Annotated in this window: 54 protein-coding genes (2 of these 54 cut by a window edge); 32 read left to right on the top strand and 22 right to left on the bottom strand. The window is 73.0% G+C overall.

The window, feature by feature from the left end; genetic code table 11:
- Together JQX11_RS25450 and JQX11_RS25455 are read left to right on the top strand one after the other, a co-directional pair.
- Positions 1-201, top strand: partial view of a serine/threonine-protein kinase gene (locus JQX11_RS25450; RefSeq protein ID WP_204927468.1) — the 3' portion only. 1,887 nt of this gene lie to the left of the window's left edge; only the last 201 of its 2,088 coding nucleotides appear in the window; the start codon falls outside the window, past its left edge; its stop codon occupies positions 199-201.
- A gap of 92 nt (positions 202-293) precedes the next feature.
- Positions 294-527: a hypothetical protein gene (locus JQX11_RS25455; RefSeq protein WP_204927469.1), complete on the top strand. Its 234-nt coding sequence runs from the start codon at positions 294-296 to the stop codon at positions 525-527.
- A gap of 99 nt (positions 528-626) precedes the next feature.
- On the opposite strand, the gene JQX11_RS25460 is transcribed toward JQX11_RS25455, so the two are convergent.
- The gene (locus tag JQX11_RS25460; protein ID WP_204927470.1) at positions 627-1,379 is read right to left on the bottom strand and encodes a GH25 family lysozyme; all 753 of its coding nucleotides are present in this window, start codon (positions 1,377-1,379) and stop codon (positions 627-629) included.
- A 163-nt stretch (positions 1,380-1,542) separates the two neighbouring features.
- Positions 1,543-2,088, bottom strand: coding sequence for a Uma2 family endonuclease (locus tag JQX11_RS25465; protein ID WP_307826353.1), 546 nt, complete (start codon positions 2,086-2,088; stop codon positions 1,543-1,545).
- A 100-nt stretch (positions 2,089-2,188) separates the two neighbouring features.
- On the opposite strand from JQX11_RS25465, the gene JQX11_RS25470 reads away from it, so the two are divergent.
- The 4 genes from JQX11_RS25470 to JQX11_RS25485 all read left to right on the top strand — a co-directional run bounded on the left by JQX11_RS25470 (position 2,189) and on the right by JQX11_RS25485 (position 5,518).
- The gene (locus tag JQX11_RS25470) at positions 2,189-2,932 is read left to right on the top strand and encodes a M50 family metallopeptidase (protein WP_204927471.1); all 744 of its coding nucleotides are present in this window, start codon (positions 2,189-2,191) and stop codon (positions 2,930-2,932) included.
- 124 nt (positions 2,933-3,056) lie between these two features.
- Positions 3,057-4,049: a ketopantoate reductase family protein gene (locus tag JQX11_RS25475; protein WP_204927472.1), complete on the top strand. Its 993-nt coding sequence runs from the start codon at positions 3,057-3,059 to the stop codon at positions 4,047-4,049.
- Positions 4,050-4,121: 72 nt separating this feature from the next.
- Entirely contained in the window at positions 4,122-4,619 is a 498-nt protein-coding gene (locus JQX11_RS25480) for a SigE family RNA polymerase sigma factor (RefSeq protein ID WP_204927473.1), read from the top strand.
- Positions 4,616-5,518, top strand: a complete 903-nt coding sequence (locus JQX11_RS25485) for a hypothetical protein (protein ID WP_204927474.1) — start codon at positions 4,616-4,618, stop codon at positions 5,516-5,518. The genes JQX11_RS25480 and JQX11_RS25485 overlap by 4 nt, the downstream gene beginning before the upstream one ends.
- A 35-nt stretch (positions 5,519-5,553) precedes the next feature.
- On the opposite strand, the gene JQX11_RS25490 is transcribed toward JQX11_RS25485, so the two are convergent.
- Entirely contained in the window at positions 5,554-7,134 is a 1,581-nt protein-coding gene (locus JQX11_RS25490) for an acyl-CoA carboxylase subunit beta (RefSeq protein WP_204927475.1), read from the bottom strand.
- A 110-nt stretch (positions 7,135-7,244) separates the two neighbouring features.
- Between JQX11_RS25490 and JQX11_RS25495 the strand changes: the two genes are divergently transcribed.
- Both JQX11_RS25495 and JQX11_RS25500 read left to right on the top strand, forming a co-directional pair.
- The gene (locus JQX11_RS25495; protein ID WP_204927476.1) at positions 7,245-8,120 is read left to right on the top strand and encodes a biotin--[acetyl-CoA-carboxylase] ligase; all 876 of its coding nucleotides are present in this window, start codon (positions 7,245-7,247) and stop codon (positions 8,118-8,120) included.
- A gap of 116 nt (positions 8,121-8,236) precedes the next feature.
- Complete coding sequence (locus JQX11_RS25500; RefSeq protein ID WP_204927477.1) at positions 8,237-8,809, top strand: PH domain-containing protein; 573 nt, start codon at positions 8,237-8,239, stop codon at positions 8,807-8,809.
- 38 nt (positions 8,810-8,847) lie between these two features.
- On the opposite strand, the gene JQX11_RS25505 is transcribed toward JQX11_RS25500, so the two are convergent.
- Both JQX11_RS25505 and JQX11_RS25510 read right to left on the bottom strand, forming a co-directional pair.
- Positions 8,848-9,573 (bottom strand): GtrA family protein, encoded by a 726-nt coding sequence (locus tag JQX11_RS25505; RefSeq protein WP_204927478.1) that lies wholly within the window; start codon positions 9,571-9,573, stop codon positions 8,848-8,850.
- Between the two features lie 62 nt (positions 9,574-9,635).
- Positions 9,636-10,172, bottom strand: coding sequence for a GtrA family protein (locus tag JQX11_RS25510; RefSeq protein WP_232378585.1), 537 nt, complete (start codon positions 10,170-10,172; stop codon positions 9,636-9,638).
- Between the two features lie 358 nt (positions 10,173-10,530).
- On the opposite strand from JQX11_RS25510, the gene JQX11_RS25515 reads away from it, so the two are divergent.
- The 3 genes from JQX11_RS25515 (at position 10,531) to JQX11_RS25525 (ending at position 14,199) form a co-directional block, all read left to right on the top strand.
- Entirely contained in the window at positions 10,531-12,372 is a 1,842-nt protein-coding gene (locus JQX11_RS25515) for a phosphoenolpyruvate carboxykinase (GTP) (RefSeq protein WP_204927480.1), read from the top strand.
- Between the two features lie 40 nt (positions 12,373-12,412).
- The gene (locus JQX11_RS25520) at positions 12,413-13,273 is read left to right on the top strand and encodes a hypothetical protein (RefSeq protein ID WP_204927481.1); all 861 of its coding nucleotides are present in this window, start codon (positions 12,413-12,415) and stop codon (positions 13,271-13,273) included.
- A 155-nt stretch (positions 13,274-13,428) separates the two neighbouring features.
- Positions 13,429-14,199: an isoprenyl transferase gene (locus JQX11_RS25525; protein ID WP_204927482.1), complete on the top strand. Its 771-nt coding sequence runs from the start codon at positions 13,429-13,431 to the stop codon at positions 14,197-14,199.
- A 53-nt stretch (positions 14,200-14,252) separates the two neighbouring features.
- Here JQX11_RS25525 and otsB read toward each other — a convergent pair whose 3' ends face one another.
- The 3 genes from otsB to JQX11_RS25540 form a co-directional block, all read right to left on the bottom strand.
- Entirely contained in the window at positions 14,253-15,077 is an 825-nt protein-coding gene (gene otsB, locus JQX11_RS25530) for a trehalose-phosphatase (protein WP_204927483.1), read from the bottom strand.
- A 90-nt stretch (positions 15,078-15,167) separates the two neighbouring features.
- Positions 15,168-15,521: a hypothetical protein gene (locus tag JQX11_RS25535; RefSeq protein ID WP_204927484.1), complete on the bottom strand. Its 354-nt coding sequence runs from the start codon at positions 15,519-15,521 to the stop codon at positions 15,168-15,170.
- Positions 15,522-15,683: 162 nt separating this feature from the next.
- Positions 15,684-16,124: an XRE family transcriptional regulator gene (locus JQX11_RS25540; RefSeq protein ID WP_204927485.1), complete on the bottom strand. Its 441-nt coding sequence runs from the start codon at positions 16,122-16,124 to the stop codon at positions 15,684-15,686.
- Positions 16,125-16,389: 265 nt separating this feature from the next.
- Between JQX11_RS25540 and JQX11_RS25545 the strand changes: the two genes are divergently transcribed.
- The 6 genes from JQX11_RS25545 to JQX11_RS25570 all read left to right on the top strand — a co-directional run bounded on the left by JQX11_RS25545 (position 16,390) and on the right by JQX11_RS25570 (position 21,712).
- Positions 16,390-16,734, top strand: coding sequence for a hypothetical protein (locus JQX11_RS25545; RefSeq protein ID WP_088643976.1), 345 nt, complete (start codon positions 16,390-16,392; stop codon positions 16,732-16,734).
- Between the two features lie 31 nt (positions 16,735-16,765).
- Positions 16,766-17,107: a hypothetical protein gene (locus tag JQX11_RS25550; protein ID WP_204927486.1), complete on the top strand. Its 342-nt coding sequence runs from the start codon at positions 16,766-16,768 to the stop codon at positions 17,105-17,107.
- Positions 17,108-17,447: 340 nt separating this feature from the next.
- Positions 17,448-18,863, top strand: coding sequence for an RNA 5'-3' helicase PhoH2 (gene phoH2 / locus JQX11_RS25555; RefSeq protein WP_204927487.1), 1,416 nt, complete (start codon positions 17,448-17,450; stop codon positions 18,861-18,863).
- 284 nt (positions 18,864-19,147) lie between these two features.
- On the top strand, positions 19,148-19,843 hold the full coding sequence (locus tag JQX11_RS25560) for an aggregation-promoting factor C-terminal-like domain-containing protein (RefSeq protein ID WP_204927488.1): 696 nt from the start codon (positions 19,148-19,150) through the stop codon (positions 19,841-19,843).
- A gap of 114 nt (positions 19,844-19,957) precedes the next feature.
- Positions 19,958-20,611, top strand: a complete 654-nt coding sequence (locus JQX11_RS25565) for a rhomboid family intramembrane serine protease (protein ID WP_088643980.1) — start codon at positions 19,958-19,960, stop codon at positions 20,609-20,611.
- Between the two features lie 132 nt (positions 20,612-20,743).
- Entirely contained in the window at positions 20,744-21,712 is a 969-nt protein-coding gene (locus JQX11_RS25570; RefSeq protein ID WP_204927489.1) for an NAD(P)/FAD-dependent oxidoreductase, read from the top strand.
- A gap of 64 nt (positions 21,713-21,776) precedes the next feature.
- On the opposite strand, the gene JQX11_RS25575 is transcribed toward JQX11_RS25570, so the two are convergent.
- A complete protein-coding gene (locus tag JQX11_RS25575; RefSeq protein ID WP_204927490.1) occupies positions 21,777-22,463 on the bottom strand; it encodes a TetR/AcrR family transcriptional regulator in 687 nt (228 codons plus the stop codon).
- A 142-nt stretch (positions 22,464-22,605) separates the two neighbouring features.
- Here JQX11_RS25575 and JQX11_RS25580 point away from each other — a divergent pair, with 142 nt between their 5' ends.
- Positions 22,606-23,559, top strand: coding sequence for an NAD-dependent epimerase/dehydratase family protein (locus tag JQX11_RS25580; RefSeq protein WP_204927491.1), 954 nt, complete (start codon positions 22,606-22,608; stop codon positions 23,557-23,559).
- A gap of 41 nt (positions 23,560-23,600) precedes the next feature.
- Here the strand turns inward: JQX11_RS25580 and JQX11_RS25585 are convergent, their stop codons facing one another.
- Both JQX11_RS25585 and glpX read right to left on the bottom strand, forming a co-directional pair.
- On the bottom strand, positions 23,601-24,572 hold the full coding sequence (locus JQX11_RS25585) for a DMT family transporter (RefSeq protein ID WP_204927492.1): 972 nt from the start codon (positions 24,570-24,572) through the stop codon (positions 23,601-23,603).
- Positions 24,569-25,600 carry a class II fructose-bisphosphatase gene (gene glpX / locus JQX11_RS25590; RefSeq protein WP_088643985.1) on the bottom strand — a complete coding sequence of 344 codons (1,032 nt, stop codon included), beginning with the start codon at positions 25,598-25,600 and terminating at the stop codon, positions 24,569-24,571. Before glpX ends, JQX11_RS25585 begins: the two co-directional genes overlap by 4 nt.
- Positions 25,601-25,758: 158 nt before the next feature.
- Between glpX and JQX11_RS25595 the strand changes: the two genes are divergently transcribed.
- Positions 25,759-26,541, top strand: coding sequence for a DUF4245 domain-containing protein (locus JQX11_RS25595; protein WP_204927493.1), 783 nt, complete (start codon positions 25,759-25,761; stop codon positions 26,539-26,541).
- Between the two features lie 185 nt (positions 26,542-26,726).
- Positions 26,727-27,572, top strand: coding sequence for a hypothetical protein (locus JQX11_RS25600; protein ID WP_204927494.1), 846 nt, complete (start codon positions 26,727-26,729; stop codon positions 27,570-27,572).
- A gap of 87 nt (positions 27,573-27,659) precedes the next feature.
- Here the strand turns inward: JQX11_RS25600 and JQX11_RS25605 are convergent, their stop codons facing one another.
- The 3 genes from JQX11_RS25605 to JQX11_RS25615 are packed head-to-tail and all read right to left on the bottom strand — an operon-like array spanning position 27,660 to position 31,038.
- Positions 27,660-28,574 carry a PLP-dependent cysteine synthase family protein gene (locus tag JQX11_RS25605; protein WP_204927495.1) on the bottom strand — a complete coding sequence of 305 codons (915 nt, stop codon included), beginning with the start codon at positions 28,572-28,574 and terminating at the stop codon, positions 27,660-27,662.
- A 1-nt stretch (position 28,575) separates the two neighbouring features.
- A complete protein-coding gene (locus JQX11_RS25610) occupies positions 28,576-29,979 on the bottom strand; it encodes an EamA family transporter (RefSeq protein ID WP_204927496.1) in 1,404 nt (467 codons plus the stop codon).
- 12 nt (positions 29,980-29,991) lie between these two features.
- A complete protein-coding gene (locus tag JQX11_RS25615; RefSeq protein ID WP_204927497.1) occupies positions 29,992-31,038 on the bottom strand; it encodes a serine O-acetyltransferase in 1,047 nt (348 codons plus the stop codon).
- Positions 31,039-31,269: 231 nt separating this feature from the next.
- Between JQX11_RS25615 and JQX11_RS25620 the strand changes: the two genes are divergently transcribed.
- Both JQX11_RS25620 and JQX11_RS25625 read left to right on the top strand, forming a co-directional pair.
- Positions 31,270-32,688 carry an aminotransferase-like domain-containing protein gene (locus tag JQX11_RS25620; RefSeq protein WP_204927498.1) on the top strand — a complete coding sequence of 473 codons (1,419 nt, stop codon included), beginning with the start codon at positions 31,270-31,272 and terminating at the stop codon, positions 32,686-32,688.
- A 39-nt stretch (positions 32,689-32,727) separates the two neighbouring features.
- On the top strand, positions 32,728-33,465 hold the full coding sequence (locus JQX11_RS25625) for an alanyl-tRNA editing protein (protein ID WP_088642862.1): 738 nt from the start codon (positions 32,728-32,730) through the stop codon (positions 33,463-33,465).
- A gap of 7 nt (positions 33,466-33,472) precedes the next feature.
- On the opposite strand, the gene JQX11_RS25630 is transcribed toward JQX11_RS25625, so the two are convergent.
- Both JQX11_RS25630 and xseA read right to left on the bottom strand, forming a co-directional pair.
- A complete protein-coding gene (locus JQX11_RS25630; protein ID WP_204927499.1) occupies positions 33,473-33,685 on the bottom strand; it encodes an exodeoxyribonuclease VII small subunit in 213 nt (70 codons plus the stop codon).
- A 10-nt stretch (positions 33,686-33,695) separates the two neighbouring features.
- Positions 33,696-34,910, bottom strand: coding sequence for an exodeoxyribonuclease VII large subunit (gene xseA / locus JQX11_RS25635; protein ID WP_204927500.1), 1,215 nt, complete (start codon positions 34,908-34,910; stop codon positions 33,696-33,698).
- Between the two features lie 125 nt (positions 34,911-35,035).
- Between xseA and JQX11_RS25640 the strand changes: the two genes are divergently transcribed.
- The gene (locus tag JQX11_RS25640) at positions 35,036-36,019 is read left to right on the top strand and encodes a 4-hydroxy-3-methylbut-2-enyl diphosphate reductase (protein ID WP_204927501.1); all 984 of its coding nucleotides are present in this window, start codon (positions 35,036-35,038) and stop codon (positions 36,017-36,019) included.
- A gap of 242 nt (positions 36,020-36,261) precedes the next feature.
- Positions 36,262-36,723 carry a hypothetical protein gene (locus JQX11_RS25645; protein WP_232378537.1) on the top strand — a complete coding sequence of 154 codons (462 nt, stop codon included), beginning with the start codon at positions 36,262-36,264 and terminating at the stop codon, positions 36,721-36,723.
- Between the two features lie 342 nt (positions 36,724-37,065).
- On the opposite strand, the gene JQX11_RS25650 is transcribed toward JQX11_RS25645, so the two are convergent.
- Positions 37,066-38,217: a DNA recombination protein RmuC gene (locus tag JQX11_RS25650; RefSeq protein WP_204927503.1), complete on the bottom strand. Its 1,152-nt coding sequence runs from the start codon at positions 38,215-38,217 to the stop codon at positions 37,066-37,068.
- Positions 38,218-38,270: 53 nt separating this feature from the next.
- On the opposite strand from JQX11_RS25650, the gene JQX11_RS25655 reads away from it, so the two are divergent.
- Complete coding sequence (locus JQX11_RS25655) at positions 38,271-39,065, top strand: hypothetical protein (RefSeq protein ID WP_204927504.1); 795 nt, start codon at positions 38,271-38,273, stop codon at positions 39,063-39,065.
- A gap of 89 nt (positions 39,066-39,154) precedes the next feature.
- Here the strand turns inward: JQX11_RS25655 and ppc are convergent, their stop codons facing one another.
- Together ppc and JQX11_RS25665 are read right to left on the bottom strand one after the other, a co-directional pair.
- Positions 39,155-41,941, bottom strand: coding sequence for a phosphoenolpyruvate carboxylase (gene ppc / locus JQX11_RS25660; RefSeq protein ID WP_204927505.1), 2,787 nt, complete (start codon positions 41,939-41,941; stop codon positions 39,155-39,157).
- A gap of 108 nt (positions 41,942-42,049) precedes the next feature.
- The gene (locus JQX11_RS25665; protein ID WP_204927506.1) at positions 42,050-43,069 is read right to left on the bottom strand and encodes a hypothetical protein; all 1,020 of its coding nucleotides are present in this window, start codon (positions 43,067-43,069) and stop codon (positions 42,050-42,052) included.
- A gap of 82 nt (positions 43,070-43,151) precedes the next feature.
- On the opposite strand from JQX11_RS25665, the gene JQX11_RS25670 reads away from it, so the two are divergent.
- Positions 43,152-44,192 carry a S66 family peptidase gene (locus JQX11_RS25670; protein WP_204927507.1) on the top strand — a complete coding sequence of 347 codons (1,041 nt, stop codon included), beginning with the start codon at positions 43,152-43,154 and terminating at the stop codon, positions 44,190-44,192.
- 301 nt (positions 44,193-44,493) lie between these two features.
- Here JQX11_RS25670 and JQX11_RS25675 read toward each other — a convergent pair whose 3' ends face one another.
- The gene (locus tag JQX11_RS25675; RefSeq protein WP_204927508.1) at positions 44,494-45,390 is read right to left on the bottom strand and encodes a helix-turn-helix domain-containing protein; all 897 of its coding nucleotides are present in this window, start codon (positions 45,388-45,390) and stop codon (positions 44,494-44,496) included.
- A gap of 151 nt (positions 45,391-45,541) precedes the next feature.
- Here JQX11_RS25675 and mfd point away from each other — a divergent pair, with 151 nt between their 5' ends.
- The 4 genes from mfd to JQX11_RS25695 all read left to right on the top strand — a co-directional run bounded on the left by mfd (position 45,542) and on the right by JQX11_RS25695 (position 52,818).
- The gene (mfd, locus tag JQX11_RS25680) at positions 45,542-49,195 is read left to right on the top strand and encodes a transcription-repair coupling factor (protein WP_204927509.1); all 3,654 of its coding nucleotides are present in this window, start codon (positions 45,542-45,544) and stop codon (positions 49,193-49,195) included.
- Between the two features lie 96 nt (positions 49,196-49,291).
- Entirely contained in the window at positions 49,292-50,077 is a 786-nt protein-coding gene (locus tag JQX11_RS25685; protein WP_204927510.1) for a hypothetical protein, read from the top strand.
- A 2-nt stretch (positions 50,078-50,079) separates the two neighbouring features.
- Positions 50,080-51,063: a nucleoside triphosphate pyrophosphohydrolase gene (locus tag JQX11_RS25690; RefSeq protein ID WP_204927511.1), complete on the top strand. Its 984-nt coding sequence runs from the start codon at positions 50,080-50,082 to the stop codon at positions 51,061-51,063.
- 135 nt (positions 51,064-51,198) lie between these two features.
- The gene (locus JQX11_RS25695) at positions 51,199-52,818 is read left to right on the top strand and encodes a DUF885 domain-containing protein (protein ID WP_204927512.1); all 1,620 of its coding nucleotides are present in this window, start codon (positions 51,199-51,201) and stop codon (positions 52,816-52,818) included.
- 16 nt (positions 52,819-52,834) lie between these two features.
- On the opposite strand, the gene nudC is transcribed toward JQX11_RS25695, so the two are convergent.
- A complete protein-coding gene (nudC, locus tag JQX11_RS25700; RefSeq protein WP_204927513.1) occupies positions 52,835-53,659 on the bottom strand; it encodes an NAD(+) diphosphatase in 825 nt (274 codons plus the stop codon).
- Positions 53,656-54,348, bottom strand: a complete 693-nt coding sequence (locus tag JQX11_RS25705) for a hypothetical protein (protein ID WP_204927514.1) — start codon at positions 54,346-54,348, stop codon at positions 53,656-53,658. The genes nudC and JQX11_RS25705 overlap by 4 nt, the downstream gene beginning before the upstream one ends.
- Before the next feature lie 223 nt (positions 54,349-54,571).
- Here JQX11_RS25705 and eno point away from each other — a divergent pair, with 223 nt between their 5' ends.
- A complete protein-coding gene (eno, locus tag JQX11_RS25710; protein ID WP_194821928.1) occupies positions 54,572-55,855 on the top strand; it encodes a phosphopyruvate hydratase in 1,284 nt (427 codons plus the stop codon).
- Positions 55,856-55,887: 32 nt separating this feature from the next.
- Positions 55,888-56,244: the 5' portion of a septum formation initiator family protein gene (locus JQX11_RS25715; RefSeq protein ID WP_204927515.1), read on the top strand. Its footprint extends 267 nt past the window's final position; only the first 357 of its 624 coding nucleotides appear in the window; its start codon is at positions 55,888-55,890; the stop codon falls past the right edge of the window.

Consider the following 56,244-nt stretch of genomic DNA (forward strand, 5'->3'; position numbering starts at 1 on the left):
GGCGGCTACCGCACCTGCGCCGACTGGGACTGGTTGGAGACCCGGGACAACACCCGTATCCACGTCCGCAACCGGGGGTTCGTCACCGCCACCAACCGGGGGTACGCGATCCGCTGGGAGGTGGCGGCGAAGGACTGGAACGCCAACCTGGCCAACTTCGCCCTGATCACCAGCCGGTTCGTCCCGGACCGGAAGAACTGACCCCGGGGGATTCCCGCCGGGGGTGAAATCGTTTCGCATGACTTTCCGTCATCCGGGGTATCTGACCCGGGACGACGGAAGGAGGTAGCGAGATGAGTTACCGACGCAGGGACGCCCGGCCGAGACTGGCACTGTGGATGCTCGTCGCCCTCGGCGACGTCGTCCTGCTGCTGCTCAGCGCCGGCGTGGCCGTGCTGGTCGTGTCGATCGCCGTCGTGACGGTCGCCGCCGCCGGGGTCGCCGCCTGGCGGCTGAGCCGACGGACCGCGATGCCCACCGCCACGGATGCCGTGACCATGCCGTTGACCAGCCGGAAGAGTGCCTGACCCGACGTGGTCCACGACCTACGACGGCGGCAGCCGGACCAGCCATCGACCGTACGGTGATGACCGGTCCCGCTGCCGCCGAGCCGTGTCCGGGGGCGATCAGGTGTTGTTCGCCAGCGCGATCAGCCGGGAGCGGTCGCCGTTCCAGTAGTTGCGGTCGACGCCGCCACTGATCCCGGGGACGCTGCCGGTGCTGGTGTACTGCCAGAAGCTCCAGACCGGGGCGCCGGCCGGCAGGGTGCCCGGCGAGCTCGACCAGCGGGCCAGCCAGAGCGGGTGGTTGCCCCACGGGCCCGTCCAGCTGCCGGTGCACTGGTTCCACCAGCTCGTGGTGGTGTAGATGACCGCGTACCGGCCGGTGCGGGAGCGGTAGGTGTTGAGGAAGTCCTGGATCCAGTTGCGCATCCCGGTGGTGGACAGCCCGTAGCAGGTGCCGCCGCTGTACGGGTTGGCCTCGACGTCGAGCGCGGCCGGCAGGGTGCGGCTGTCCGCCGACCAGGCCCCGCCGTTGCTGGCGAGGTAGCCGGCCTGGGCGGCCCCGGAGGAGATGTTCGGTCGGGCGAAGTGGTAGGCGCCCCGGATCACCCCGGCGTTGTAGGCGTTGACGTAGTTGGCGTTGAAGTTCGGGTCCTTGTAGCTCGTACCCTCGGTGGCCTTGATGAAGGCGAACTCGATTCCGGCGTTGCGGACACTGGTCCAGTTGATGGAGCCCTGGTAGTGGGAGACGTCGACGCCGGCGGTGGTGGCGGCGGCCGCGGGTCCGGCCGTGACGACGAGGGCCGCGGCCGCGGTGGCGGCCACGGTGAGACCGGCGGCGAACAGCCGGCGCAACGACAATCTGGTACGGGTCATGGATTCCTCCAGGGACGCCAATCGATTGACGCCAATCTTTGGAGATTCCTGCCCTTGATCGCAAGGGGCCCTAAGGAAACTTTCATCGACAAGGGTCGAGTCGATGTCCGGTGATCCGGACCGGTCAGGGCAGGTCGGAGGTGGTATCAGACGGCGGGCCGGCTCAGCGCAGCGTGGCCGGGTCGAGCTGCCACCGGAACGGTTCGGCCAGGGTCAGCGTCTCGCCGGCCTTCGCCACCTGGTCCTCCACGTAGTGCCTGCCGTCGAGCCGGTGGAGCCGCAACGAGTGGGCGTCACCGTCCTGCTCGACCAGCAGGTACCACGGGATGCCGGCGAGCGCGTAGAGCTGCATCTTGACCAGCCGGTCGGCGGCGGCGTTGCCCGGGGAGACGATCTCGCAGACCAGCGCCACCTCACCGGCCTCGACCACCGTGCCCTCGTCGTCGGTGTCGGCGACCACCACGTCGGGAATGACGATCCGGTCCACCCCGAGCCGGAGGTTCACCGCCTCGAACACCAACAGCCGACCTGCCGCGGCCTCGACGCTGTTGGCCAGCAGGCGGGACACCCGCTGGTGCCGCTTGCTCGGGGCAGGGCTCACGATCAGGCTCCCGTCGAGCAGTTCGATCCGGTTCGGGGTGTCGCCCATGGCGAGGTAGTCGGCCTCGGTCCAGAGGCCGACGTGGTGTTCCAGGGGAGTCGCGCTCACCGACCCTCACCTCCCGCTCCGCTCGCCGCCCGGTCAGCCTCACACGATACGAGGCGACGACCGTCGAGCGACACGAACCGGCCGGGTAGGCTCCCCGGCCATGGTGTCGATCGACGGGCTGGGCGACCTCTGGGACCGGCTGTTCAGCGCCCAACCCGACCCGCCGCCCCTGCTGGTGGTGCTCACCGCCGTGGCCGCGCTGGTGGTCGTCGCGGTCCGGTCGTCCTGGCGGGTCGCCCGCAACGCGGTGACCATCGCCCACGAGGGCGGTCACGCCCTGGCGGCGCTGCTCACCGGACGGCGGCTGCACGGCATCCGGCTGCACTCGGACACCTCCGGCCTCACCCTCAGCGCCGGCCGCCCCACCGGCCCCGGCATGATCCTCACCCTGCTCGCCGGGTACGTCGCGCCGTCGCTGGTCGGCCTGGGCGGTGCCTGGCTGCTCGGCGGCAACCGGATCACCCTGCTGCTCTGGGTCGCGGTCGCGCTGCTGCTCGCCATGCTGCTGCTCGTCCGCAACGTGTTCGGGGCGCTGTCCCTGCTGGTCACCGGCGGGGTGGTGCTCGTCGTCTCCTGGTACGCCACCGCGCAGGTGCAGGCCGTGTTCGCCTGGACCTCGGTCTGGTTCCTGCTGTTCGGCGGCGTCCGGCCGGTCTTCGAGCTGCAACGGCTGCGCAGCCGGGGCCGGATGCCCGAATCCGACGCGGACCAGTTGGCCCACCTGACGCCCTTCCCGGCGCTGCTCTGGGTGTTCGTCTTCGGGCTGGTCAACCTGTTCGCCCTCGCCGTCGGCGCGGTCCTGCTCGCCGGTCCGTTGCTCGCCGAGGCGGGCATCCCGCTCTGACCCCGGTGCGGGCATCCCGCTTCGACCGGGCGGCCACTCCGCGCTGACCGAGAGCGGGCCGGGTGACCGGTGGCACCCCGACGTCGGGTCGCCCACCTGGGCGGATGCGGGCAGAATCGGTCGGATGCGATACCTGATCATCGGAGCGGGCGCGGTCGGCGGCACCATCGGCGTACTGCTGGGGGAGGCCGGCCGGGACGTGACGCTGGTGGCGCGCGGGCCGCACCTGGCGGCGATCCGACGCGACGGGCTCACCCTGCGCACCCCCGAACGGTCGGTGACCTGGCGGGGGCCGGCCACCGACGGGCCGGGGACCGAGCCGCTGCCCGCCGACACCGTGCTGGTGCTGACGGTCAAGTCGCAGCACACCTGGGCGGCCCTGGACACCTGGGCGGACGCCCCGGTCGCCGGCGGCGGTACGGCGGGACAGCGGCTGCCCCTGTTCACCGCGCAGAACGGGGTGGCCAACGAGCCCACCGCGCTGCGGCTGTTCGCGCACGTGCATCCGGTCTGCGTGTGGCTGCCGGCCACCCATCTCGACCCGGGCGTGGTGATCGCCAGCGGCCACCCGTACCCGGGGATGTTGCACGTGGGCCGCTACCCGGGCGGTGCCGACGAGGTCGACGCGGCGGTGGCGGCGGACCTGACCGCCGCCGGTTTCCTCGCCCCCGTCCGGGACGACGTGCTGCGGTGGAAGTACGGCAAGCTGCTCAACAACCTCGGCAACGGGGTGCAGGCCCTGTTCGGCGCCGGCCTGCCGGACTGGCTGCTCGACCGGGTCCGGGCCGAGGGGGTCGCCGTGCTCGCCGCCGCGGGCATCGCCCACCCCTCCGACGAGGAGGAACGCGCCGAACGCGGGGACCGGGTCGGCACCCGGCCGGTCGACGGGCAACCGCGCAGCGGCAGCTCCACCTGGCAGAGCCTGACCCGGGCGGCCGGCACCACCGAGGTCGACCACCTCAACGGCGAGATCGTGCTGCTCGGCCGCCGGTACGGGGTGCCCACGCCGGCCAACGCCGCCGTGCAGACGGCGGTCCGGCGGCTGGCCCGGGAACGCCGCCCCGCCGGCACCTTCCCGCTCGCCGAGCTGACCGACCTGCTGGAGCGGGCAGAATGACCGGCTGAGCACGCAACCCACCGGGGCGCGGCACGCGTGTCACCTCTGACCGCCACGGGGGAGGTAACCAGGGTGCCGGACGTCGACGGCTTCGACGAGTTCTACCGGGGCAGCCGGCAACGGCTGCTCGGCTTCGTCTACGCGCTCACCGGCAACCTGGCCGAGGCGCAGGACGCCGTGCAGGAGGCGTACATCCGGGCCTGGCAACGCTGGTCGACGGTGAGCGGCTACGACGACCCGGAAGCCTGGGTACGCGTGGTGGCCTCCCGGATCGCGGTGAGCCGGTGGCGCAGCCTGCGCAGCCGGGCCCGCGCCTACCTGCGGCACGGGGTGACGACCGAGAGCGTGCCCGGCCCCGGCACCGAAACCCTGGAGGTGGTCGCCGCCCTGCGGCAACTACCCGAGGAGCAGCGCACCGCGCTCGCCCTCTACTACCTGCTCGGCATGCCCGTGGCCGAGGTGGCCCGGGAGACCGCCGCCCCGGTGGGCACGGTCAAGGCCCGGCTCTCCCGGGGGCGTACCGCGCTCGCCGGGCTGCTCGCCGGTGGCGATCTGGAGGAGGTCCGATGAGTGAGGAGCTGACCTTCGTCGACCGGCTGCACCGGGACCTGCGCGAGGTCCGCTGGCCCGAGCCGGCGGAGCTGCGGGCCCGCGCCCGCCGCCGCAGCCGTCGTACGGCGGTGCTGTCGACGGCGACGGTGCTCGTCGTGCTGGCCGGTGCCGCCGTGGCGGCACGGGAGCGGCCCACCGGGCCGGCGACGCCCACCGCCCCGGTCGCGGCCCCCGGGCCCGCCCCGGTTCGGACGGAGATCCCTCTCGACGCCCTGCTGACCCCCGCCGACCTGCCCACCAAGACCGGCGAGCGGCTCGGTAACACCGGCCTGGGGGAGGCCGTCCGGATCGACCCGCTGCTCGAATCGTGTGGGCGGGAACGCGACGTCAGCGCCCAACTGTCGGTGTCCCGCGCCTCCCGGTCGCAGACCCTGCTCCGCCCGACGACCCGGGCCGGCGGGCCGGCCACGCCCGTGCTCAGCCAGGACGTCTACCGCATCGACCTGCCCCGGGGGCGGTGGCTGTTCGGCGAGATCGACCGGCTGCTCAACGCCTGCGCCGAGTGGACCCTCAACGCGTCCACCCTCGCCGCCGACCAGCAGCCGGTGGCCACCGAACAGGAACACCGTTGGGAGCCGGCGGCGCGGGACTTCGCCGGTGACCAGTCGGTGCTGCTGCGGCACGTCGCGTCGCAACCCCGGGCGCAGACCGGCGGACGACCGGTCGGCGCGGCGGCGAGCATCGAGACCACCCTGGTGGTCCGGGTCGGTGACCTGGTCACCGTGGTGGTGCCCGCCCCGGACACGGTCGCCGACCGGGTCGACGGCACCGGGCCGGGGATGAGCCAGCCCGACCTGCTCGCGCTGGGCGGAACTGCCGCGAAACGCCTCTGCCCGGCCGCCGACACCCCCTGCTGATGCGCGGGGACGCCCCGATCCCGCGCGGCGGGCGGCTACAGCGGGATGTTGCCGTGCTTCTTCGGCGGCAACGTCTCCCGCTTGGTCCGTAGCACCCGCAGCGCCCGGACGATCTGGGTCCGGGTCTCGTGCGGCGGGATCACCGCGTCGACGTACCCGCGTTCGGCGGCGACGTACGGGTTGGCCAGGGTGTCCTCGTACTCGGCGATCCGCTCGGCGCGGACGGCGGCCGGGTCCTCGGCGGCAGCCAGCTCCTGCCGGTAGAGGATGTTCACCGCGCCCTGCGCGCCCATCACCGCGATCTGCGCCGTCGGCCAGGCGAAGTTGAGGTCCGCCCCGAGGTGCTTGGAGCCCATCACGTCGTACGCCCCGCCGTACGCCTTGCGGGTGATCACGGTGACCTTCGGGACGGTCGCCTCGGCGTACGCGTAGAGGAGTTTCGCGCCCCGGCGGATGATGCCGTCCCACTCCTGGCCGGTGCCGGGCAGGAAGCCGGGAACGTCCACGAAGGTCAGCACCGGGATGTTGAACGCGTCGCAGGTGCGCACGAACCGGGCTGCCTTCTCGGAGGCGGCGATGTCCAGGGTGCCGGCGAAGTGCATCGGCTGGTTGGCGACCACCCCGACGGGACGGCCCTCGACCCGGCCGTAGCCGACCACGATGTTCTGCGCGTAGAGCGGCTGCACCTCCAGGAACTCACCGTCGTCGAGGACGTGCGCGATGACCCGGTGCATGTCGTACGGCTGGTTGGCCGAGTCGGGGATCAGCGTGTCCAGTTCCCGGTCGGCGTCGGTGACGTCGAGGTCGGTCGGCGCGTCGAGGACCACCGGCTCGTCGAGGTTGTTCGACGGCAGGTAGGACAGCAGCGCCTTGACGTAGTCGACCGCGTCGTCCTCGTCGGTGGCGAGGTAGTGCGCGTTGCCGCTGCGCGTGTTGTGGGTACGCGCGCCGCCCAGCTCCTCCATCGCCACGTCCTCGCCGGTGACCGTCTTGATGACGTCCGGGCCGGTGATGAACATGTGCGAGGTCTGGTCGACCATCACGGTGAAGTCGGTGACCGCCGGGGAGTAGACCGCGCCGCCCGCGCACGGGCCCATGATCAGGGAGATCTGCGGGATGACCCCGCTGGCCCGCACGTTGCGGAAGAAGATCTCGCCGTAGAGGCCGAGCGAGACGACGCCCTCCTGGATGCGTGCCCCGCCGGAGTCGTTGATCCCGACCACCGGGCAGCCGATCTTCATGGCCAGGTCCATCACCTTGACGATCTTCTCCCCGAAGACCTCGCCGAGGGAGCCGCCGAAGACGGTGAAGTCCTGCGCGAAGACGCAGACCTGCCGGCCGTCGACGGTGCCGTAGCCGGTGACCACCCCGTCGCCGTACGGGCGGGTGCGGTCCAGCCCGAAGTTGGTGGACCGGTGTCGGGCGAACTCGTCCAGCTCGACGAAGGAGCCCTCGTCCAGGAGCATGTCGATCCGCTCCCGGGCGGTCTTCTTGCCCCGCGCGTGCTGCTTCTCGACGCCGCGCGCTCCCGCGTGCACCGCCTCGTCGACCCGGCGCTCCAGGTCCGCCAGCTTGCCCGCGGTGCTGTGGATGTTGGTCCCGGTCTCGGTAGTCACCCTGGGAATATAACGATGGTTCAGGCCGACGCCGCTGTGCAGTACGCCTCAGTAGCTTCCGCCGGAGGCTGGTCAGGCGCGCGTGTCGACCGGGCCCGTAGGCTGGCGGGATGCCGGGTTCGCCGTACACCGATCTGGACCGACCGCCGCTGTCGGCGGCGCGGCTGTCCCGGGCGCTGACCGCGCCGTCGGGCCCCTGGCGTCGGCTGGATCTGCGGCCGGAGACCGGCTCGACCAACGCCGACGCGGCCGACGCCGCGCGGGCCGGCGAGCCGGAGGGCCTGGTCGTGGTCGCCGAGCGGCAGACCGCGGGCCGGGGCCGACGCGGCCGGGCCTGGCAGTCGCCGCCCCGGGCGGGTCTCGCGACGAGCGTGCTGCTGCGGCCGGGCGAGCCCGTCGCCGACCGCGACTGGCCGCCGGCCGCCCCCACCGGGTACGGCTGGCTGCCGCTGCTCGCCGGGGTCGCGCTGGTCGAGGCGGTCTCCCGGCTGGCCGAACTGGACGCCGGTCTGAAGTGGCCCAACGATCTGCTGATCGGAGACGCCAAGTGCGCCGGCATCCTGGCCGAGGCGGTGCCGGCCGCTGGTGCGGCGGAGCCCCCCGCGATCGTGCTCGGAGTCGGGTTGAACGTGACGCTGCGCGCCGACGAGCTGCCGGAGAACCCGACCGGGCTGCCGGCGACCTCGCTGCAACTCGCCGGTGCCACCGCGACCGACCGGGACCCGCTGCTGCGGGCGCTGCTGCGCGCCCTCGCCGACTGGTACGACAGGTGGCGGCTGGCCGGCGGGGACGCCGACGCGTGCGGCCTGCGCGCGGCGTACCTGGCCTCCTGCGTCACGGTCGGCCGCCGGGTGCGGGTGCTGCTGCCCGACGGCACCGACCTGACCGGGCTCGCCACCGGGGTGGACGCCGACGGGCACCTGCTCGTCGACACCGCCGCCGGACAGCGCCGGCTGGCGGCCGGGGACGTGCTGCACCTGCGGTGACCGGCGGGCCTTCGGTCGGTTCGTGCGCGGGGTGCACGGCGGGCCGCGCGGCTGATCCGGTGGGTCGCCCCGACCGGTTACGGTCAGCGCGTCCGATTGTCGCCGAGGAGGTTCCCGTGGCGTTCCCCGAAGACGTGCTCACCGAGGACGAGCACGTCGTCCTGCACCTGCACCCGCACTGGAAGGCGCTGATGCGGCCGGTCCTGGTGCTGGTCCTCGGTGTCGCGGCGGTGGTGGCGGGCTGGCTCCTGCTGCCCGACGGCGACGGTGGCGCGCTCGTGCTCGCCGTGCTCGCCGGTCTGTTCCTGATCGCGGTGCTCTGGCTGGGGTTGTGGCCGTTCCTGGTCTGGCGCAGCACGCACTACCTGTTCACCAACGAGCGGGTGCTGCTCCAGGAGGGTGTCTTCTCCCGGCACCGGCGGGACCTGCCGCTGGCCCGGATCAACGACCACTCGATGACCCAGCGGTTCACCGAACGGCTGCTGGGCTGCGGCACGCTCACCATCGAGTCGGCAGGCGAGCGGGGGCAGTCGGTGCTCGTCGACGTGCCCCGGGTCGACCGGGTGCAGACCACCCTCTACGAGCTGGTGGAGGCGCAGCACGACAAGCACACGCTGGGCGACGGGGAGATGCGCGACATCCTGGCCGACATGCGGGAGGGCAAGCCGTTGCGGGACACCACCGGCTGATCCTGCGGCCCGCCGGCCCCGGGTCTCCCCGGGGCCGGTCAGGGGCGCGGCGTGCGGGGGGTGGTGCCGGCGTGCAGCTCGGCGGCCAGTTCCGCCCCCAGGTCACCGCCGGCGGTGGCGGGGCCGAGGGTGCCGCCCCGGCCCTGCTTGAACACCGGTTCGGCGGTCGGGGCCGGCGTCCCGGTGGCCGGGGTGGTGTGGTCCTCGGCCCGGCTCTGGGCCTCTTCCAGCTCGCTGACCGATTCGGCCAGCTCGGCGACCGGGTCCAGCTCGGCCATCGTGTCCCACTCGTCGCGCTTGATGGAGTGCCAGGTCTCCTCGGCGTGCTTGGGGACCGGCTGGAAGACGAAGGTCCGGTAGGACCAGAACCGGAACAGGGTGGCGAGCAGCACGCCGCCGGTCTTGGCCACGTTGAGCGCGAGCAGGCTGTTGAACCCGAGGCCGTACTTGGCGGCGGCGAGGACGCCGAGTTCGATGATCAGACCGGCACCGTTGAACAGGAAAAACAGGGCGTATTCGCGCTGGAGTGCCGCTTTCGGTCGATCCCGGTACGTCCAGTGACGATTCATCAGATACGACGTGATCGTCGCCACGATGGTGGCGATGACCGTCGCCTTCAGTTGACCGTCGACAAAAACGGTGAGTGCCAGAGCATTGAACACCGCGTAATTGATGACGGTGTTGACGCCCCCGACGATGCCGAATTTGAGCGCCTCGCGGATGAACTTCTGCCAGCGCTCGGGCAGCAGACGGACAAGACGCATGCGCAACACCTTAGGGCTGAGGACGGTGCCGGGAACTCCGGCTGGACGGGATGGGCGACCGGTCACGACCCGGACGACGGGTCGCTGGTCGCCTCCGTGACGGCGGGAGTTCCCGCTTCGACGAAGACGAACCGTCGGTACGACCAGAACCGGAACAGCGTGCCGAGGGCGGTGCCCACCACGTAGCTGGCGATGTTGTCGGCCAGCGGGGTGCGGAACACGCCGGGCCAGATGCTGCCCAGCCCGTACCTGCTGCCCGCCAGGCAGGCCACCGCGATGCCCAGGCCGACCGCGTTGAAGAAGAAGAACAGCGCGTACTCGCGGGCCGGATTGGAGCGGACCCGGTGCCGCCAGGTCCAGAACCGGTTACCCACGAAGGCGACGGTCGCCGCGATCACCGTGGAGACGACCCGCGCGGTCACCGGCTCGACGCCGCGCCCCAGCGTGAGGTAGTTGAACAGCGCGAAGTCGACCAGGAAGGCCACCCCGCCCACGGTGGCGAACTTGCTCAACTCACGCAGCAGGTGGCCGAACCTGTCCAGCAGCGTACGAACCAGACCCGGGCGGGTCTGCGGGGCACCCGGCTGGTCCCCGGTCATCGTCGCGGCCACCTCGCGAGCGTACCGGTAACCGGCGTCGCGGACGGGGCGCCACCGGCGAGCCGCCGCCGCGCCGTGGGTCGACCCGGGTCCCCCACCGTCCGCGGGGCGTTCCCGCGTCCGTCGACAGTTCGTCGAAGGATTTGCGTGAAAGTGCGCGTGAAAGCGGGTATCAGCTCGTGTTACCGCAGCCGGGCCGCACCTTGTGCAGTTCTTCACAACCAGTCCCACTGACTCGCGGGTCCGCCCGGTTTACGCTGAGGCCAATCCCAGGTTTCCACGAAGGCGACGCGGCCCGCGTCCGCCGAGACTCGTGCATCCCATAAATCGGTCAGCGTCGACCACAAGGAGATGAGTCATGGTTGCTCCGGCTACTGTGCGGGGGATCGATCAGGCCCCCACGACCCACCCCAAGCTGCTCGCCTGGGTCCGGGAGATCGCGGAACTCACCACCCCCGACCGGGTGGTCTGGGTGGACGGGTCCGACGAGGAGTGGCGGCGTCTCACCGACGAACTCGTCGACAACGGCACCCTCGTCCGGTTGAACCCGGAAAAGAAGCCGAACTCCTTCTACGCCCGCACCGATCCCACGGACGTCGCCCGGGTGGAGGAACGCACCTTCATCTGTTCCGTGGACGAGGCGGACGCCGGCCCCACCAACAACTGGATGGCGCCGGCCGAGATGAAGCGGACGATGACCGAGCTGTACCGGGGTGCGATGCGCGGCCGGACGATGTACGTCATCCCCTTCTGCATGGGCCCGGTCGAGGCCGAGAACCCGATGTTCGGCGTCGAGATCACCGACAGCCCGTACGTGGTCGCCTCGATGCGGATCATGACCCGGATGGGCGCCAGTGTGCTCGACGCGATGGGCGACGACGCCGACTTCGTGCACGCACTGCACTCCATCGGCGCCCCGCTCGCCCCCGGCCAGTCCGACGTCGCCTGGCCGTGCAACGAGACGAAGTACATCTCGCACTTCCCGGAGACCCGGGAGATCTGGTCCTTCGGCTCCGGGTACGGCGGCAACTCGCTGCTCGGCAAGAAGTGCTACTCGCTGCGGATCGCCAGCGTGATGGGGCGCGACGAGGGCTGGCTCGCCGAGCACATGCTGATCCTGAAGATCACCTCTCCGGAGGGGAAGGTCTACCACGTGGCGGGCGCGTTCCCGTCCGCCTGCGGCAAGACCAACCTGGCGATGCTGGAGCCGACCATCCCCGGCTGGAAGGTCGAGACCATCGGCGACGACATCGCCTGGATGCGGTTCGGCCCTGACGGCCGCCTCTACGCGGTCAACCCGGAGTACGGCCTGTTCGGCGTCGCCCCGGGCACCGACTGGAAGACCAACGCCAACGCGATGCGGACGCTGGACCGGGGCAACTCGATCTTCACCAACGTCGCCCTCACCGACGACGGCGACATCTGGTGGGAGGGCATGGGCGAGCCGCCGGCCCACCTGATCGACTGGAAGGGCAACGACTGGACGCCGGAGAGCGAGAACCTCTCCTCCCACGCGAACAGCCGGTTCTGCACCCCGATCACCCAGTGCCCGATCCTGGCCGACGACTACTTCGACCCGAACGGCGTGCCGATCGACGCGATCCTGTTCGGCGGCCGCCGCCGGGACACCATCCCGCTGGTCACCGAGGCCCGCGACTGGGTGCACGGGGTGTACCTGGGGGCGACGCTGTCCTCGGAGACCACCGCCGCCGCGTCCGGTGCGGTCGGCGTGGTGCGCCGCGACCCGATGGCGATGCTGCCGTTCATCGGCTACCACGCCGGCGACTACTTCAACCACTGGATCGAGATGGGCAAGGGTGTCGACGGCGACGCCGCCAAGCTGCCCAAGATCTACTACGTGAACTGGTTCCGCAAGGACGCCGAGGGCAACTTCCTCTGGCCCGGCTTCGGTGAGAACTCGCGGGTGCTCAAGTGGGTCGTCGAGCGGATCGAGGGCAGCGCCGACGCGGTCGAGACCCCGATCGGTATGGTCCCCACCGCCGACGCGCTGGACGTCGACGGGCTCGACATGACCCCGGAGGACGTCCGGATCGCCCTCAAGGTCGACCCGCAGGAGTGGCGTAACGAGCTGCCGCTGGTCACCGAGTGGTTCGAGAAGTTCGGTGACAAGCTGCCGGCCGTCCTCTGGTCGGAGCTGGACGCGCTGCGCGCCCGACTCGACGCGGAGCAGCCCCGGTAACAGGTGTGCCGGTCGCCCGTACCGGGCAAGACCGCAAGTCATGAGGACGGCCGCCGTGACCCCACCGGTCCGGCGGCCGTCCGCCGTCCGGGTGCTGACCACCCTGCTCGCGTCGACCGCCGCCGCCACCGTCGCGGTCGAGCTGCTCAACTGGTGGTACGCCCCGGAGCAGGAGTTCGGCCTGGCGGTCCGCACCGGTTGGGCGATGCTGCGGTCGCTGGGTTTCCTGGTGCTGATCGGGCAGGTGAACCGGGGGCGGGCCGGGGCGCGGCCGTTCGGGCTGATCCTCGCCGTGACCACCGTCTTCGCGGTCGGCCGGCTGGTGGTGCCCCGGCAGGGTGTCCCACCGCTGCCCGGCCTGGTCGGCTTCGCCGTGCTCACCGCGCTCTGCCTCGCCGTGGTCGTGCTGCTCTACCGCAGCGAGGCGGTCGCCGGGCACCTGGTGCGCCACCGCAAGGGCCTGGTCGTCGAGGGCGGGACGATCACCTGGCGGGAGGTGGCCCCGAAACGCCCCCAGGTCACCGCCTGGCTGCTGACCAGCCGGGTGGCCGCGTTCACGTACAGCCCGCTGATGCTGGTGCCGGCGCTGGTGGCCGGCGGTGCGGTGCTGGACGGCCGGCTCGCCGTCGTCCCGGTGGTGCTGGCCTGGTTCGCCGCCGGCATCGTGGTCAGCTACCTGGTGCTGTTCTGTACGGCGTTCCTGCTGCGCGGCAGGCGGTGGGCCCGCCGCCTGCTGGTGACGATCACCCTGGGCGTGCTCGCGGTGAACCTGCCGCTGTGCTGGTGGCTGCTCGGCCTGGACGGCCTGATCCGCGACGGCGCACCCCTGCTGGCCGCGGCCACCCTGGCCCTCTACGCCCTGCACCGCGCCCCCGACACCCCCACCGTCCCGCCCCGGTGAGACCGCACGCCCCGCCCCCGCCCTCCCGCCCCGGCCCCGGTGATCAAGAGATTTGGGTCAGTGGACGGCCCGCCGACGACGTATTTCTCTTGATCACGCACGGAGTGCGCCACCGAGGCACTGATGTTCGGTGTGGGTCGCTACCCTGCAAGGTGATGACTCTGCGGAAACTCCTCTACTCCGTCTACGAGCGCCGGCTGACGGCCAGGCTCGCGGGTCGACCGGTGCCCCGCCACGTCGGCGTGATGTGCGACGGCAACCGCCGGTGGGCGCGGGAGATGGGCCTCGTCGACCCGAACGACGGGCACCGGATGGGTGCCGAGCGGATCAAGGAGCTGCTGCGCTGGTGCGACGCGGCCGGTGTCGGCCACGTCACGCTCTGGCTGCTCTCCACCGACAACCTGTCCCGGCCGGCGGAGGAACTCGACCCGCTGCTCCAGATCATCGAGGATCTCAGCACCGAGCTGGCCGAGGAGGGCAACCCCTGGCGGCTGCGGATGGTCGGCGCGCTCGACGTGCTGCCCACCCAGCACGCCCAGGCGCTCAAGGCCGCCGAGGAACGCACCCGGGAACGCGCCGGCGGCGCGCAGGTCAACATCGCCGTCGGCTACGGCGGCCGGCGCGAGATCACCGACGCGGTGCGGTCGCTGCTGGTGGAGCACGCGGCCAAGGGTGGAACCATCGAGGAGCTGGCCGGCACGCTGGACGTCGACCACATCTCCGAGCACCTCTACACCCGGGGCCTGCCCGACCCGGATCTGATCATCCGGACCAGCGGCGAGCAGCGCCTGTCCGGTTTCATGCTCTGGCAGTCGGCGCACTCGGAGTTCTATTTCTGCGAGCTGAACTGGCCCGACTTCCGGCGGGTCGACTTCCTGCGCGCACTGCGTTCCTACGGCACCCGGCAACGCCGCTACGGCACCTGACCCGCCGCCGCGCCCCGCCCCCGGCAGTCCGGTCGACGCCCGCGCGGGCGCGGTCAGGTCAGGTGGTCCACGGCCCGGGTGAGGAAGTCGCCCAGCGCGGCGGGGGAGTCGATGGTGAGGTCGGCGGCCTCGGCGACCTCCCGGCCGGTCTCCGGGTTGGCCACCGCCACGCAGATGCCGAGGAACCCGGGGTCGGCGGCGGACCGGGCGCGCAGTGCCGCGAACGCCTTGATGTCGGAGACGTCGTCGCCGAAATACCACGCGCCACCGGCGTCCCGGACCACCTCACCGATGACGAGACCCTTGTCCCGGTCGACGGGGGGCTTGAGTTCCAGCACCATCCGGCCGGCCTGCACCCGCAGCCCGAGCCGTTCGGCCTGCGCCCGCCCCCACTGCTCGACCGCCGGGCCGAGCTGCTGCGCGGTACGCCAGTGCAGCGCCACGCTCAGCCGCTTGAACTCCACGAGCGCCCCGGCGGGCAGTTCGGCGCGGGCCCGATCGGCCAGTTCGGCCATGGTGGGCACCCAGGGCAGCGCGGCGGGTTCGGTGACGGTCTCGCCGCCGGAGTGGCTGTGCTCCAGTCCGTACAGTCCGTAGAGGTCGATCCCGGTGAGGCCGCCGAGGTGGTCACGGAGGAAGTCGACGGGACGGGCTGAGACGATCGCCACCCGCTGCACCACCGGGGCCAGGGCCTCCAGGGCGGCGAGCACCTTGGGTGCGGGGCGTACCGCGGTGGGGTCGTCGTCGACCGGCGCGAGGGTGCCGTCGAAGTCGAAGAAGAGGACGGTGTCGGCGGCCCGCTCGGCGGTGGTACGCCAGGCGTGCTCAGCATCCAGCGGGGTCTGCGGCTGCTGGTTACCCAGATTCAACGGCGGCACGCGCGACAGCGTACCCCGGGGGCGGCGGCTGATTCGTGGCTTCGGAGTGGCTTCTTGACACCGCCGGGGTGTGTGGTCTCTGAATGCCGCTCAGCGTTCGGCGGCTCCCCGTCCCCGCCGTCCCAACGGCACCACGGTGGCCTCCCGGCCCTGGTTGAGCAGGTAACCCTCGACGAAACCGGTGTTCCGGTCGCCGGTGCGGGTCTCGATCTCGTTGAGCCGCGCCACCAGGAACTCGGTGAGCGCGCTGACCCGGTCGTCGAGCCGGTCGTGCAGCTCGGCGACCACCGCCAGGACGACGGCGGTGCCGGCGACGGTCAGGGCGAAGAGGTTGAACACCAGCGGGATCTGCCCGCTCCCCCCCACGCCGACCACCAGGTTCGCGGTCACGCACGCGGTCAGGGAGACTGCCGCGACCACGACTGCCCACCACTTCAGGGTCATGGACAGACCCCTCCTTCTGTCCCGCAGGGCTGAGTTCGGCCTTGTCCCGTCCCCCCGCCGACGACGAGCCCAAGCAGTACGAATAGGGACGCTAGCGTGCCCGTTGCCGGCCCGGAGCGAAACGATCGGGTCTGCTCAGGCGTTCTTTCGCCATCTGAGGAACTACCCGGCCTGCTCTCCACCCTTTCGGACATCGAGCGGGAGAGTGGGGCGGTATGCGAGGTAACGAATGGTTTCTCGGATGTGGAACTTCTCCGCGTCCGACACGGCGGGATCGACCAGCCGGCGCAGCAGCGCCTCGACGTCCGGGTCCATCGGGGGAGTGCCGGGGGCACCCCGGGGGGTGGCGGTGCGGTCCCAGCCGAGGGCGGCGAAGGCTGCGGCCGGGTTGAGGCCCAGCCCCTCACAGAACGCCACCACCCGTTCCGCCTCCGGGTCGCTGGCCCAGTCGCCGCGGACCCACCTGTTGATCGTCTGGCGGGAGACGCCGGTGCGGCGGGAGACCTCGGTTCCGGTCCAGGCGCGCATCGCCCGGGCATCGTCGAGCGCCCGACGAACGAAGGTGGCGAATGCGATCTTCCGGGCGGGGGCGGTCTCGGTCACCCCGAAACCGTACGACCGTAGTGCCCGTCCGGGCTGCCCGGGGCGGATCTTTGTCACGCATATGAGACGGCCTCACCGGGTCGACCGGGTCCGCTCAGGGATCGGTACGAAGGGGTCTCACCTGGGCATAATACCGTCAGGCGAGGCGATCGGGAACCGGACGAAAAGCTGATACTGTCACGCTCATGGGACAACCTACGGTGTGTCACGTGCTTGAGACGATCAGTGCTCACATGCGTCACGCTCCCGGTGCGAGGGGGATCCGGTGACCGAACTCGCGACCCGTGCCCAGGCCTTCGGCCTGATCGCGGAGGGGGTCGCCGCCGGGCTGAGCGCGCCCTGGCGGCTCTACCTCGCCCGGGGCTGCCGCTACCTGTCACTGAGCGTCGGCGACCGCGACGAGTGGAACGCCTGGCGGACCCATCTCGGCTGCCCGGAGATGAGCGTCCGGGTCTACGACGCCGGCGGCGAGATCCGCCGCTCCTCGATGGCCGAGGTCGTGCTGGACGGCTGCCGGATCAGCGTCGAACTGGTCGAGGAGGTCAGCACCGAGGACCTGGAACGGCTGCTGGTCGTCGACCCGAGCCCGGCCGAGCCGGAGGACCGGTGACCCGGCCACCGCGGCCCACCGGAGCCGCCCGATGAGCCCCCTGCTCGCCCTGTTCCTCGTCCTCGTCCTCGGGGCGGCCAGCTACGCCGCCGGCCGGTTGCACGGCCAGCTCAGCTACCGGATCGGGTACCGCTTCGGCTACCGGCAGGGCTACTTCGACGGGGACCGGGGCGCCTGGAACCGGCGGCGGCGCGACGCCCAGGCCGTGCTCGCCTCGGCGCTCACCGCCCCGGCCGTGCCGCCCAACGCCACGTGGCGTCCCGCCCCCGCGGTCCGCCAGGGCACCACGTACACCGGCTCCTCGTTCGCCAGCCCGTCGGGCCCGGTCGCCGGTCGGCACCCGACCGGCACCCTGGTCCGCCGGTCCGGCTGAACCCACAGGAGCCGACAAGCGTCGGTACGGCGTACCGACACCGACCGCGTCGCCCGGTGACGCGGCCGCACCGGCCGGGATGCGCGCAGGGGGCAGGCATCCCGGCCGGTCCGCGCCGCCCACCGGGCGGGGCGCGCCCGCTGCGCGGGAGATCCTCGTCCGCCCTCTAGCCGAGGCGGCCCGGCGCCGCTAGCGTCTAGGCATGACCCGGGGTTTTCCCGGGTCAGCCGGCCGCCCGGATCTGCGACCTCGCGCACGGGGTTCCGCATCCGACCCCGTGTCCCGGGCACCGGAGGAGGCGGAACGCGGATGGCGGATGCCCGTCCGTCGGAGCAGGCCTGTGACGACTCGCCGTACGCCCGCCGGTGTCGACCAGATCCCGGCCGCGACTGCCACGACCCGCCGAGCCACCCGGAGCCGCCGTTCGGCGGCCGCCGCCCCGCCCGGCCCCGAGGAGCCCGGCCCAGCCGGCCAGGTGTTCGTTCTGGACACGTCGGTGCTCCTGTCCGACCCGGCGGCCTTCCACCGCTTCGCCGAGCACGAGGTGGTCCTGCCGCTCGTGGTGATCTCGGAGTTGGAGGGCAAACGACACCACCCGGAGCTGGGCTGGTTCGCCCGCCAGTCCCTGCGCATGCTCGACGAGTTGCGGGTCCGGCACGGTCGACTGGACCGTCCGGTGCCCGCCAACGAGTCCGGCGGCACGCTCACCGTCGAGCTGAACCACTCGGACGACGGCGTCCTGCCCCCCGGGTTCCGCAACGAGTCCAACGACGCGCGCATCCTGTCGGTGGCGCTGAACCTGGCCGCCGAGGGGCGGGAGGTGACGCTGGTCAGCAAGGACATGCCGTTGCGGGTCAAGGCCGCCTCGGTCGGGCTGCGGGCCGACGAGTACCGGCACGGCCAGGCCAGCGATCCGACCTGGACCGGGATGGCCGAGCTGGAGCTGGGTGAGGACGAGATCGGCCGGCTCTACGCCGGGGACTGCCTCGACCTGGACGCCGCCGCCGGCCTGTCCTGCCACACCGGCCTGGTGCTGCACTCCACCCGGGGCTCGGCCCTGGGCCGGGTGCTGCCCGACAAGACCGTCCGGCTGGTGCGCGGCGACCGCGAGGCGTTCGGTGTGCACGGCCGCTCGGCCGAGCAGCGCATCGCGCTGGACCTGCTGCTCGACGAGTCGATCGGGATCGTGTCGCTGGGTGGCCGGGCCGGCACCGGCAAGTCGGCGCTGGCACTGTGCGCCGGGCTGGAGGCGGTGATGGAGCGCCGCCGGCACAAGAAGGTGGTCGTCTTCCGGCCGCTCTACGCCGTCGGCGGGCAGGAGTTGGGCTACCTGCCCGGGTCCGAGTCGGAGAAGATGTCGCCCTGGGCGCAGGCCGTGTTCGACACCCTCGGGGCGGTGGTGCACGAGAACGTGCTGGAGGAGGTCACCTCGCGGGGCATCCTGGAGGTCCTTCCGTTGACCCACATCCGGGGCCGGAGCCTGCACGACGCCTTCGTCATCGTCGACGAGGCCCAGTCGCTGGAGCGGGGCGTACTGCTCACCGTGCTGTCCCGGATCGGGCAGGGCTCGCGGGTGGTGCTCACCCACGACGTCGCCCAGCGGGACAACCTGCGGGTCGGGCGGCACGACGGGGTGACGGCGGTGATCGAGGCGTTGAAGGGGCACCCGCTCTTCGCGCACGTCACGTTGAACAGGTCCGAGCGGTCCCCGATCGCGGCGATGGTGACGGATCTGTTGGAGGACATCCCGGGCTGACCGTCGCGGGCAGGGGGTCGCCCCTCATCGTCCGCATTCACTTTGTGGCACAGGTCACAAAATGGCCGGTGGGTTTCCCATCAGCCTCACTGTGCGCAATCGTGTCCCACGAGCGTCCACGTCCCGGTGGGGGTGTTGGTGACCGTTCGTCCCCCTGGGGGCGCACAGCCACCCCCTGCCGGTGCGTCGGTGGCGACCGGCTCAGGTCGGGGCGCTCGTGGCACGACCGCGTCCGTCGAGGGCCGGTCCGCGCCGCGTCCTTGCCCCCGACGAAGGGACACTTCGTGAGTCGGCTGTGGAGCCGGTTCGGCGCCCGTACGGCCGCTGTCGCACTGCTCTCCGTGGGCGTTGCCGGCGGTTTCTATCTGGGCGAAGACCGGGAAACCCAGCAACAGGGCCTGACCGCGCAGGTCGGCCTCCAGGTCGACCAGGCCGAGTACGACTACCAGCGTGACCGGCAGGCCGACCACCGGCGGGAGTCCGCGAAGCAGCGGTCCGCCGAGTACCAGGCGAAGCTGCGGGCCGCCGCGGCGGCCAAGGAAGCCGCCCAGCGGGCCAAGGCCGCCGAGGCCGCCGCCGCGTCGCGGAAGAAGGAGCGCGAGGCCGAGGCCAAGGCAAAGGAGGAGGACGGGAAGATCAAGTCCTTCGCCGGCCCGGTCCCCGCCTCGTGCAGCTCGTACAGCGGGCACCGCAAGACCGGTTGCGCGATGCTCCTCCAGGCGGGCTTCAAGATCGACCAGATGCCCTGCCTGGACAAGCTCTGGAACAAGGAGAGCGGCTGGAACCCCAAGGCCAGCAACTCCTCGTCCGGCGCGTACGGCATCCCGCAGGCCGTGCCGGGCAGCAAGATGAGCTCGGTCGCCAGCGACTGGAAGACCAACCCGGTCACCCAGATCAAGTGGGGCCTCGGCTACATCGAGGGCCGGTACGACAGCCCGTGCGGCGCCTGGGCCAAGAGCCAGAGTTCCGGCTGGTACTGAGCGACGACCGCAACGGCGGGGCGGGTGGGCGACCACCCGCCCCGCCGTCTGCGTACCCCCGGTGGCGCGGGACCCGGGTGGCGGTCGGCGAAGAATGCTGATAGCCATGGTGGGGTGACCCTGCACCCGACGGGCGGCGACCCCGACCGGTTCGGCACCGAGGCGTTCTACGCATCCCTCGGCCGGGCCTTCGTCGCCATGTGCGCGGTGGTGCCGTTCCTCTTCCTCATCGAGGCCCTCGACCAGGGGCTCGGCTTCGGGCTCGACGTGGCCGCCGGGATCATCCCGCAGCGCGTCCAGGGGCTCGACGGGGTGTTCTTCTCGCCGTTCCTGCACCACGGCTTCGACCACCTCTACAGCAACAGCATCCCGCTGATCCTGCTCGGCACCTTCGTGCTGGCCGCCGGCACCCGCCGCTTCCTCTGGTCCACCCTGGTCATCATCCTGGTCAGCGGGCTCGGCGTCTGGTTCACCGGCTCGCCCAACTCGGTCGTCGTCGGCGCGAGCGGGGTCATCTTCGGCTACCTGGGTCTGCTGTTCACCCGGGGCGTCGTCGAGCGGAGCTGGTGGAACTTCGGGGTGGTGCTGCTGGTCGGCCTGCTCTACGGCTGGCAACTGCTCGGCATCCTGCCCACCGACGAGCGGATCTCCTGGCAGGGGCACCTGTTCGGGCTGCTCGGCGGGGTGGTCGCGGCGATCCTGTTCCGGCGTCGCCGCCCCTACGACCCGTACCGGGAGTACCGGGTGGAGTCCACCCTGACTCCCTGAGCGGACGACCCGCGTGGCGGAGCGGGAATGCTTGCCCGGACCGCGCGCCGGGCCTACCGTCGGCAGCAGCACGCGTCGCCCCGCCACCGGCGCGGCGCACGTTGATCGCCAGCGGAAAGCGACGGTACGCCCATGCGCGAGGTCGATGTCGCCCTGATCGGAGCCGGCCCGACGGGGCTGTTCGCCGCGTACTACGCGGGTTTCCGGGGGCTGTCGGTGGCGGTCGTCGACGCGCTGCCCGAGCCGGGCGGGCAGATCACCGCCATGTACCCGGAGAAGCTGATCCTCGACGTCGCCGGCTTTCCCGCCGTCAAGGGCCGGGACCTGGTCGCCAACCTGCTTGCCCAGGCCGCGCCCTTCCACCCGGAGTACCTGCTCGGCACCCGGGCCGAGAAGCTCGCCCACACCGACGGCCGACCGGTGCTGGGCCTGGCCGGCGGCGAGCAGTTGCGCTGCGGCGCGGTGCTGGTCACCGGCGGGCTGGGCAGCTTCACCCCGCGCCCGCTGCCGGTCGCGGACAGCTTCGTCGGCGGCGGGATCGTCTACTTCGTACCGGAGCCGACCGCGCTGGCCGACCGGGACGTGCTGATCGTGGGTGGCGGTGACTCGGCGTTCGACTGGGCGGCCACCCTGCAACCGCTGGCCCGCTCGGTGACCCTGGTGCACCGCCGGGAACGGTTCCGGGCGCACGCCGCGACCGTGGCCCGGGTGCTGTCGCTGCCGGTGCGGGTCGTGGTCAACGCGGAGGTGACCCGGCTCTACGGCGACGACACGGTCACCGCCGCCGAGATCACCGTCCGGGGCGGGGCGGCCGAGACCCTGCCTGTCGACACGGTGGTCGCGGCGCTCGGCTTCACCGCCGACCTGGGGCCGCTGGCCGAGTGGGGGTTACGGCTGGACCGCCGGCACATCGTGGTGGACAGCGCGATGGCGACCAACCTGCCCCGGGTCTTCGCCGCCGGTGACATCACCGAGTACCCGGGCAAGGTGCGGCTGATCGCCACCGGCTTCGGCGAGGCCGCCACCGCCGTCAACAACGCGGCCGTCGCCATCGACCCGGCGGCCCACCTCTTCCCCGGCCACTCCTCCGACGCCGGCTGACCGGGTCGGGCAGGCTGGGCCCGGGTGCGGGCCGGTCAGGGGCGGTGACGCCCGGCGGGCGGGGTCAGGGCAGGCCGACGAGGTCGGCCATCAGGGCGGTCTGGTGGTCGAAGTAGGCGTCCCGGTGCGGGACGACCGGGTCGAGGCGGCCGAAGAGGTCGAAGCTGATCAGCCCGAAGAGCTGGGTCCAGCCGGCCATGCCCCGGGCGAGCAGGGCCTCGGGCAGGCCGGGGAAGAGTCCGGCGGCGATCTCGGCCAGGTCGGCCCGGACCGGCTCGGGCAGGTCGTCGTCGGGCGGGGTGATCCGGCCGGCGGCCATCCCGTCGCGGAGGATGCCGAGCAGGGTCAGCGGCGGGCGCTGCGCGGGGAGCACGGTGTCGACGGGGGCGGCGTACCCGGGCACGGGGCTGCCGTAGAGCAGGGCGTACTCGGCGGGGTGGGCCAGCGCCCAGGTGCGGGCGGCCCGGCAGACGGCGTGCCAGCGGCCACGCAGGTCGGCCCGGTCGACGGCGGCGTCGGCGGCCTCCACCGCGTCGCCGAGCGCCTGGTACGCCTCGATGATCAGCGCGGTGAGCAGGTCGTCCCGGCTGGGGAAGTAGCGGTAGATCGCCGACGAGACCATCCCCATGTCCCGGGCGACCGCCCGCAGTGACAGGTCGGCCCCGTCGCTGGCGAGGTGGCGGCGGGCCACCGCCTTGATCTCGTCGATCATCTCGGCGCGGAGCCGGGCGCGGATCGAGGAAGCCGGCATACGGCCACTCTGCCACGGAACAGAGCGCCAATCAAAATAGAGAGCACTGCTCTTGACTCGGCGGGTGGGGGCCGGCCATGCTGGACGCAGCTCAACGAGAGCAGTGCTCTCGATTAGGTCTACTGCTTCGAAAGGCTTTCCCATGTCGCTGCACGTGATCGTCGGCGCCGGCCCGGTCGGCACCGCCACCGCACACCACCTCGCCGAGCGGGGCGAACAGGTCCGGCTCGTCACCCGGCGGGGCACCGGCCCCGTCGACCCGGCGATCGAGCGGATCGCCGCCGACGCCGCCGACACCGACCGGCTGACCACCCTCACCGACGGGGCGGTCGCGCTCTACAACTGCGCCAACCCGGCCTACCACCGGTGGGCCACCGACTGGCCGCCGCTGGCCGACGCGCTGCTCACCACCGCCGAGCGCACCGGCGCGGTGCTCGCCACCGTCGGCTGCCTCTACGGCTACGGCCCGGTCGACGCGCCGATGACCGAGGACACCCCGCTCGCCGCCACCGGCACCAAGGGACGGATCCGCAACCGGATGTGGACCGAGGCGCTCGCCGCCCACCGCGCCGGCCGGGTCCGGACCAGCGAGGTACGCGGCTCGGACTACCTCGGTGCCGAGGGCAACTCCCTGCTGCCGCTGGTGCTGCCGAAGGTGCTCGCCGGCCAGCGGGTCCTCCTGCCGGTGAACTGGGACGCCGCGCACACCTGGACGTACGTCGGGGACGTGGTGCGTACCCTGGTCGCCGCCGCGGCCGACGAGCGGGCCTGGGGGCACGCCTGGCACGTGCCGAGCCCCGCGCCCACCAGCGTCCGCGAGCTGGCCGTCCGGGCGGCCGAGCTGGCCGACGCCCCGCCGCCGAAACTGACCCGGCTGCCCTACCCGCTGCTCTGGCTCGGCGGCCTGACCGACCCCTTCGCCCGTGAGCTGCGGGAGACCGCGCACCAGTTCGCCCGGCCGTTCGTGATGGACTCGACCCGGGCCACCACCGTCCTCGGCATCACCCCGACCCCGCTGGACGAGGCGCTGACCGCTACCGTCCGCACCCTCACCGCCACCCTCGGGACGCCCACCCCGGCGGGCGCGACCCCCTGACCGCCGCCCGGTGCGTGGGCCGCAGGCACGGTCGGGTCGGGTCAGCGGCGCGGGACCGGGCCCAGCGCCGCCACCAGCACCGCGACCAGGGTCAGCAGCGCGCCGGCCAGGGTGGCCGGGCCCGGGTGCGACGCCGACGTCGGCAGCACCACGTCCAGCACGACGGCCCCGACGACCTGACCGGCGATGGTGGCCAGCCCCAGCAGCAGCACCCCGGTGAACCGGACGATCGCCGCCGCGACCGCGATGAAGACGATGCCGATCGGGCCACCCAGATACAGCCACGGCTCGGTCGGCAGCGCGCCACCGGGAGCACCCCGGACCGCCAGGTCCACGCCGAAAGCGACAAGCAGGGCCACCGTACCGACGGCGAAGTTGACCCCGGTGGCGACGAGCGCACTGCCCGACGCCGCCCGGACCAGCCCGTTGACCGCCTGCTGCCAGGCCAGCCCCAACCCGGCCAGCAACGGCAGCAGGGCCAGCACCAGGGTGCCCGGGTCGCCGAGCCGGTCACCGACCGCCAGCAGCACGGCCAGCACGGTCAGCACCGCACCGGCCAGCCGGGAGCCCGTCACCGGCTGCCGCCCGCCCGGCCCGATGCCCGCCCGGTCCACCGCCAGGCTGCTGGCCGACTGCCCGGCCACCACCGCCACCGTGAACACCGCCACGCCGAGCGCCCCGATGGTGAGCCCCTGGGTGGCGACCAGGAACGCGCCGCACACCCCGCCCAGCAACTGCCAGGGACGCAGCGCCCCGGACCGCAGCGCCGCGCGCAGGTCGGCCAGGCCGCGCCGCCCCCCGGGCAGGGCCGGGACCAGCACCAGCAGCACCAGCAACCCCACGCCGAAGGAGACCACCGCGGCGGCGATGCCGTCGGCCAGGCGTACGCCCAGCTCGCCGTTGATCCGGGACTGCACGGCCACGCCGACGCCGGCGGCGGTGGCCAACCCGATGCCGGCGACCCGACGGGCGGCGGACAGGACGGGAGGGGCGGCGGTGCCGGAAACTGTCACTCCTGCTCTGCCAGGGGCCTGCCGTCGAAGTCCACCGCCGAATAGAGGGCCAGCTTCTCCAACCGGTGGTACGAGTCGATCACCCGGATCGTGCCGCTCTTGGACCGCATCACGATCGACTGGGTGTACGCCCCGCCCGCCTGGTACCGCACCCCGCGCAGCAGGTCACCGGAGGTCACCCCGGTCGCCACGAAGAAGCAGTTGTCCCCGGTGACCAGGTCGTCGGTGCCGAGCACCCGGTCCAGGTCGTGCCCGGCGGCGAGCGCCTTCTCCCGCTCCTGCGCGTCCTGCGGCCAGAGCTTCGCCTGCATCGCCCCGCCCATGCACTTGAGCGCGCACGCCGAGATGATCCCCTCCGGGGTGCCGCCGATGCCCATCAGCACGTCGACCCCCGACTCACCGCGGGCGGCGGCGATCGACCCGGCGATGTCGCCGTCGGAGATGAACCGGATGCCGGCCCCGGTCCGCCGGATCTGCCCGACCAGGTCGTCGTGCCGGGACCGGTCCAGCACGCAGACGGTGACCTCGGCCACCTCGGTGCCCTTGACCTTGGCGATCCGCCGGATGTTCTCCGCCGGGCCGGCCTCGATGTCCACCACGTCGGCGTAATCCGGGCCGACGGCCAGCTTCTCCATGTAGAAGACGGCGCTCGGGTCGAACATCGCCCCCCGCTCCGAGACGGCCAGCACGGCGAGCGCGTTGGGCATGCCCTTGCTCATCAGCGTGGTGCCGTCGACCGGGTCCACCGCCACGTCCACCTCGGGGCCGGTGCCGTCGCCCACCTGCTCGCCGTTGAACAGCATCGGCGCGTTGTCCTTCTCGCCCTCGCCGATCACCACGACGCCGCGCATCTGGATCGAGTTGATCAGCTTGCGCATGGCGTCGACGGCTGCCCCGTCGCCACCCTCCTTGTCGCCCCGGCCGACCCACCGGCCGGCGGCCATCGCCGCGGCCTCGGTGACCCGGACCAGGTCGAGGGCGAGGTTACGGTCGAGGTCCTGCGGGACCCGCGTCCTGGTGTTCGTCATGGCGGCTTCCTCCTCGCGACGGTGCGGGGTGGGCAGGCGGGGACGCAGGTCGCCCCCTGCCGGCTGTGTCGCTGATCCTCACACGATGCCAGGTCCGGGGGCGGGGCGGGGCGATGGTGGGCGGGATCGCCCCACCGGGCGGCTGCGAGAATGTGCCGGTGGAAGCCGCACAGCCTGCCGACCGCGTACCCGCCGACCCGACCCCGCCGGACGGCCGGCCGCCGGTGCCACCGGCCGCCGACGACGCTCCCACCGGGTCCGCGCCGGGCGGCGGCGCGGGTACGCCGGCCAGCGGCGAGCCCGAGCCGGCCCTCGTGGCCGGCGGCGACCCGGAGCCGACGCCCGTCGCGGGGGAGCCCGAACCGGCGTTGGTCGCCGGGGCCGGGTCGCCGGACCGGGCGGCGACGGCGCGTCCCGGGCGCCCGGGGCGGCCCCGTTCCGAGCGTTCGCCCAAGGACATGGCCCTGTCGCTGCTGGTCCTGCTGGTGCCGATCGCTCTGCTGCTCGCCTTCTACCGGGGCTTCCTCGGCGGCGAGCAGCCCACCACGGTCGACGCCGCCCCCGCCTACGAGCAGGCCCGCGCCGCGAACGTCTTCCCCGTCGCCGAGCCGTCCGGGCTGGGCGACGGCTGGCGGACGGTGAGCGCCAGTTTCCGTACCGTCGACGACGGCGCGACCCTGCGGGTGGGGTATCTCACCCCGGAGGGGCGGGGTGCCCAGCTGGTGCAGAGCACCGTGCCGCCGCAGCGGCTGATCCCCGCCGAGCTGACCGCGCAGGGGCAGCCGCAGGGGCCGGCCGACCTGGGTGGGGCGAACTGGCAGCGGTACACCGGGCGGGGCAACGAGCAGGCGCTGGTGCTCCTCGAACCGAACCGTACGGTGATCGTGGTGGGCGACGCCCGCGACAACGAGCTGCGGGAGCTGGCCGGCGCACTGCGCTGACCGGCGGCGGTACGGGTGGACCGGGCCGGGGGGATTGCGGAAGGCGACGTCCGGGAACAGAAGGGACACGACCCCGGGCCGGTCCGACCGGGCGGGGGCCGTGCGCCGCGCGGGAAGTGTCACGCCCGTGCCGGCACGCCCCCGGTGCCCGCCGGGGGCCGGACGACCCGACTGGAGAACCCGACGTGACCATTCGACGTTTCAGTACGGCGGTCTTCGCCGCAGCGCTGCTCACCCCCGGCCTGGCCGCCTGCAACAACTCCGGCACCGGTGAGGCGGGGTCCTCCGCGTCCCCGTCGGTCTCCGGCAGCGTCGCCCCGGGCAGCGCCTCGCCCGGCACCTCCGAGGCCAAGCAGGCCCTGCTGGACTCCACCAACGAGATCCGCAACGGCAACTTCCGGTTCACCATGAGCGGGGTGGGGTCGACCGCCGAGGGGCAGGTGCACCAGCCCAGCCAGAGCGCCCAGATGAAGCTGAGCATCGGGGACGCGTCGTCGGACCTGATGATGAACCTGGACCTGATCCACGCCAAGCCGGACAGCTGGGTCAAGCTCGACCTGGGCGGCAAGTCCGCCAGCAGCATCCCCGGCGCGCAGAAGCTCAACCTCGGCAAGTACCAGCACCTCGACCAGACCCGGATCAAGGGCAACAAGTCGCTCGGGTTCGACTTCGAGAAGGTCGACCCGGCCGGCAGCGCCGTGCTGACCCAGGGCATCACCGAGGTCCGGCAGACCGGGGAGGGCAGCTACGCCGGCACCCTGGACGTGTCGAAGGCCGCCGAGGCGGGTTCCGTCGACCAGACGGTGATCAGCGCACTGGGCGCGCAGGCGCAGTCGGTGCCGTTCACCGCGAAGCTGGACCCGCAGGGCCGGCTCAGTGAGCTGGTGGTCCAGATCCCGGCCGCCGGCCAGAGCGCCGCGCAGGACATCAAGATCACCTACTCTGACTACGGCAACGCCACCGCCGCCCAGAAGCCCGCCGCCGACCAGGTGGTCGAGGCGCCGCAGGAGTTCTACAACCTGTTCAGCTGAGCGTGTGTACCGACGGCGGGGTGGCCCCGGGGCCACCCCGCCGTCGTCGTCTCCGCCGCAGCACCCGGTGCTGCGGTCAGCCCCGGCTCAGAGCAGTTCCAGGTAGTCGTTGACCCGGTCGTAGGCCACCGTCAGCAGCGTCAGCGGCTCGTCCGAGGCGGCCAGCAGCCGGCGGCACGCGGCGATGTTCGCGCCGGTCGACGGCCCCGCGCCGATGCCCTCGCACTCCATCAGGCGGCGCATCCCGTCGATCGCGTCCGCCTCGCTCACCGTGACCATCTCGTCGATGATCTCCGTGTTGAGCACCGGCGGGATCATGCCGATGGACAGCCCCTGGATGCGGTGCGGGACGAACACGTCGGCGAACATGTCGCACCCCTGCGGCTGCACCCCGAGGATGCGCAGCCCCCCCTGGTGCTGCCGGAGCACCTCGCCGATGCCGGTCAGGTGGCCGCCGGTGCCGATGCCTGCCACGTAGGCGTCCACCCGGGTGCCGTCCAGGTCGGCGATGATCTCGCGGACCGTGGTCAGCCGGTGGATCTCCGGGTTGGCCGGGTTGGCCGCCTGGTTGAGCATCACGTACTCGGGGTGCTCGAACTGGATCTCGGTGGCCAGCTCGCCGTGCGAGTTGTTGCCCCGGGTGCTGTCCGAGAGCCGGACGTCCACCCCGAAGCTGGCCAGCAGGCGACGCTTCGACTCGCTGTAGTTGTCCGGGATGACCAGCACCACCCGGTAGCCGAGCACCGCGGCGGCGATCGCGATCCCCATCCCGGTGTTGCCGCCGGTCGGCTCCAGGATGGTCTGCCCGGAACCCGGCTTGAGCAGACCCTCCCGTTCCGCCGCCCGGATCATGTTCAGCGCGATGCGCATCTTGTGGCTGCCGCCCGGGTTGTTCAGCTCCAGCTTGAGCAGGATCTCCCCGGGCAGGTCGGCGGTGAGCCGGCTGAGCCGCACCAGCGGGGTGCCCCCCACGGTGTCGAGGATCGAGTCACGGATGCCCATCTCAGCCCACCTCCGCCGTACGCCGGTCCGGGCCGGGCAGGAAACGCAGCTCGGTGTACTCGCCGTCGACGCACCGGAACAACCGGGCCTCCCGGACGCCGGTGTCGTCGATGCCGACCACCAACTGCTCCAGCGTCGGATAGAGCGGCACCCCGTCGACGAGCGCGTTGCGCCGGTCCTCGTCGCTGAAGTAGGCCCGCCCGTTGGGGTGCGAGTGGTAGAGCACCACCACCGGGTCGTCCACGTCGAGGTTGTCCTCCAGGTACATCAGGTCGGCCGGGGCCAGCACGTAGCCGGTCGCGGCGGTGCGCGGGAACCGGACCGGGTCCTTGCGGTGCATCTCGTCGGCCGTGTTGCGGGCCTCGTGCACCCGCCCGCTGGCGTGCACGAAACCGCACGCCTCGCCCGGGTAGGCGACCCGGGCGTGCTCGAAGATCGTGTCGAGGGTGGACCCGTCGAGCGTCGCCCCGTCGTCCGGGACCACCGGCGCGGGCGTGGCCGCCGAACCGCCCCCGGTGGCCTTCTTGGTCAGCCCGAACGCGGCGAGCATGACCACCGCGAGGCCCACCGCCAGGGCCGGCAGCGCCGAGTTCTCCAGCAGCGCCGACCCGAACAGCGCCACCACCGGGAAGAGCACGAAGACGTACGACACCAGGACCGCGTCGACGTGCTGGAGCAGGTAGAAGTAGGCGGCGAAACCGATCACCGAGCCGACCAGACCGAGGTAGAGCACCCCGGTCAGCGAGCGGCCGGAGATCGCGCCCAGGTCGGGCCGCTCGACGAACGCCCCGAGCACCACCAGCCCCAGCGCCCCGAGCCCGATCGGCAGGGTCTCCTGGGTGAGCACGTGCACGGTGCCGCCGTAGCGGGCCATCACCGCGTACGTCAGGGCGTGCATGACCGCGGCGAGCAGCACGGCGGCCGGTGCCAGCACGCCCCGGGCGCTGATCCCGGCGGTGAGCTGGACGATGCCGACCAGGCAGCCGAGCCCGACCACCACGCCGGCCCACTGCGTCCAGCTCACCGAGATCCGCGAGATCAGCACCGAGAAGAGCAGCAGGAAGACCACGACCGACGAGAAGATCAACGCCGCCAGGCCGGAGCTGATGTGCTGCTCGCCGTAGTTGATCAGCGCGTACGGGACGGCGATGTAGACCACCGCGATGAACGGCACCACCCAGCGTCGGCCCGGCGGCGGCAGCAGCGACACCCCCGGCGCGGCGAGGCAGACGGCGAGCAGGAACGGGAAGGCCACCAAAAAGCGCAACCCGGCCGCGGTGATCGGCGGCAGGGTTTCCACGCTCATCTTCATGCCGTACCAGGTGGTGCCCCAGATCAGGCACACCAGCAGGTAGAGCAGCCCGAGCTGCCAGCGGCCGGCGCGGGCGCCGGTGTGGTTCGTCATCTCATCTCCTGGTCACGCGAAGCCGAACTCGTCGAGCGCCCGCCAGAGTTGCTGGAGGTTGTAGAGGACCGTCTCGTTCCCGCAGGTGTCGATGATCCGGAGCCGCTCGTCGGTGCCGGGACGGTTCACCGCGCACCGGACCCGCCGGTCGTCGCGCTCCAGGACCACCACCGGACGGTGCTGGCCGGTGCTGGTCACCAGGTCGACCTCGATCGCGGCGAGACCGGTGCCGTGCACCTCGACCACGCCCTCGCAGACCGGGACGACGCCGAAGACCCGGACGTTGCACTCGCCGGAGGCACCCTGGTACTGGTTGAGCAGCCGGACCCGGCGGTGGCTCGGCACGTCGGTGGTGACGATGATCCCGGGCCCGATCAGCACGTCGTCGCCGACCGTCACCGCACCGAGGATGCGGGCGAACGCGCCCACCTCGACCCGGTCGCCGAGCCGGGGGTGCCGCCGGCCGCTGGGGTTGTCGGCGATGCCCCGCGCGCCGAGCACGACCCCCTGGAGGATGTACGCGTCGTCGCCGATCTCGGTGGTCTCGCCGATCACTGTGCCGAGCCCGTGGTCGATGATCAGTCGCCGTCCGATGCTGGCGGCCGGGTGGATCTCCACGCCGGTGCGGACCTTGGCGGCCTCGGAGACCCGGCGGGCCACGGCGAGCCGGACGTCCGGGGTCAGCGGGGTGTCCCCGGCCCGGTGGACGGCGTGCGCCACCCGGTAGGCGAGGGTCGCCCGGTAGGCGACGTAGCTGTCCCAGACGTACTGCCACGAGCCGCCGGCGGCCGGGTCCCGGCGGGCCAGCGCGAGCAGGTCCTCCGAGGCGACCTCGCAGATGGCGCGCAGCCGCTGCGGGGTCAGCAGCGACTGGGTCACCGCCGGGGACGCCTCGGCCTCGACGAGGCGGACGATCTCCGTGCGCAGCAGTGGCGTCAGGGCCTCGGTCGACGCCGGGTCGGCCGGCGGCGGACTGCCCGGGGGAGTGGCCGGTCCGGACGCGGCGCGGGGGGCCGGTACGCGCTGCCCCGTGCCGTTCGAGCCCGCGGCTGCGTGCAAGGACGACTCCATGCGGCTCCCGCTCCCCGTTCTGCTTGGAACCGTCTCCCTCGGCGGCTCGAGTGAGATGACACTCGGTGCGACGTCACGCGTCGGAAGCGGACCTGGCCGCAGAGCGGGCAGGTGCGGTGCCAGATCGTAGTCACAGCCCCCCGCTAACGTGACGATGGAATATTGCTCAAGTCAGTGGCTGAGGGAAATAGCCAATCCTCAGTCCATTGGGGGGAGAGCATGAACGCGGAAGAGTTGGCCGCTCAGATCGGTGCGTGGAAGGACGACCAGACCCGGCTCTACCGCGGCCTGGCCGAGCAGCTGCGGCTGCTGATCCGGCTCGGATCGCTACCCCCGGGCAGTGAACTGCCCCCGGAACGCCGGCTCGCCGTGGCGCTGGCCGTCAGCCGGACGACCATCGCCCAGGCGTACAGCCTGCTCAAGGACGAGGGCTGGCTGGTCAGCCTCCAGGGCAGCGGGACCCGGGTGGCGCACGCCCAACCCGCCGTCGCGCCCCTGGCCGACTACGGCGCGGCGGCGAGCGGCTTCATCGCCGACGTGGTCCGCGACCGGGTCCGGACCGTCGACCTGACGGTCCCGTCGCCGCCGCCCGGCCCGTGGCTGATGGCGGCGATGTCCCGGCTGCCCGCGCTGGCCGCCGCCGCGTTGCCCGGCCGGGTGTACGAACCGGCCGGTTACCCCGGGCTGCGGGAGCGGATCGCCGGCAAGCTGACCGCCGACGGCCGGGTCACCGCCGCCGAGGAGGTGATCGTCACCAACGGCGCGACCCAGGCGCTGTCCCTGCTGGCGGGGGTGCTGACCCGGCGCGGCGACACCGTCCTGGTCGAGGAGCTGACCTGCCCTACGGTGCTGGCGTCGCTGCGTACCGCCGGGTTGCGGCTGGTCGTCGTGCCGATCGAGCGGGAGGGTGCCGACCCGCAGGCGGTCGAGGCGGCCGTCCGCCGGTACGAACCCTCCTTCATCTACGTCATCCCGACATACCACAACCCGACCGGGTGGACGATGACCGAGCGTCGGCGCGCGGCACTGGCCTCCATCGCCCGCCGGTACGGGGTGCCGCTGGTGGAGGACCTCACCCTCGCCGACACCCGGATCGACGGCCCGCTCCCGCCACCCCCGATCGGCGCGTACGCCCCCGGCGCGCAGATCTACACGGTCGGCAGCCTCAGCAAGGTCTGCTGGCCGGGCCTGCGGATCGGCTGGCTGATCGGCCCCCGCCGCGAGCTGCGACGGATCGTGCACCTGCGGGCCATGTACGACCTGGGCTGCCCGCTGCCCACCCAACTGCTCGCCGTCGAACTCCTCGACGACCTGGCGCAGATCCGTCTCGAACGGCAGCGGGAACTGCTCGGCCGCCGCGACGCCCTGCTCGCCGCCCTCGCCGAACACCTGCCGCAGTGGCGGCACGAGCCGCCCCACGGCGGGCTCAGCGTCTGGTGCGCCACCCCCCGGCCGCTGCAACAGCTCAACCACGTCGCCCAGCACCACGGCATGCAGTTGATGCTCGGCTCGCACTTCGCCGTGGGGGCACGCTCCTACCTGGACCACGTCCGCCTCCCCTTCACCCTCGACGAGGCGGAGTTGGTCGAGGTGGTCCGACGGCTGGCCGGCTACTGGGCCGAGGCCGGGCGTGGCTAGTCTCACGGTGCGCGACGATCGGTAGTACGCTGCGCCCCCATGGGCATCTCCCACCACGGACGCACCGAGCGTCTCGACCTCGCCGACCCGTCCCTGCGCGAGTGGACCTGCCGAGTCGTGCACGTCGATCCCGAACGGGGCATCGTGCTGGACCGCTCCGCCTTCTACCCCGGTGGCGGCGGCCAGCCGCCGGACCACGGCGTGCTGCTGTGGCAGGGGGTGCAGACCCGGATCGTCGGCACCCACAAGGGTGACGACCTCTACCTGATCCCCGCCGAGGGCGACCCGGTGCCGCCGGTCGGCGTCGAGGTCCGGGGCGCGATCGAGGACGAGCGCCGGTTCACCCTGATGCGTACCCACTCCGGCCTGCACGTGCTCTGCGGCGTGGTGTTCCGTGACTTCGGTGCGCTGGTGACCGGCGGCAACATGGAGCCGGGCGAGGCCCGGATGGACTTCAACCTGCCGCAGCCCCCCGAGGGCTTCAAGGGCCTGCTCGAAGAGGCGGTCAACAAGGAACTCGCCACCGACCGGCGGGTCTCCGTCCGGGTGCTGCCCCGCGACGAGGCGCTGGCCATCCCCGACATCGTCCGCACCCAGACCAACCTCATCCCGCCGGACGAGCAGGAGGTCCGGATCGTCGACATCGAGGGTCTCGACGTGCAGGCCGACGGCGGCACCCACGTCGCGTCCATCGGGCAGGTCGGGCGGATCCAGGTGGTCAAGGTGGAGAGCAAGGGCAAGCAGAACCGCCGGGTCCGCATCCGCCTGGTCAGCTGACCCCGGGTCAGGCGTCGGTGGTCGACCGGGCGGCGTCGATCCGGGCGCGGGCGCCGTCGAGGGAGCGTTGGCAGGCGGCGGCGAGCCGCTCGCCGCGCTCCCACAGCGCCAGCGACTCCTCCAGCGACGTGCCGCCGGCCTCCAGCCGCTCCACCACCTGGGCCAGCTCGGAGCGGGCCTGCTCGTAGCTGAGCTGATCCTCGGGTTTCGGGTCGCTCATCTCGTCCTCCTCATGCGTCCACGGTCACGGTCAGCTCGCCCTCGGCGAGGCGGACCCGCAGCGGGTCGCCCCCGGCCACCTCGCCGGCCGCCCGGACCACGTGCCCGTCGGCCCGCTGCACGATCGCGTAGCCCCGGTCGAGGGTGGCGGCGGGGGAGAGCGCCCGCAGCCGGGCCAGGGTGTGCCGCAGGTCGCCGGTGGCCGCGTCGAGCCGGTGGTGCAGGTTGCGCCCCGCCCGGTCCCGCAACGCGGACACCTCGGCCGCCCGCTGCTCGACCATCACCTGTGGGCGGGCCAGCACCGGCCGGGACCGCAGCAGGGTCAGCCGGTGCGACTCCCGGTCGACCAGGTTGCGGACCGCCCGCTCCAGCCGGGAACGGGCCTGACCGATCAGCCGTACCTCGTCGGCCAGGTCGGGCACGACCCGCTTGGCGGCGTCCGTCGGAGTGGAGGCGCGGACGTCGGCGACGTAGTCGACCAGCGGGGCGTCCGTCTCGTGGCCGATCGCGCTCACCACCGGGGTACGACAGGCGAAGACCGCCCGGCACAGCGCCTCGTCGGAGAAGGGCAGCAGATCCTCGATGCCGCCACCGCCCCGGGCCAGGATGATCACGTCGACGCTCTCGTCGGCGTCGAGGACCCGCAGCGCGTCGACGATCTGCGACACCGCCCCCGGCCCCTGCACCGCCACGTTGACCGTGCGGAACTCCACCGCCGGCCAGCGCCGCCGGGCATTGGTCAACACGTCCCGCTCGGCGGCGGACGCCCGGCCGGTGACCAGGCCGATCCGCTGCGGCAGGAACGGCGGCCGGCGCTTGCGGGCCCGGTCGAACAGCCCCTCGGCGGCGAGCAGCTTCTTGAGTTTCTCCAGCCGGGCCAGCAGCTCACCGAGCCCCACCTGGCGGATCTCGTCGGCGCGCAGGCTCAGCGTGCCCCGCGCCGCGTAGAACTCCGGCTTGGCGTGCAGCACCACCCGGGCGCCCTCGCGCAGCTCCGGTGCGCCCGAGTCGAGGACGTCCCGGTTGGTGGTGACGGTGAGGCTGAGGTCGGCCGACGGGTCGCGCAGGGTCAGGAAGACCGTGCCCGCCCCCGGGCGACGGCTGATCTGTGCCACCTGCCCGTCGACCCAGACCCAGCCGAGCTTGGCGATCCACGCGCCGACCTTCTGGCTGACCACCCGGACCGGCCAGGGTTCCTCGGGGGTGCTGCGGGGGGCGTCGGTCACCCGCCCACCCTACGGTCCGCCTCCGACGACCCGGCGCTGCCGGGCCGCCCGCCGCGACCCGTACCCCCGCTGTGGTACGGGTCGCAGCTCCTGCCGGGGGAGATGTCGACACGTACGATGGGCGGGTGACCGAGGCTGAGGCGACCCCAAAGACCGGCAAGCGCGTGCTCCTGGCCAAGCCCCGCGGCTACTGCGCCGGGGTGGACCGGGCGGTGCAGACCGTCGAGGAGGCGCTGAAGCTCTACGGGGCGCCGATCTACGTCCGCAAGCAGATCGTGCACAACAAGCACGTGGTGCAGACCCTGGAGGCGCGGGGCGCGATCTTCGTGGAGGAGAACGAGGAGGTGCCCGAGGGCGCCACCGTCATCTTCTCCGCGCACGGCGTCGCCCCCGAGGTCTACGAGCAGGCCAAGGCCCGGTCGCTGCGGGCGATCGACGCGACCTGCCCGCTGGTGACCAAGGTGCACCAGGAGGCCAAGCGGTTCGCCGCCGAGGACTACGACATCCTGCTGATCGGTCACGAGGGGCACGAGGAGGTCATCGGCACCGCCGGGGAGGCCCCCGCCCACATCCAGCTCGTCGACGGCCCCGACGACGTGGACCGGATCACCGTGCGCGACCCGAACAAGGTGGTCTGGCTCTCCCAGACCACGCTGTCGGTGGACGAGACGTTGGAGACGGTGGCCCGGCTCAAGACCCGGTTGCCGCTGCTCCAGTCGCCGCCCAGCGACGACATCTGCTACGCCACCTCCAACCGGCAGCACGTGGTCAAGGAGATCGCCCCCGACTGCGACGTGGTGATCGTGGTCGGCTCGCGCAACTCGTCCAACTCGGTACGCCTGGTCGAGGTGGCCCTGGACGCCGGGGCCCGTGCCGGGCACCTGGTCGACTTCGCCCACGAGATCGACGACGCCTGGCTGGCCGACGCCCGGACGGTGGGGCTGACCTCCGGCGCGAGCGTGCCCGACGAACTGGTCCACGAGGTGCTGGCCCACCTGGCAGCGCGGGGCTTCACCGACGTCGACGAGGTGGTCACCGCCAACGAGCGGCTGACCTTCTCACTGCCGCAGGAACTCAAGCGCGACATGAAGGCCGCCTCCCGGGGCTGACCCCGGGCGGGCCCGCCGACCAGGGACCCGCTCCGCGCGCCGGCCGGGGACCGGCTCCGGCGGGGTTGACCCGGCACGGAAGCCTCGCGCCGACCCGGGCACCCGGGTGACGCGCCGACCGGGGGTCGGCGTCGGCGTGTTCGTCGGTGGCCTGCCGGCACCGGTGCCCCTCGTCGGTGGGTTCCCGGCGGACGGAACGGATCACGGGTGGGGCGCGTCCCAGTGGTATGAGAACTCCTCGGATGGCGGTCGTCGTGCTGCTGGCCGCCGGTGTGGCGCTCGCCGGCTGTGGCGACGGTGCCGACGTCACCGGCCCGCCGGCCACGCCGACCAGTTCCCCGACCCCCACGGTCGCCCCGACGGACACGGTCACCCCGACGGGCACCGTGCCACCGTCCACGCCGCCGGCCTCGGTGGCCCCGTCCGCACCGCCGGCCGGGTCGGTGCCGCCAGGCGGGCTGAAGCCGCCACCCGGCGGCCCACGGCTGCCGCCCGGTCCGGGCGCGACGGAGCTGACCGGCACCGTCGAGGCGGGGGTCGAGCCGGGGTGTGTGCTGCTCGACGGCCACCAACTGGTCGGCGGCCCGAAGGACGTGCTCGTGGCGGGAGCCCGGGTGACGGTCACCGGCCGGGCCCAACCCGACCTGATGAGCACCTGCCAGCAGGGTGTCCCGTTCCTGGTGGAATCCGCCCGCCGCTCCTGACCACCCACCCGCGCGCCCGCCGACCCGCGCACGCCTGGACGCTCGTCGGGCCGCGCCTGTCCGGACACCCGTCGACCCGTGCCCGCCTGGCCGCCCGTCGGCCCGCGCCCGTCGGCCCGCGCCCGTCCGGGGCCGCGCCCGTCCGGGGCCGCGCCCGTCCGGGGCCGCGCCCGTCCGGGGCCGCGCCCTTCCGGGGCTCGCGTCCGTCCGGGCCCGCCGGGTCGACGCGCTTTCGCCGATTTGGCGGTATCCGGCCGTTTCGATACCGCCATTGAGCCGACATCGCGCCCTCAGCCGCCGGGCGCCCGGCGGCGGGGCCGGGGCGGGACGGGGTGGGGTGGGTCAGGGGCGGTCGTCGGTGGGGAGGAGTTCGGGCGCCTGGGGTTGGCGGGGGGCCAGCTCGACCTGGGCCGGGACGGTCAGCTCCTGGTCGGAGACGCCCAGCTCGGCCAGTTTGCGCGCACTGACCAGGACCCGGGCCTCCAGCGAGCCGACCGCCCGGTTGTACGCCGTCACCGCGCCACCGAGTGAGCTGCCGAGCTTGCCGACGTGATCGCCCAGGGTGGACAGTCGGCCGTACAGCTCCCGGGCGAGCGAGTGCACCGCCACCGCGTTGCGGGCCAACGCCTCCTGCCGCCACGAGTACGCCACCGTACGCAGCAGCGCGACCAGGGTGGCCGGCGTGGCGAGCACCACGTTGCGGGCGAACGCGTGCTCCAGCAGCGTCGGGTCTCGCTGCAACGCCACGTCCAGGAACGGGTCGGCCGGCACGAACAGCACCACGAACTCCGGGCTGTCGTCGAACGCGGCCCAGTAGGTCTTCGCGGCCAGCGCGTCGACGTGCCCGCGCAGGTGCTTCGCGTGCCGGTCGAGGTGGGTGTCCCGGTTACGCTCGTCGCGGGCCTCCATCGCCGTCAGGTAGGCGTCGAAGGGCGCCTTCGCGTCCACCACCACCGTCCGCCCGCCGTGCAGCCGGACCACCAGGTCGGGGCGGACCCCCTGGTGGTCGGTAGCGGCGGTGACCTGCTCGCTGAAGTCGCAGTGTTCCAGCATGCCGGCCGCCTCGACGATCCGGCGGAGCTGGTGCTCGCCCCAACGTCCGCGCACCTGCGGGGCGCGCAGGGCGGCGACGAGCTGCTTGGTCTCGGTGCGCAGCTCACCGGAGACGGCCCCCATCGAGCGGACCTGTTCGCGCAGCTCGGCGTAGGCGTCGACGCGGTCGCGTTCCAGCTCGCCGACGCGTTGCTCGTAGCGGCGCAGGGTGTCGTGCAGCGGGGCCACCGCACGGGCCACCGCCTCCTGGGACTGGGCGGTCGCCTCGTAGCTCAGCGCCCGCATCGACTGCTCCAGCCGGCCCTCGCCCTCGCGGGTGGCGGCGAGGGTGGCCTCCAGCCGGGCGATCTCGGTGGCCGACCGGGCGCGGGCGGCGTACCAACCGACCGCCCCGCCGGCGGCGAGGCACACCACCACCACGGCCAGCGTCGAGAAGTCCATCACCAGAGCTTGCCAAACGGGTACGACTCGACGCCCCCGGGTACGTTCGGAGGATGGAATTTCTGCTCGTGCTCATCCTGGTCGCCATGCTGGCCGGTGGTTTCGTCTGGTGGCGGCGGGAGAAGGCGGCCCGGGAGGCGCGTAGCCTCGCCGACGTCCGCGCCGACGCCCAACGGTGGTACGAACGCCTCGGCGGCCAGGTGATGAACCTGCACGGCGACGACCCGGCGGTACGCCAGGCGCTGGTCGACGCGGGTGAGCGGTACAACGCGGCGGGCAGCCAGCTGGAGCAGGCCCGTACGGTGCACCAGTTCCGGCTGGCCCGGGAGACCGCGTTGGAGGGGCTGGCGTACGCGCGGGCGGCCCGGGTGGCGCTCGGCCTGGACCCGGGCCCGGAGCTGCCCCCGCTGGCCGCCGCGCAGGGGGCCGGGGAGATCACCCGGGAGCGTCAGGTGGACGTGCAGGGGCAGACGTTCAGGGCCGGTCCGCAGCCCGGCCGGGACACCCCGTACTACTACCCGGGCGGGCGTTACCAGGGCCGGCCGGTGCCGGCCGGCTGGTACTCGACGCCGTGGTGGAAGACCGCGCTGGGGGCGGGCGTCGGGGTGGTCGGCGGGATGCTGATCGCCGACGCGCTCTTCTCGCCGGCCTTCGCCGACCCGGGGTACGACGCCGGCTACCAGGAGGGCTTCGGCGACGGCGCGGACTTCGGCGGCGACTTCGGCACGGCCGGGGACCCCGGCGGCGATTTCGGCACCGCCGGTGACTTCGGCGGGGGCGACTTCGGTGGCGGTGGGTTCGGGGGCGGCGACTTCGGCGGTGGGGACTTCGGGGGCGGCGACTTCTGAGCCCGATGCCGCCGGTCGGCGGCACGCGCCGGTGCGGCCCCGGCCGGCCCCTGCCACCGCCCCGGGGCGGCGGCAGGGGAGGGAGTCCGTCAGCCGGTGTTGCGCATCCCGGCGGCGATGCCGTTGACCGTGGTCAGCAGGGCGCGCTCCAGGGCCGTACCGTCGCTGGGGGCGCGTCGGCCGCCCGGCGCGGTGATGACCGCCCGGCCGGCGGCACCGGATTCCCGGTACTGCCGCAGCAGCGCCACCTGGAGGTGGTGCAGCGGCTCCAGGTAGGTGTCGCGCACCGCCAGGGTGCGCTGGAGCACCGGCGAGTTCTCCAGCAGGGCCGGCGACGAGGTGACCGCCAGCACCTCCTGCTTGGTCAGCTCGTACTCCTGCTGGATCTTGTCGAAGATCGGGTGCAGCTCCTCGGGGACCAGCGTCTCGACGTACCGGCGGGCGATGCTGAGGTCGGTCTTGGTCAGCATCATCTCCACGTTCGACAGGAACGTGCGGAAGAAGTGCCAGTTGCGGTGCATCTCGGCCAGCACGTCCTCCAGGCCGGCCGCGCGGGCGGCGGCGAGGCCGGAGCCGACCCCGAACCAGCCGGGCACGATCTGCCGGGTCTGCGTCCAGCCGAACACCCACGGGATGGCCCGCAGGCCGCCGAGCCCGGCCCCGGTGTTCGGCCGCTTCGCCGGTCGGGAGCCGATGTTCAACGCGCCGAGCAGCTCAGTCGGCGTCGACGCCCAGAAGTACGCCGGCAGGTCCGGGTCCTCCACCAGGTCCCGGTACGACCGGAAGGCCGACTCGGAGACCACGTCCATCGCCGCGTCCCAGCGTTCCAACTGCTCGGCGGGCTGCCGGGGGGCGGTGTGCAGCAGCGTCGCCTGGAGCACCGCGGCCACGGTCAGCTCCAGGTTCTCCCGGGCCAGCGCCGGCAGGGTGTACTTGTCGGAGATGACCTCACCCTGCTCGGTCACCTTGATCGCACCGTCCAGGGTGCCGTACGGCTGGGCCAGGATCGCCTCGTGGGTGGGGCCGCCGCCGCGTCCGACGGTGCCGCCCCGGCCGTGGAACAACCGCAGGTGCACGCCGTGCTGGGCGGCCACGTCCCGCAGCGCCCGCTGGGCCCGGTGGATCGACCACTGGCTGGTGGTGATGCCGGCCTCCTTGTTGGAGTCGGAGTAGCCCAGCATCACCTCCTGCACGTCGCCCCGGGCCGCGACCAGCGCCCGGTAGGCCGGCAGGGAGAGGAGTTCGTTGAGCATCTCGCCGCCGGCGTTCAGCTCGGCCGGGGTCTCCAGCAGCGGGACGAAGCCGATCCGGGCCCGCCCGGTGTGCACGTCGACCAGGCCGGCCTCCCGGGCCAGCACCACCGCCGCGAGCACGTCGTCCACGCCGAGGGTCATCGAGATGATGTACGACTCGATGACCTCGCCGCCGAACCGGTCCTGCGCCTCGCGGATGGTCCCGAACACGTCGAACGTCTTGCGCGCCGCCTCGGTCAAGGGGGTGTCCAGGGCGGACAGCGGCCGGCGGCCGGTCAGCTCGTCGGCGAGCAGCTTGGTGCGCTCCAGCCGGGTCAGCGACGGGTAGTCCGACACCTCGCCGACCGCCGCGTAGAGCTGGGTGAGCACCTCGTGGTGCTTCTCGGCGTGCTCCCGGACGTCCATGGTGGCCAGGTGCAGGCCGAACGCGGAGACGGTACGGATGGTCGAGGCGAGCCGGCCGACGGCGGTGAGCTGCCCGGAGTTGCGGGCCAGCGAGGCGCGCAGCAGCTCCAGATCGGCGATCAGTTCGCCGGAGCCCTGGTAGTCCCGGCCCGGCACGTGCGGGGTGCCGGCGCGCAGCCGCTCCCGGGTGTTGGCCAGCTTCGCCTTCACGCAGCGGGCCTTGAGCCGGTAGGGCTCCTCGGCGTTGACCCGGCGGAACCGGGGGGCCACCTCGGGCAGCGCGTCCAGGTCGGCGGCGAGGCTGGCCGACAGGTCCAGCGACACGGCGCGCAGCCGGCGGGAGACGGAGACCTCGTTGACCAGGTGCTCCATCGCCGCCTCGGTGGCGGTGATGCCGTGCTCGTGCTGGATGCGCAGCACCTCGCGGGTGACCACGGGGGTGACGAACGGGTTGCCGTCCCGGTCCCCGCCGATCCAGGTGCCGAAGGTCAGCGGGCGCGACGTCGGCGAGGTCTCCACGCCGAGGGTGCGCAGCGTGTCGGCCAGGTCGTCGAGCACCTGCGGGGCGGCCTCGGCGTACAGGTCGCGCAGGTAGTAGATGGCGTTGCGGGCCTCGTCGGTCGGGTCGGGCCGGTCGAGGCGCAGCTCGTCGGTCTGCCACATCAGGTCGAGCAGTTCGGCGAGGCGGCGGTTGGCCGGGGCCTCGTCGCTGGCGCCGTAGAGGATGGCGTTGGCGGTCTCGGCGTCCAGCTCGTCGGCGATGGCGCGCAGCTTGGACAGGATCGACCGGCGGGCCGCCTCGGTGGGGTGGGCGGTGAAGACGGGGCGTACCGCGAGGCGGCGGGCGGCGGCGGCGATCTCCTCGGCCGGCACCCCGCGCTCGGCGATCATCTTGGCCGCCTGGTCCAGCCAGCCGCCCTGGATCGCCCGGCGGCGGCGCAGGTCGCGGGCCCGGTGCACCTGCTCGGTGATGTTGGCCAGGTGGAAGTAGGTGGAGAAGGCGCGGGCCAGCTTGGTGCCGGTGGTCACGTCCAGCCCGCCGAGGCGCTGCGCGGCGGCCGGTGCGTCGGAGCGGACCTGGGCGCGGATCTCCTCGACCAGGTCGAGCAGCGGTCGACCCTCCTGCCGGGCCAGGGTCTGGCCGAGCAGGGTGCCGAGTCGACGGATGTCGGCCCGCAGTGCGGCGTCGGGCCCGTCGTGATCATGCTGGTCGGTCACCGTGCGCTCCTTACGTGAGTACGAAGGACAGCGCTGTCCGACTCCCTGGATGGTATCTGCGCGGCCCGGTCCGGGAGGAAGGGGTTCGGTGTGTCACCTTCCCCACGATCACCGCGCGCCGCCCCCGACCCGTGCCCGACCGGCCCGGCGTCCCCGGAACAGGGCGGCGGTGAGCAGGCCGGACAGCCCCAGGACGGTCCATAGGAGCAGCCCGGCCAGCGGCCAGCGGGCCGACCGCCAGTCGAAGTAGACGGCCGATTTGAGTAGGTCGGTGGCCAGGCCGGGGACGTTCCAGCGGTGCATGCCGCGCAGCGCGGCGGGCAGGAACTCGGGCGCGTAGATGCCGCCCGAGCCGGGGTTGCCGAGCACCACCAGCAGCAGGATCACCAGCCCGGTGCCGAGCAGACCCAGCCAGCCCTGCACGGCGGCGGCGACCATCGCGGCGGTGAAGACGGTGAGCATGCCGACCGCGGCCACCGCGACCAGGTCGTGGTCCCAGACGTCGAGGACCGGGCCGACCAGCACCGCGCCGATGGTCCCGAGCAGCACCGCGTGCACGGCCAGCGAACCGATCCGCAGCCCGGCCCGGCGCAGCCCGCGCGGGGCGGTGCCGAGCGAGACGCCGAGCGCGGTCGAGGCCAGGTAGCCGCCGAGCACCAGCCCGACGGCCAGGTAGAATGGCACCAGGCCGCGCGGGTCGTCGGGGGAGACGGGCACCTGGTCGGTGACGGTGAGCGGCAGTCCGGCCTGCTGGGCGGCCGGGGTGAGGACCCCGGTGACCAGTTCGGTGGCGGCCGGCGCGGAGGCGCTGGCGGTGGCCAGGGTGAGCGTGCCGTCGGGGGCGGAGGTGAGCACGGCGTACACCTGGCGGGCGGTGAGGGCGTCGTCGGCCGCGCCGGGGTCGGCGTACCCGACGGGCTCGATGGTGTCGGTGCGGGCCCGCACGGCGGTCAGCAGCGCCTCGGCGCGTTGGTCGCCGGTCACCACGCCGACCGGCACGTCCCGGGGGTGCGGCTGGTGCAGCGCGCCGACGTAGGCCGCGATGAACGCGCTGGCCAGCACCAGCGTGCCGAACAGCAGCGCCGCCGTGCGGGGCAGCCAGGCCCGGGTCCGCGGCTCCTCGTCCACCGGCCCAGCCTATGACCGCAATGCCCGACCTGTAGGGCTTTGTCGGGCGAAAACCGCTGGTGGTGGGCGGTAGGTTCCGGTCGTGGCCCTTCCCGAATACCCCACCAAGCCGAAGCCGGGCGACCGGGTCGCGGTGGTCTCCCCCTCCGCCGGCCTGGCGGGTCTCTTCCCCCACGTCTACGAGCTGGGCCTGCGCCGGCTGCGCGAGGAGCTCGGCCTGGTGCCGGTGGAGTACCCGACCACCAGGCACACCCGGGCCGACCCCCGGGACCGCGCGCGGGACCTGACCGCCGCCTTCGCCGACCCGACGGTCACCGCGGTGCTCGCCACCGTCGGCGGCGACGACCTGATCACGGTCACCCCGCACCTGGACGACGCGGTGCTGCGGGCCAACCCGAAGCCCTACTTCGGCTACTCGGACAACACCAACGTCCTCAACCACCTCTACCGGCTGGGGATGGTGGCCTACCACGGCGGCTCGGTGCTGGTGCACCTCGGCCGACCCGGCGCGCCGCACCCGCTGACCCTCGACTCGCTGCGCGCCGCCCTGTTCACCTCCGACTGGTACGAGCTGACCCCCGCGCCGCAGTGGGGTGACGAACCGGGCGACTGGCGGGACCCGGCCACGCTCGCGGTCGAACCGCCGATGCTGCCCGGCGAGGGCTGGCGCTGGCGGGGCCCGTCGACGGTCGTCGAGGGCCGCACCTGGGGCGGGTGTCTGGAGATCCTGCACTGGCTGATGGCCGCCGACCGGGTCCCGTCGGCCGCCGACCTGGCCGGCTCGGTGCTGGTCGTCGAGACCTCCAACGAACTGCCCGACGCGCAGGAGGTGTTCCGGATCATCCGGAACATGGGCGAGCGGGGACTGCTCGCCGCCTTCCCGGCGGTCGTCGTCGGCCGGCCCAAGGCGTGGGACTTCGAACGACCGCTGCCGGTGGCGCAACGGCTCGCGTGGGGCGCCGCCCAGCGGGGTGCCGTCGTCCGGGCGCTGACCGCGTACCGCCCGGACGCGGTGGTGGTCTTCGACGTCGACCTGGGCCACACCGACCCGCAGTTGATCATCCCGTACGGCGGGGAGATCCGGGTCGACGCGGTCGAACGACGCATCGCCGTGCGCTACTGAACGGAACGCGGCCGGGCGTGGAGGTGCCGCACCGGGGCACGGCACCTCCACCGGGTGCCGGACGGCATCCCCGGTCAGCCCGACTGGGGGGTACGCGGGCCTCCCCGAACAGGTCCGCGTCTCCCTCGGCCGGCGCGACGCCGACCGACCGGGCTGGCTGTTCCATCCTCGGTCGGCACGGGGGTCGAAATCTTGAAGATTCGTGCGCGGTTCGGCCGGCCGACGGCCCCGCCGCGACAGGCACCCCCGACCCGCGTCCAGCGTCCAGCGCCCCGCGACTCGGAGGCCGGGCAGCGAGCGGTCAGTCGGCGGGTGCGAGCAGCCGACGCAGGCGGGCGGGCGGGTGGCCGACCCGCTCCCGGACCACCCGGCTCAGGTGCGCCTGGTCGGCGAAGCCGTACTCGGCGGCGATCGTGACCAGCCGGGGCGGATCGGAGCGGCCCAACAGGTCCAGGACCGCCCGGACCCGCAGCTCGTTGCGGTAGGCGGTGAGGCTGCGCCCGGTGACCCGCTGGAACACCCGGCTCAGGTGGTGCGGTGAGCAGCCGACCAGCCGGGCGACCTCGGTGAGCCCCAGGGTGAAACCCGAGGCGGCGAGCACCTGGCGGGCCTGGTCGGCGAGGCGTCGATGGGCGGCCAGGGTGGCCGGTCGCCGCCCCACCGCACGGTCCAGGTCCGCACCCGGGGCGCCCCGGCCCAGGGGGCTGCCGCTGAGCAGGGTGGCCAGGAACTGGTGGGTGTGCTCGGTCAGCTCGAAGCCGTCCAGACCGCGCCGGCTGCGCGCCACCAGCATCCGGTGCTCCAGATCCAGCGCGGCGTCGAGCTGACCGTCCCAGCTGCGCCGGGTGAACCAGTCGCGGGCGTCCGGGCGTTCCTCAAGGACCTCGGGGCGGATCTCCAGGCACGAGTAGACGTCGCCGCAGCCGAGCGGATGAGCCACGCTCATCTCGTCGCCGGGTCGGGTGAGCAGCACCGACGTCGCATCGGCGAACGCGATCTCACCGTTGACCCTGCGCAGGTAGCCGCCGGAGCGCCCCAGGTAGACCCGGTAGCCGAGGTTGGGTACCGGGCCGACCCAGCCCGGCTCGTCGATCAGGCAGCGCACCTCGTAGAAGGTCATTCCGTCGGGCAGGCCCAGACCCCGCCATCGTCCCTGGGCGGTCTGTTGGCGTGGGTCCGCGCCCCACTGCTGTGGCATTGGTCCTCCCCCGTTGCGGCACCGCCGCTGCGGGCTCGATTGTCTCCCTCGCGAGATAGGCTGGCGGCCATGCACCCCCCGGCCCGGCCGGGCGTGGGGGCATCTTCGTGCGCCCCGGGCCGACCGGCGGCTTTCCTGGAAGTGATCACTGATGCTCACCGGACTCTTCTCCGCCGCCCTGGCCGACCCGGGGCTGGCCCGGGCGCGTGACCTGGCGCGCTCCGGTGCCGCCCAGGTCGACGGGCTGGACCTGACCGCCCCGACCGCGCTGCGCCCGTTCGCCGTGGCCGCCGTCGCCGCCGACCCGGCCGCCGGTGGGGCCGGCCGGCCGGTGCTCGCGGTGACCGCCACCAGCCGGGAGGCCGACGACCTGGCCGCCGCGCTGGGCAGCCTGCTCCCGGCCGGGCAGGTCGCGGTCTTCCCGTCCTGGGAGACGCTGCCGCACGAACGGCTCTCGCCCCGTTCCGACACCGTCGGCCGGCGGCTGGCCGTGCTGCGCCGCCTCGCCCACCCGGACGCCCCGGGCCCGCACACCGTCCGGGCCGACGCCGACGCCGGCCCGCTGCGGGTGGTGGTGGCACCGGTGCGCTCGCTGCTGCAACCGCAGCTCAAGGGCCTCGGCGACCTGGAGCCGGTGCAGCTTTCCGCCGGCGAGGAGGCCGACCTGGAGGAGGTCGCCCGCCGGCTCACCGACCTGGCGTACGCCCGGGTCGACCTGGTCACCAAGCGCGGCGAGTTCGCCGTACGCGGTGGCATCCTGGACGTCTTCCCGCCCACCGACGAGCACCCGTCCCGGGTCGAGTTCTGGGGCGACGAGGTGGAGGAGATCCGCACCTTCGCCGTCGCCGACCAGCGCACCATCGAGGGCGTACCGCAGCTGTGGGCTCCGCCGTGCCGGGAGCTGCTGCTGACCCCTGCGGTGCGTCGGCGGGCCGCCGCGCTCGCCGGGGAGCACCCGGAGCTGGTCGAGATCCTCGACAAGCTGGCCGAGGGCATCCCGGTCGAGGGGATGGAGTCGCTGGTGCCGGCGCTGCTCGGCAGCGAGAGCCTGGAGCTGCTGGTGGACACCATGCCGGCCGGCACCCACGTGCTGCTCTGCGACCCGGAGCGGATCCGCACCCGGGCGCACGACCTGGTGCGTACCTCGGAGGAGTTCCTGCAGGCGAGCTGGGCCGCGGCCGCCGTCGGCGGCCAGGCCCCGGTCGACCTCGGCGCCGCCGCCTTCAAGTCCCTGGCCGAGGTACGCGCCGCCGCCCGCGCCCTGCGCCAGCCCTGGTGGACCCTCGCCCCGTTCGGACTGGTCGAGGCGGACGCCGCCGCACCGGCCCGGCAGCCCTGGGAGGACGCGCCGGCCGGGACGGACGTGACCCCCGACGACGCGATCGCGGTGAACCTGGCCGCCCAGCCGGCCCCGCTCTACCACGGTGAGACCGACCGGGTGGTCGACGACCTCAGGCGCTGGACCGGTGAGGGCTGGTCGGTCGCGCTGGTCTTCGAGGGGCACGGTCCCGCCCAGCGGGCCGTCGAGGTGCTCCGCGACGCCGGGCTGGGCGCCCGGCTCACCGAGCAGGTGCCGGCCGCGCCCGCCCCTGGCGAGGTGCTGGTCTCCTGCGGTCGCCTGACCGCCGGCTTCGTCGACGAGGCGTCGAAGTTCGTGCTGCTCACCGGCAACGACGTCACCGGCGGCCGGGGCACCACCACCCGGGACATGCGCAAGATGCCGAGCCGGCGACGCAACACCATCGACCCGCTGGAGCTCAAGGCCGGCGACTTCGTCGTGCACGAGCAGCACGGCATCGGCCGGTACGTCGAGCTGGTGCAGCGCACCGTCAACGGCGCGTCCCGCGAATACCTCGTCATCGAGTACGCGGCCAGCAAGCGCGGCCAGCCCGGCGACCGGCTGTTCGTCCCCACCGACCAGCTCGACCAGCTCTCCCGCTACGTCGGCGGCGAGCAGCCCACCCTGCACAAGATGGGCGGCTCGGACTGGCAGAAGTCCAAGGCCCGCGCCCGCAAGGCGGTCCGGGAGATCGCCGCCCAGCTCATCCAGCTCTACGCCGCCCGCAAGGCGTCCAAGGGGCACGCGTTCGCCCCGGACTCCCCGTGGCAACGGGAGCTGGAGGACGCCTTCCCGTGGCAGGAGACGCCCGACCAGATGGCCGCCATCGAGGAGGTCAAACGGGACATGGAGCAGACCGTTCCGATGGACCGGCTGATCTGCGGCGACGTCGGGTACGGCAAGACCGAGATCGCCGTCCGGGCGGCGTTCAAGGCGGTGCAGGACGGCAAGCAGGTGGCGGTGCTGGTGCCGACGACGCTGCTGGTACAGCAGCACTACAACACGTTCGCCGAGCGGATGAACCAGTTCCCGGTGACCATCCGGCAGCTCTCCCGCTTCCAGACCGCCAAGGAGAGTGAGCGGACGCTGGAGATGGTCGCCGACGGCACCGTCGACATCGTCATCGGCACCCACCGGCTGCTCCAGACGGCCACCCGGTTCAAGTCCCTCGGCATGGTGATCATCGACGAGGAGCAGCGGTTCGGCGTCGAGCACAAGGAACACCTCAAGACGCTGCGTGCCTCGGTCGACGTGCTGAGCATGTCGGCCACCCCGATCCCGCGGACGCTGGAGATGGCGATCACCGGCATCCGGGAGATGTCGACCATCGCCACCCCGCCCGAGGAGCGGCACCCGGTGCTCACCTTCGTCGGGGCGTACGACGACCGGCAGGTGGCCGCATCGATCCATCGGGAGCTGCTCCGCGACGGCCAGGTGTTCTACCTGCACAACCGGGTGGAGTCGATCGACCGCACGGCGCGCAAGCTGCGCGAGCTGGTGCCCGAGGCGCGGGTGGCGGTGGCCCACGGGCAGATGGGCGAGGAGGCCCTGGAGAAGGTGATGGTCGGCTTCTGGGAGAAGGAGTTCGACGTCCTGGTCTGCACCACCATCGTCGAGTCCGGCATCGACATCCCGAACGCCAACACCCTGATCGTGGAGCGGGCCGACCTGCTCGGCCTGGCCCAGCTGCACCAGATCCGGGGCCGGGTGGGCCGGGGCCGGGAGCGGGCGTACGCGTACTTCCTCTATCCGCCGGAGAAGCCGCTCACCGAGCACGCGCACGAGCGGCTGGCCACCATCGCGCAGCACACCGAGCTGGGTGCGGGCATGTACGTGGCGATGAAGGACCTGGAGATCCGGGGCGCCGGAAACCTGCTCGGCGGCGAACAGTCCGGGCACATCGAGGGCGTCGGGTTCGACCTGTACGTCCGGATGGTCGGCGAGGCGGTGTCGGCGTTCAAGGGGGAGAGCACCGAGGAGGAGACCGACGTCAAGATCGACCTTCCGATCGACGCGCACCTGCCGCACGACTACGTCGGGGTGGAACGGCTGCGGCTGGAGATGTACCGCAAGCTCGCCGAGGCGCGCGACGACGCGCGGCTGCGCGAGGTGGTGGCCGAGATGACCGACCGGTACGGCGAGCCGCCCGCCCCGGTGCAGAACCTGGTCGCGGTGGCCCGGTTCCGGCTGCTGGCCCGCCGGTACGGCCTGACCGACGTCAGCATGCAGGGCAAACACCTGCGGTTCGGCCCGCTGCCGCTGCCCGACTCGAAGCAGTTGCGGCTCAAGCGCTACCACCCGGACTCGGTCTACAAGTCTGCCACCGACCAGGTCAGCGTGCCCCGGCCGAGTACCCGCCGGGTCGGCGGCGAGCCGCTGCGCGACCAGGCGTTGTTGGAGTGGTGCGCCCAACTCCTCTCCGACGTCCTCGGCGAACCGGCCGCGTTGGCGGGGGCGCGGGGATGAGGGGGCCGTCGCCCGCCCGGCGCGGGGCGTCGGGCGGGCGACCGCGCACGGTGGGCGGCGTCACCGTACACAGGCAGGCATGAGAGAGTGACCGTCATGCGTGCACGCCGTCTCATCGCCGCCGCCAGCGTCGCGGCCCTGGGTGTCCTCTCCCTCACCGCCTGCGGCAAGGCGTCTCCTGATGTGGCCGCATACATCGGCGACAGTCGCTACTCGGTGGCCCGGGTGGACGCGATCTACACCGACGCGCAGACGAGGTACGCCGAGGCGGTGCGGCAGAGCGCGGCCCAGTCCGGCCAGACCCTGAGCCCGGAGCAGTTGCGGGCCGGGCTGACCCGGCAGGACGTGGTGAACCTGCTGGTCAGCATCGACCTGGGCAAGCGGGTCGCGGCCGAGAAGAACCTCCAGGTCCCCGACCAGATCACCCCGGACCAGTTGGCCCAGCAGCTCCAGATGCCGCCGCAGGCGGAGTTCGCGAAGCTGTGGGGCGAGTGGGCCGACCTGTTCGTCGTGCTCAGCCAGCAGTTGCCGCCGGCCGACCTGAGCGACGAGTCGGTGATGGCGGTCTACCACGCGATCGAGAAGACCGGCGGCATCGACAAGGGGCTGTCGGTGGCGCAGGTGCGGCAGCTCTTCGGCGACGGCGGTTTCGTGCGCACCTCCTCGGCGTTGAGCGCCGCGCTGGGCGAGCAGGCCGACAAGGTCGACGTCGAGGTCAACCCCCGGTACCGGCCGCTCGGCGTCCCCGCCTGGGTCAACAAGGGCCAGGAGTTGGTCTTCTACGCGCTGCCGTACATCGACGCGAGCGGCCCGGTGACCGACGTGTCGACGCCCGAGCCGGTCGCCAGCCCGACCCCGGAGCAGGGGCCGGCGGCCTCCTGAGCATGTCCGCCCGGATCGTCCTGCTGGTCACCTCGCCCCGGTTGCCGGCCGGTCTGCTGACCGCCGCCGCCTGGGACACGCTGCGCTCCGCACCGGTGCTGACCGGCGCGGAGAGCGCCCAGGTCACGGCGGTACGCGCGGCCGGCGTCGAGGTCACCGTCGTCTCCGCCGGGGCCGGCGACGCGCTGCTGGACGCGGCGGCGGCGCACGGCACGGCGGTCTGGCTGGCCGGCCCGACCGGCGACGAGACCCTGGCCCGGGAGGTGGGCCTGCGGCTGGCCCGCCAGCCGGGCCTGGCCGAGCTGGAGCTGATGTACGGCTCGTGGGACCCGCCGGGGGCCCGGCTGCTCGACGCGGTCGAGGTGATGGACCGGCTCGCCTCGCCGGGCGGCGACCCGTGGAAGCGGGCCCAGACCCACCGCAGCCTCGCCGGCTTCCTGATCGAGGAGTGCTACGAGGCGTACGACGCGATAAGCGACGGCGACACCGACGCGCTGCGTGAGGAACTGGGCGACGTGCTGCTCCAGGTGCTGCTGCACGCCCGCCTCGCGGAGAACCTGCCCGAGGACGAGCGGTGGAGCGTCGACGACGTGGCCGGCACCCTGGTCGACAAGATGGTCCGCCGCAACCCGCACGTCTTCTCCGGTGCGCAGGCGGGTTCGCTCGCCGAGATCGAGGCGAACTGGGAGCGGATCAAGCAGGCCGAGAAGGCCCGTGCGTCGGTGCTCGACGGCATCGCGCTGAGCCAACCCGCCCTGGCCCTGGCGGCCAAGGTGCTGGACCGCGCCGGTCGGGCCGGCCTGGCGGTGCCGCTGCCGTCCCCCGACGCCCAGCCCGACCCGGAGTCCCGCCTCGGCGCCACCCTGCTGGCCCTGGTCGCCGAGGCCCGCAACACCGGCCTGGACCCCGAGGCCGCCCTGCGCCGCGCCACCCTCACCCACACCACCATCCTCCGCACCTCCGAACCCCGCACCTCGTCGAGTTGACCAAGAGGTTCGCGTCAGCCCCGTGCGCTCCGGTGACGCGAACCTCTTGATCACGAGGCCGGGGCGGGGTGCGGTGACGCGAACCCCGTGATCGGTGGGGCGGGTGGGGCGGTGGGGAGTGGGTAGGGTCGGGGGATGGGTGCATTCGTGCCGCTGGCCGAGCGGATCGTCGAGGCCGTGCTGGAGAGCCGGCCCGGGTTCGCCACGTCGGCCGGGGACCACCGCTACGACGACCGGCTGCCCGATCTGTCCGCCCCGGCGGTCGCCGCCGACCAGGCGATGCTGCGGGAGGCCGCCGACGCGCTCGCCGAGGTCGACGCGGACTCCCTCGACGTCGAGGAGCAGGTCGACCATGCGCTGCTCGCCGCCCTGGTCGACCGGGAACTGTTCGAGCGCAGCGAGATCCGGGCCTTCGAGTGGGACCCGCTGGTGCACAACCCCGGCCCGCTGCTGCACGCCCTGCTCGCCCGGCCGTACGCGCCTGTGGAGCAGCGACTGGCGCACCTGGTGGGGCGGCTGACCGCCGTACCCGACGCGATGGCGACCGCGCGGGCGACGCTGCGGGACATGCCCCGGGTGCACGCCGAGACGGCGGTCGGGCAGTTCGCCGGCAGCGCCGCGCTGATCCGCGACGAGGTGCCGCTGCTGCTCGCCCAGGCCCCCGCGCTGGCCGGCACGGTGGAGCCGGCGGCGACGGCGGCGATCGCCGCGCTCGACGAGTTCGTCGGCTGGCTGCGCGCCGGGCTGGCCGCCGACACCGGGCCGGGCCGCGACCCCCGGCTGGGCCGCCGCCGCTGGGAGGCCCGGCTCTGGCACACCCTCGACACCGAGCTGGGCGCGGCCGAGGTGCAGCGCCGCGCCTGGGCCAACCTGGACCGGGTCACCGCCGAGATCCGCGCCGCCGCCGTCGAGCTGGTCGGCGGCCCGGCCGACGACGCGACGGTACGACGGGCGCTGGACCTGCTCGCCGCCGAGCGCCCCGACGACCACTCCATCGTGGACCTGGCCTCGGTCACCCTCGACGAGGCCGTCGACTTCGTCCGGGCGCACGACCTGGTCAGCCTGGTCGACGACCCGTGCGTGATCCAGGAGATGCCGGAGTTCGCCCGGGGCGTCGCGGTGGCCTACTGCGACTCGCCCGGCCCGCTGGAGCCGGCCGACCTGCCCACCTTCTACTGCATCGCGCCCACCCCGGCGGACTGGCCCGCGCACCGGGTCGACTCGTTCTACCGGGAGTACAACGACCACATGATCCGCAACCTGACCGTGCACGAGGCGATGCCGGGGCACTTCCTCCAGCTCGCCCACGCCCGCCGGTACGCCGGCCCCACCCGGGTCCGGGCGCTCACCGAGTCGGGGGTGTTCATCGAGGGCTGGGCGGTCTACACCGAGGAGCTGATGGCCGGGCTCGGCTTCGGCGGCCTGCCGGTCCGCCTCCAGCAGCTCAAGATGCAGCTCCGGATGACCATCAATGCCCTGCTCGACCAGCTGGTCCACTGTGACCAGATGACCGAGGCGGATGCGTTGGCGCTGATGACCGAACGCGGCTTCCAGGAGGAGGGCGAGGCGGCCGGCAAGTGGCGGCGGGCACTACTCACCTCGACCCAGCTCTCCACGTACTTCGTCGGCTACAGCGAGATGGCCGACATCGCGGCCGCCCGCCCGGCCGGGGTGCCGCTGCGCCGGTGGCACGACGCGATGCTCGCCCACGACTGCCCGCCGCCACGCCACCTGCGCACCCTGCTCGGCGTCTGAGTCGACCGGGGCCGGCTCAACCGCGGGCGGCGACCGCGTCGACCAGCCAGCGGGAGATCGAGTACGCCGGCGGCAGCTCGGCCGGCAGCGCGTCCACCGGGAACCAGCGGGCCCGCACCAGCTCCCGCCCGTCCACCTCCGGCTCGGCGGTGGGGTCGGCGGCGGTGGCGGTGAAGCCGGCGAGCAGCACCCCCGGCCCGGAGATCGCCCAGGGCTGGCTGCCGAAGTAGTCGACGCTGCCGAGGGCCAGCCCGACCTCCTCGGTGACCTCGCGGCGGACCGCCGTCTCCAACGACTCGCCGGCCTCGACGAAGCCGGCGACCAGCGCCCACAGTCCGGTCGGGCCGGATGCGTGCCGCACCAGCAGCAGCTCGGTGGGGCCGCCGGTCGGCCCGGGGCGGGTGATCGCCGCCAGCACCGCCGGGGAGAGCCGCAGCGGCACGTACAGGTCGCAGGCGGGGCAGCGTCGGGCCGTCTCGCCCGGCACGTCGGCCAGTTCCGCCCGGCAGGCCCCGCACCAGCGGTGGGTACGCCGGAAGGTGACCACGGCCACCGCCCGCCCGGCGAGCGTGGCGAGCGGTTCGGGCAGCTCGGCGGCGAGCGCCCGCCAACTGCGCCAGCGCCCGGCCGGTCGGGTCGCCCCGTCCGGTGCCGCCGCCCAGGCCGGCACCCCGTCGAGCGTGCCCACCGGCACCCAGTCGGTCCCGGCCGGCAGCTCGCCGACCCGCGGCAGGCCCCCGCCGGGGGTGGTGAGGAGCCGGTGGCCGGCCACCAGCAGGCCCAGGTCGCCGGGCGCGGGCGACGGGTCGGGGGTGGGGTCTGCGGGCGGGGGGACGGTCACGGCGTCGCCGGCCGGCGGTCGGTCACCCCGGCTCCGGCGGGCAGGTCGAACGCTGTCGGTGTCACCGAGTCGGTGTAGCGGTCCAGGGTCAACTCGACGGGCTGACCGTCGAGGACCCCGGTGAAGCTGCCGAGCACACCCTCGCTGGTGACGCAGGTGTCGAAGTCCCCGGCGGCCCGGCGGACCTCGACGCAGGTGGCGTGGTGCCCGGTGATCGTGGTGTCGGTCTGCTTGACCTGGGCCGCCGGGTCGAGGGCGGCCTCGGTGAGCAGGCCGATCACCGCCGGCGGGGTGACCAGGCCGGCCTTGCGGGCCTCGGTGAACAGCGGCACGGCGGCCTTACCGGACATCAGCACCGGCGGCTCGACCGTGCAGGTGGTCCGCCCGGCGGTGGTCCCGCACCTGGTGATGGCCTGCTCGGAGACGGTGATCTTGCCGGCGGTCCAGGTGTACGCGGAGCGGGCCGGCTCCTTCGTCTGGGCGATGGTGAAGTCCCGGCCACCGGCGAGCCGGTACTCGGCGGTCCAGGTCCGCACCAGCGACTCGTCGAGCCGGGTGGCGAGATCGTTGATCAGATCGGCGCGCCCGAGGGTGCGTCCGGCGTCGTCGAGGGTCTGACAGCCGGTGACGGTGAGCGACGCGATGACCGACACGGCGAGCACGCGGAGGGTGGTCGAGACGGCGGGCATGGCGACCAGCGTGGTCGATCGGGTCCACCCGGCGCAAACCGGTTGCCGGTTCAGGGGTGAGAATCCGGGAATGTCCGTCCCGGCGTACCGATTAGGGGTGGGCTACGTGTCCCCGGACGCCGTGGCGTCCGGCGTCGCCCGATACGCTGCGTTCAACACACCTGCCTCAGCCGCACCGTCGCGGCCCGAACCGGATTCGCACACACGAACGAGGAGCGACTCAGTGGCAACCATCGAGGGAATCGTCGCCCGGGAGATTCTCGACTCGCGGGGCAACCCCACGGTCGAGGTCGAGGTAGGGCTGGACGACGGCACGATCGCCCGCGCCGCCGTACCCTCCGGCGCCTCCACCGGCGCCTTCGAAGCGGTCGAACTGCGCGACGGTGACAAGGGCCGCTACCTGGGCAAGGGCGTCGAGAACGCGGTCGCCAACATCGAGGACAAGATCGTCGACCAGCTCATCGGCTACGAGGCCAGCGAGCAGCGGCTGATCGACCAGAAGATGCTCGACCTCGACGGCTCCGACAACAAGGGCGAGCTGGGCGCGAACGCGATTCTCGGGGTCTCGCTGGCGGTGGCCAAGGCCGCGGCCGGCAGCGCCGAGCTGAGCCTGTTCCGCTACCTCGGTGGCCCGAACGCCCACCTGCTGCCGGTGCCGATGATGAACATCCTCAACGGTGGGGCGCACGCCGACTCGAACGTCGACGTGCAGGAATTCATGATCGCGCCGATCGGGGCGTCCAGCTTCCGCGAGGCGCTGCGCTCCGGGGCCGAGGTCTACCACGCGCTGAAGTCGGTGCTCAAGAAGAAGGACCTCTCCACCGGCCTGGGCGACGAGGGCGGCTTCGCCCCCAACCTGCCCAGCAACGCCGCCGCGCTGGACCTGATCGCCGAGGCGGTCGAGAAGGCCGGCTACCGGCTGGGCACCGACATCGTCTTCGCCCTCGACGTGGCCGCCACCGAGTTCTTCGACAACGGCACCTACACGTTCGAGAGCGCGGCCAAGAGCGCCGAGGAGATGAGCAACTACTACACCAAGCTCATCGGCGACTACCCGATCGTCTCCATCGAGGACCCGCTGGCCGAGGACGACTGGAGTGGCTGGGCCACCCTGACCGCCGCCGTCGGCGACCGGATCCAGATCGTCGGCGACGACCTGTTCGTCACCAACCCGCAGCGCATCGCCCGGGGCATCACCGAGAAGGCCGCCAACGCGGTGCTCGTCAAGGTCAACCAGATCGGCTCGCTGACCGAGACGCTGGACGCCGTGGACCTGGCCCACCGGGCCGGCTTCAAGTGCATGATGAGCCACCGCTCCGGCGAGACCGAGGACACCACCATCGCCGACCTGGCAGTCGCCACCGGCTGCGGCCAGATCAAGACCGGTGCCCCGGCCCGGTCCGACCGGGTCGCCAAGTACAACCAGCTCCTGCGGATCGAGGAGGAGCTGGGCGACGCGGCGCGGTACGCCGGCGTCGGCGCGTTCCCGCGTTACCGTTCGGCCTGACCCGGGCGAACCTCGGGGGGAGGGGTGTGACGATGCAGCAGCGCCGCACACCGGGTGGCCAACGCCCGGCCCGCCGGCCGACCGGCCGGCCGGGCGGGGCCCGGGGCGCCCGCACGCCACTGCGCGACGGCGGGGTCCGCGCCGAGACGCGGACCGCCGCGGCCCGCTCGCGCGGTGTCGACGGTGTCCGGTCGGCCAACCGCCCGGCGGCGGCGCGCCGCACGGCGGCCGGCGGCACCATCCGCCGGCTCGCCGCACCCCACCCCCGACGGTTCACCGGGCGGGCCACCGTCCTGTTCGCGGTGCTGCTCGCGCTCGCCCTGGCCTACACCTATCCGGTCCGGGTCTACCTCGACCAGCAGGTCGACATCGAGCGGATGGAGGCGTCG

Origin of the sequence: Micromonospora humida (genome assembly GCF_016901255.1) — a bacterium.
GTDB lineage: Bacteria > Actinomycetota > Actinomycetes > Mycobacteriales > Micromonosporaceae > Micromonospora > Micromonospora wenchangensis.

Bases quoted from the DNA above. Each gene is read 5' to 3' on its own strand.
- JQX11_RS25620 (WP_204927498.1), top strand. From the start codon at position 31,270: ATGAACGCGGAAGAGTTGGCCGCTCAGATCGGTGCGTGGAAGGACGAC.
- JQX11_RS25630 (WP_204927499.1), bottom strand. From the start codon at position 33,685: ATGAGCGACCCGAAACCCGAGGATCAGCTCAGCTACGAGCAGGCCCGC.
- mfd (WP_204927509.1), top strand. From the start codon at position 45,542: ATGCTCACCGGACTCTTCTCCGCCGCCCTGGCCGACCCGGGGCTGGCC.
- JQX11_RS25690 (WP_204927511.1), top strand. From the start codon at position 50,080: ATGTCCGCCCGGATCGTCCTGCTGGTCACCTCGCCCCGGTTGCCGGCC.
- JQX11_RS25550 (WP_204927486.1), top strand. From the start codon at position 16,766: ATGAGCCCCCTGCTCGCCCTGTTCCTCGTCCTCGTCCTCGGGGCGGCC.
- JQX11_RS25685 (WP_204927510.1), top strand. From the start codon at position 49,292: ATGCGTGCACGCCGTCTCATCGCCGCCGCCAGCGTCGCGGCCCTGGGT.
- glpX (WP_088643985.1), bottom strand. From the start codon at position 25,600: ATGACGAACACCAGGACGCGGGTCCCGCAGGACCTCGACCGTAACCTC.
- JQX11_RS25460 (WP_204927470.1), bottom strand. From the start codon at position 1,379: ATGACCCGTACCAGATTGTCGTTGCGCCGGCTGTTCGCCGCCGGTCTC.
- JQX11_RS25515 (WP_204927480.1), top strand. From the start codon at position 10,531: ATGGTTGCTCCGGCTACTGTGCGGGGGATCGATCAGGCCCCCACGACC.
- JQX11_RS25625 (WP_088642862.1), top strand. From the start codon at position 32,728: ATGGGCATCTCCCACCACGGACGCACCGAGCGTCTCGACCTCGCCGAC.
- JQX11_RS25495 (WP_204927476.1), top strand. From the start codon at position 7,245: ATGCCGGGTTCGCCGTACACCGATCTGGACCGACCGCCGCTGTCGGCG.
- JQX11_RS25525 (WP_204927482.1), top strand. From the start codon at position 13,429: ATGACTCTGCGGAAACTCCTCTACTCCGTCTACGAGCGCCGGCTGACG.
- JQX11_RS25485 (WP_204927474.1), top strand. From the start codon at position 4,616: ATGAGTGAGGAGCTGACCTTCGTCGACCGGCTGCACCGGGACCTGCGC.
- JQX11_RS25475 (WP_204927472.1), top strand. From the start codon at position 3,057: ATGCGATACCTGATCATCGGAGCGGGCGCGGTCGGCGGCACCATCGGC.
- JQX11_RS25455 (WP_204927469.1), top strand. From the start codon at position 294: ATGAGTTACCGACGCAGGGACGCCCGGCCGAGACTGGCACTGTGGATG.
- JQX11_RS25575 (WP_204927490.1), bottom strand. From the start codon at position 22,463: ATGCCGGCTTCCTCGATCCGCGCCCGGCTCCGCGCCGAGATGATCGAC.
- JQX11_RS25505 (WP_204927478.1), bottom strand. From the start codon at position 9,573: ATGCGTCTTGTCCGTCTGCTGCCCGAGCGCTGGCAGAAGTTCATCCGC.
- JQX11_RS25535 (WP_204927484.1), bottom strand. From the start codon at position 15,521: ATGACCCTGAAGTGGTGGGCAGTCGTGGTCGCGGCAGTCTCCCTGACC.
- JQX11_RS25570 (WP_204927489.1), top strand. From the start codon at position 20,744: ATGCGCGAGGTCGATGTCGCCCTGATCGGAGCCGGCCCGACGGGGCTG.
- JQX11_RS25520 (WP_204927481.1), top strand. From the start codon at position 12,413: ATGAGGACGGCCGCCGTGACCCCACCGGTCCGGCGGCCGTCCGCCGTC.
- JQX11_RS25605 (WP_204927495.1), bottom strand. From the start codon at position 28,574: ATGGGCATCCGTGACTCGATCCTCGACACCGTGGGGGGCACCCCGCTG.
- JQX11_RS25695 (WP_204927512.1), top strand. From the start codon at position 51,199: ATGGGTGCATTCGTGCCGCTGGCCGAGCGGATCGTCGAGGCCGTGCTG.
- JQX11_RS25580 (WP_204927491.1), top strand. From the start codon at position 22,606: ATGTCGCTGCACGTGATCGTCGGCGCCGGCCCGGTCGGCACCGCCACC.
- JQX11_RS25650 (WP_204927503.1), bottom strand. From the start codon at position 38,217: ATGGACTTCTCGACGCTGGCCGTGGTGGTGGTGTGCCTCGCCGCCGGC.
- JQX11_RS25470 (WP_204927471.1), top strand. From the start codon at position 2,189: ATGGTGTCGATCGACGGGCTGGGCGACCTCTGGGACCGGCTGTTCAGC.
- JQX11_RS25675 (WP_204927508.1), bottom strand. From the start codon at position 45,390: ATGCCACAGCAGTGGGGCGCGGACCCACGCCAACAGACCGCCCAGGGA.
- JQX11_RS25610 (WP_204927496.1), bottom strand. From the start codon at position 29,979: ATGACGAACCACACCGGCGCCCGCGCCGGCCGCTGGCAGCTCGGGCTG.
- JQX11_RS25510 (WP_232378585.1), bottom strand. From the start codon at position 10,172: ATGACCGGGGACCAGCCGGGTGCCCCGCAGACCCGCCCGGGTCTGGTT.
- JQX11_RS25705 (WP_204927514.1), bottom strand. From the start codon at position 54,348: ATGCCCGCCGTCTCGACCACCCTCCGCGTGCTCGCCGTGTCGGTCATC.
- JQX11_RS25655 (WP_204927504.1), top strand. From the start codon at position 38,271: ATGGAATTTCTGCTCGTGCTCATCCTGGTCGCCATGCTGGCCGGTGGT.
- JQX11_RS25645 (WP_232378537.1), top strand. From the start codon at position 36,262: ATGGCGGTCGTCGTGCTGCTGGCCGCCGGTGTGGCGCTCGCCGGCTGT.